Origin of the sequence: Massilia sp. TWR1-2-2, from assembly GCF_049897565.1 — a bacterium.
Lineage (GTDB): Bacteria > Pseudomonadota > Gammaproteobacteria > Burkholderiales > Burkholderiaceae_D > JAFCUW01.
Genome location: NZ_JAFCWM010000004.1, coordinates 112,525 through 169,050 on the forward strand (window position 1 = coordinate 112,525; position 56,526 = coordinate 169,050).

Below are 56,526 nucleotides of genomic sequence, written 5' to 3' on the forward strand. Positions count from 1 at the left end.
AAGTAGTATGTTAAATACTTCTTTTAATGCGAGTGCGCCATGAGCCTGACCACCATCGACGAGAGCGTCCCGGCCGCAGGCAAGGTGGCGGCGTCGCCGTTTGCCCATCCCATCTGGGCGCTGGGATTCCGGCCGTTTTACCTGCTCGCCGCCGTGTTTGCCGCCGTCGCCGTGCCGGTCTGGGTGGCGCAATATTTTGGTTACATCAGCTGGCAACGGGTGGGCCTGGCCTGGCACATGCACGAGATGGTGTTCGGCATGGCGGTGGCGGTCATCGCCGGCTTCCTGCTGACGGCGGTGCGCGCCTGGACCGGCCTGTGGACGGCGCGCGGCGGCCAGCTCGCCGCCCTGGCCGCGCTGTGGCTGGCCGGCCGGGTAGCGCTGCTGGCCGCGCCGCCGCTGCTCGGCGCCTTGATCGACATCGCCTTCCTGCCGCTGACCGCCTGGCTGCTGTTCCGGGTGCTGCGCCGCGCCGGCAACAAGCGCAATCAGTTCCTGCCGCTGCTGCTGGTGCTGCTGACAATTGCCAACGCGCTGTACCACGCCGCCATGCTCGGATGGATCGCGCTGTCGCCGGCGACGCCGGTGCAGGCCGCGATCCTGATCATCGTGCTGATCGAATCGGTGATCGGCGCGCGCGTGATCCCGATGTTTACCCGCAACGGCGTGCCGGGCAGCGCGCCGCTGGTCAACCCGAAACGCGACAAGATCGCGCTGGGCCTGACGGTGGCCGCCATCGTCGTCTGGCTGCTGCCGTTGCCGCCGGCCGCGTTTGCCGGCTTCGCGGTCGCCGCCGGCTGCGCGAGCTTGCTGCGGCTGGCCGGCTGGCAGCCGCAGCGCACGCTGGCGGTGCCGCTGGTGTGGATCCTGCACCTGTCGTACGCGTGGATACCGGTCGGCTTTTTCCTGCTGGCGCTGGCCGAGCTGCAGTTGGTCACGCCGAGCGCGGCTTTCCACGCGCTGGCGGTCGGATCGATGGCCGGACTGATCATCGGCATGATGACGCGCACCACGCTTGGCCACACGGGGCGGGCGCTGGTGGCCGGCGCCGCCGAAACGTCGATGTTCTGGCTGATTCAGCTGGGCGCGGTGGCGCGGCTGTTCGCCGCGCTGGGCCCGGCCGAGGCGCGCGAGCTCAGTCTGATTGGCGCGGCGCTGGCCTGGTCGCTGGCGTTTTCGCTGTTTGTGATGGTGTACGGCCGCTTCCTGTGGCAGGCACGCATCGACGGCAAGGAAGGCTAGGCGTCTCGCACTGGTCGCGCCAGTGACGTAAAGACAAGCTTGGCGGCGCTCCCCGGTGTATCATTGCTGGCAAATTTTGCGTGGGCTTTGGGGGAGTTATGGCAGGCGGCTGGGTAGGAATGTTAAGGATGGTCCCGTGGCGCGATGTCATCAAGGCCGCGCCGGAAGTGGCAGGCACGGCGCGCAGGCTGTGGGACGCGGTCGGGAAAAAAAATCCTGAGCACGATGCGGTGAAGGCCGTGGACGCCGCCGTGCACGCGCCCGACCCGATGGTTGCCCGGCTGGAGCACGCCGAGACAGCGCTGGCCGACCTGCATTCGCAAATGCTGGCCGCATCCGAAGTCATCACGACGCTGGCACAGCAGAATGCCCAACTGATCGCACGCATCGACATGCTGCGCAAGCGCGCGCTGTACCAGGCGATCGCCACTGGCGCCGTCAGCGTGATCGCCATCGTCATCGCCATCGCCGCGTGGCTGGCGCGCAGCTGATGAAGTACCTGCTCATTTTCGGCTTTGCCTTCATTGCGTACGCGCTGGTGAAGGGACGCGAGCGCCGCCGCGGCAATCCCGGCAAGGAGGCCGACCGCGCGTATATCCTGCTGGCCACCGCAGCCAGGTATTTCTTGTACATCGCCGGCGCGATAGTGCTTGTGTTTGTCATCGCCGTCGCGGTCCAGTCCTTTTAGCCAGCCGTTCTGAACGCATCATGAAAAACGATATATTCATACGGCGCGCGCGCGAAGGCGACGAAGAAGCGCTGGCGCTTGTGGGCCAGGCGACTTTTCTCGAGACCCTTGGGGGGGCTCGACGGTGCGGCGATCGTCGGGCACTGCCAAAAGGCACACTCGGCTTCGCAGTACCGCGATTGGCTCGCTGATGCCGAGGTAGCTATCCGGCTTGCCAAGATCGCGCCCGGCAATGCGCCCGTCGGCTATCTGGTCGTTGCACCTCCCGGCCTGCCGATGGTGGACATCGGCCAGGATCTCGAGCTCAAACGGATCTACTTGCCGAGCCATTATCACGGAGGCGGCACCGGCAAGGATCAAACCAGTTCTCGATCACGGCATCGGTGCCGCAACCGTCGACGATTGCGTTGATCCTGGCAATGCTGATCGCCGGTTCGCTCGCCGCGAAGCGCCGCGACGGCCGCTGATACCGTCGGAAACCCCGCCTGCGCGGGAAGTCGGCTCCGCCAATGGCGGAGACGACGGTGTTGCGTTCGGTGGCTACGAAGATGACGTGTTTCGCCGCAGTATGATGTGCGTCGCCTTCTCCGACACTACCGATTCCACGCATTCGTAGCCAAGCGCGCGCAAATCGAGCCCTTCGAACAGCGGCTCGCCGCGCCCGAGCAACACCGGTGAGATGGCAATATGCAGTTCATCGATCAGGCCTTCGCGCAGATACTGCCGAATGGTGTCGGCCCCGCCGCCGATCCGTATGTCCTTGCCGCCGGCCGCTTCGCGTGCGCGGTCGAGCGCCTCGCGAATGCCTCCCGTGATGAAGTGGAATGTCGTGCCGCCCTCCATCTCGATGGAAGGGCGCGCATAGTGGGTCAGGATGAACGCAGGGACTTGATACGGCGGATTGTCGCCCCACCAGCCTTTCCAGTTCTTGTCCGGCCAGTCGCCGCGGTCCGGCGAGAACATGTTCCTTCCCAGGATCCAGGCGCCGGCGTTCTGAAAGCCGCGAGCGGCGAAAACATCGTCGACCCCGGTGGTGCCGCCTTCCTGGCCAAACACTTTTCCCTGAAACGTGCGCGTCGGGCGTAGCCACTGGTGCAGCTCCGTACCGCCGACGCCGAGTGGATTCTGGAGGTCCTGATCCGGACCTGCGGCGTATCCGTCCAGCGAGATGGTGAAACCTTCAACGCGAACTCGTGTCATCGTTTGACTCCATGCAGACGCCTCACTGGCGTGCCAACAGTATATGCCGATACCCCGGCACGGCAGAGGGCGACTCTGCCTTTCGTCGCTTCCGATGCCCGGCTGACGCGAAAGTAATTTATCATTGACGACAGTGAACTCAGGAGAACCATCATGTCGCTGGACTACCAGACCGGATTCGGTAACGAATTCGCCACTGAAGCGCTGGCCGGCGCGCTGCCGGAAGGGCGCAATTCGCCGCAGCGCGCGCCGTACGGCTTGTACGCCGAGCAGCTGTCGGGCACCGCGTTCACCGCGCCGCGCCACAGCAATCGCCGCTCGTGGCTGTACCGCATCCGCCCGGCCGCCATGCACGGCCACTTCACGCCGATCGATGGCGCCCGCCTGGTCAGCCGCTTCGACGGGCCGGCGCCGTCGCCGAACCAGCTGCGCTGGGATCCGCTGCCGATGCCCACCGAGCCTACCGACTTCGTCGCCGGCCTGGTGACGATGGGCGGCAACGGCAGCCCGGAAGCGGGCAGCGGCTGCGGTATCCACGTGTACGCGGCCAACCGCTCGATGGAGCGCTACTTCTACAATGCGGACGGCGAACTGCTGATCGTGCCGCAGTCGGGCGCGCTGGTGCTGGCGACCGAACTTGGCATTCTGCGCATCGAACCGCAGGAAATCGCCGTGATCCCGCGCGGCGTGCGCTTCCAGGTCCGGCTCGAAGGCGACAGCGCGCGCGGCTACGTGTGCGAAAACTACGGCGCGCTGTTGCGCCTGCCCGACCTCGGCGTCATCGGCTCGAACGGCCTGGCCAATCCGCGCGATTTCCAGACGCCGGTGGCCTGCTACGAAGACCTCGAAGGCGACCTCGAACTGGTGGCCAAATTCCAGGGCGGGCTATGGCGCGCCGACATCGCCCATTCACCGCTCGACGTCGTCGCCTGGCACGGCAACTACGCGCCCTATAAGTACGACCTGCGCCGCTTTAACACGATCGGATCGATCAGCTACGACCATCCCGATCCGTCGATCTTCCTGGTACTGCAGGCGCCGAGCGACACGCCGGGCGTCGACACGATCGACTTCGTGATCTTCCCGCCGCGCTGGCTCGCCGCCGAGAACACCTTCCGTCCGCCCTGGTTCCACCGCAATTTCGCCAGCGAGTTCATGGGCCTGATCCACGGCGCCTACGACGCCAAGGCCGAAGGCTTCGTGCCGGGCGGCGCTTCGCTGCACAACTGCATGAGCGGGCACGGGCCGGACGCCGCCACCTTCGACAAGGCCAGCGCCGCCGACACCAGCCGCCCGGACCGCGTCAGCGACACGATGGCCTTCATGTTCGAGACACCGACCGTCATCCGTCCGACCCGCCACGCGCTCGAATCGGCGCAGCTGCAAGAGAACTACGCCGAATGCTGGCGCGGGCTCGAAAAGAACTTCGACCCGTCGCGCCGCTAATACGCATACAAGGAAAAACCTGATTCAGTACTGAACGAGACGCGCGCGCCCGACCAGCAAAGCTGGCTCGGCTCGGCCTACTTTGTGGGCACCGACTTCCCGATCCAGAAACCTGCCGTTCGCGGTATTTCGCCGCGCCGGCAGCGATGAAGCGTATCGCGGTGGCGTGGCCATCGCCGACTAAATCGTCGACCTTTCCCTGGCCGCGCAATGCGGCGCGCTGGGGCCGGCAGCGCGGCCGCTGGCTGCCGCCGCCGGCGAATCGTCCTGTGCGGCTGGTGCGAGAAGCCAGGCAGCGCGCGCATCGGCTTTGGGAATGCCGCGGCACGGTGCTGCCGGCGCCAGCCGATTGGCCGGCGTGGCGGCGTAGCGCTTAGCCGCCGCAGCCGCCGCAGCACGATTTGCGCCCCGGTGCGTCGTCGGCGACGACAAAGCCGGCCGTCTCCACCGCCGCGCGCAAGTCGCGCGGCGCCGCCAGCACTTCATTGAAGGCGACGCGGGCGCGCGAATGCGCCAGCGTGATGTGGACGCTGTCGACGCCCTCCACCGATTCGATCGCCTTGGCTACCGCGATGGCGATCGCTTCGTTCTGCATGGCCGGGATGGTCATTGTTGTCGTTTCCATGTAATTTTTTCCTGTTGTGGTGTATTCAGCTTGTAACCGGGTCTGACCCGGTTTCCAATTTCAGCATAGGCAGAAATTGCGATGCGGTCCATCACATCCGGCCGTTCTTGCCCTCGTCTTTTCGAAAACCTAAACCAGATCAATTCCGCGCGCTGGCCGCCGGTAACTGCGCTTCCAGTTCGGCGCGCGTCACCTGTCCCAGGCGCGTCATCACCAGCTTGCCGTCGGGGTTGAACAGCAGCGTGGTGGGATAGGCCTGTACCTTGAACTCCTTCATCAGCGCGTCGTTGCCGGCGACGATCGGATAGGTCACGCGCAGCGCCTTGGCAAATTGGCGCAGGCGCGAGACGTTGTCGCCATCGGCGGCCAGCCCGATTACCGCCACGTCCGCGCGCGCGCGATAGCGCTTCAAGCTCGGGCATCTCCTTGATGCACGGCGCGCACCAGGTGGCCCAGACATTGAGCACCAGCCACCTGCCGCGATAGGTCTCCAGCGCGTGCGCCTGGCCCTGCAGGTCGGTCAGGTCCATCGCCGCCGCCGGCATGCAGGCGGCGACGGCAAGCAGCGCCGCGGCCACGCGCGCCAGCGGACGGCCGCCCATGCCAGCAAGGGTTCCCATCACATCTGGCCGGACAGGCCGATCACCAGCGCGCGGTTGGCGGTGAGCTGCACTCCCGTTACCTGGCGGCGCAGCGGCACCTGGTAGAAAGCGTACAGCTGCATCGACGACGGCAGCGTGTAGCTCAGGCCAGGGCTGGCGTACAGGAAGCGCCCGCCGCTGCTTGCCGGCTCCGCTTCGCTGCCGCTGTCGGCGCTCTTGTGAACATAATTAAGTTGTCCGAGTACGCCAAAGCCGCCGCCCAATCCCTTGCGTACGCCGAGGTCGAGCCCGAGCTGCGCGCCGGGCCGGTAGTTGTCGCGCGTGTTGAGCGCATGCTGGTACTGCGCCTGGGCGAACCAGGATAGGCCGATCTCGGTCAGCTTCTGGTGATAGTAGCCGCCCGCGATCAGGTCGGTGGTGCCATGGCGTCCTTGGCGTTGGCGATGTCGAACTTCCCGGTCGGTAGCTTGACGCCGAACGTGACGCCGGCGCTGGCCGGCTTCAGCGGGTTTTCCACGCTGAGCAACCGGTAGCGGCCGATGACGCGCACGTCGTTCAACTTGGTGAACTTCCACGTGTCGGTGATTTTCTCGCCGTGGTGATTATGAATGTGCAGGTGATCGCGCTGCACCGCCGCGGCGCTGACGGTGACGCCGAAGCGGTTGCCGAAGTTGTGGCTGTAGCTGGCCATCACATTGCGGTTGCGCGTGCTCACCTCGTCGTGGTGGGACGGCACTTCGCCCGGGTACACCTTGCGCGAGCCGAACATCGGCTGGTCCTGATTCATCTGCTCGTAGCGCACGTCGAAGGCATTGGCCGATTCGGCCAGCGCGCTTTCGGCCGTCCAGTTGCTGTTGACGGCGCAAAACGAAGCGCCACAGCTGGCTTGCGCGAGCGAGGAAGAGAGGACGGCGATGGCGGCCGCCAGAACGGTGAGCGTGGTTTTCATTATTTTTTTACCTGTGCTGGAAAGCCCGCGTGGGCTGGCGTTACTGATGATTTGTCGTGGCAGAAAAAATCATACTTTTGTGATGCATATTTTCCACATGATCTACGTCAAGTTTTCCTAAATGAATGAATTAGTCCTGCGGCTTGCTAAATATTTGATGTGTATCAATTTTTTAAGATGCATCTAAAATGTATGATTTGTTCATTGTCAACGGATGCACGTCGCATCTGACATAACCAGGTGAGAAGAAAATGAAAAGAACAATTATTTCGCAAGCCTTGATGGCTTTGGTCATGGGCACGGCCGCATTGGCGCCCGCGATGGCGCAGCATGGCGCTGCGCATGGCGCCCCGGCAGCCGGTTCCGCCGTCCAGTACCGCCCCGACGTCACCTTCACGCTGCGCACCGATATCGCCGACGGCAAGCTGGTGTTCATCAGCGAGAGCGGCGCCAGCAAAGGCACCGCCAACCCAACGCTGAACGTGGCCGAAAGCGCCATCGTGCAGATCAATCTGGTCAACGGCGACGGCGCCACCCACGACGTCAGCGTGCCTGACTTTAACGCCAAGTCGAACCAGATCAACGCCAAGGGCGCGAGCACCTCGATCGTCTTCAAGGCCGACAAGAAGGGCGTGTTCACATATATCTGCACGCTGCCGGGCCACGTCGCGGCCGGCATGATCGGCAAGATCATCGTCGGCGGCGCGGTGGCCGCGCCGGTCGCCAAGGGTGCGGACGTTTCGCAAAGCCCGTATGCGGTCGGCACGCCGGTCGGCGCGCGCGGACCTAAAAAGCTGACCGTCAACCTCGAGACGACCGAGATCGCCGGCCAGCTCGCCGACGGCACCACCTACCGCTACTGGACCTTCAACAACAAGGTGCCGGGTCCCTTCCTGCGCGTGCGCGTCGGCGACACGGTCGAAGTGAACATGGCCAACGCCAAGGACAGCCACATGATCCACTCGGTCGACTTCCATGCGGTGACAGGTCCCGGCGGCGGCGCCGCGGTCACCCAGGCGGCGCCCGGCAGCACCAAGAGCTTCACCTTCAAGGCGCTCAACCCGGGCCTGTATGTGTACCACTGCGCCACACCGATGGTGGCCCAGCACATCTCGAACGGCATGTACGGCATGATCCTGGTGGAGCCCGAAGGCGGCCTGGCCAAGGTGGACCGCGAGTTCTACGTGATGCAAGGCGAGATCTACACCGCGCAGCGCCACGGCACTCCCGGCGAAGCCGAGTTCTCGCTCGAAAAACTGCTCAACGAGCAGCCCGAGCACCTGATGTTCAACGGCACTCACGACGCCCTGACCAAGACGCACCGGATGGAAGCGAAAGTAGGCGAAACCGTGCGCATCTTCTTCGGCGTCGGCGGACCTAACCTGACGTCCAGCTTCCACGTCATCGGCGAAGTGTTCGACCGCGTCTATTCGCAGGCCGACCTGACGTCGCCGCCGGCGAGGAACGTGCAGACGACGCTGGTGCCGCCAGGCGGCGCGACAATGGTCGAGTTCAAGGTCGAGGTGCCGGGTCGCTATATCCTGGTCGACCATGCGCTGTCGCGGATGGAAAAAGGCCTGGCCGGTTTCCTCCACGTCGTCGGCAAGGACAATCCTGACGTGTTCCGCACCGCCAGCAAGCCGGACGCCGACTCGGGTCATTGATCGGCAGGTTTGATGACAAGACCCGCAGCTTGCGGGTCTTTTGTCGTTGTTGTTTTGCGTTGTTATTCTGAATATTGAAAAGGGCCGCCATGCTGACGACCAAGATCGACCGCCGCGAGTTTCTCAAGCGCCTGCCGCTGTTCGCCGACTTTTCGGCGCAAGAGCTGACCACGCTGGCTGCAGGGACGCAGGAGCTATATCTGCCGCGCGGCGCGCCGATTTTCCGGCGTGGCGATCCGTGCCGCGGTTTTCACGTCGTCATCTACGGCCAGGTCAAGCTCGGCTTCCTGTCGGTGCAGGGCGACGAGAAGATCGTCGAGATCATCGGCCCTGGCTTCAGCTTCGGCGAAGCGCTGATGTTCATGGAGAAGCCGTATATCGTCGGCGCCACCGCGGTGGCCGACAGCATGCTGCTCCACATCGGTAGTGTAGCCGTGTTCGCCGAGCTGGAACACAACCCGGCGTTCGCGCGCCGTATGCTGGCCGGCATGAGCCGCCGCCTGCATGGCCTGATCAAGGACGTCGAATCGTATTCGCTGCGCTCGGGCAGCCAGCGCATTGTCGGCTACCTGCTCAAGGACGAACCGGAGGGCGACGGCTCGCAGGTTACGCTCACTGTGAGCAAGAAGCTGCTGGCCTCGCGCCTGAACCTGACGCCGGAGTATTTTTCGCGCGTGCTGCACGACCTGTCCGAGCGCGGCATGATCGCAGTGAAAGGCCGGCAGATCACCATCCTCGATATCGAGCGGCTGCGCGGCTATGAAGGCTGAAACGAGGCCTTGATTGCGCGGCTGCGCACGACCGCGCGGCGCAGGTCGAGCGCCAGCAGCGCACTGGCTACTGCCAGCAGCGCGCTAGCGGGGCGCCCCAGCCAGGCCGGCAGCAAGGACGCGCCCAGCAGCGCGGCGAGCGCCGCGGCATGCCACCAGAACTGGCGCCGCGCCAGCGCATCGGGCAGGATCAGGCGGACCGGCGGCACCTCTCCTTTTTTTGCGCGCGGGTCCTGCTGCAGGTGATACCACAGCAGGAAAGGCACGATCTTGTACAGCATGCCGTTGACGGCGCCGATGGCGAAGCCGCCGATGAACAGGATGCCGGTGGCCAGCGCGGCTTGTGGCTGCGGCGCCAGCAGGTACAGCAGCGCGCTGCCGGCCAGGCTTCCCAGCGCCAGGCGCCAGTACAGCGTGGTGGCGTCGGCCTCGCGCTTGCGCGTGGCCAGCAGCTGCGCGCTGAGCGCGGCAAAGGCGAGCAGTGCGGCGCACAGCAAGGCTGCGGCCAGGCCGGCGCCGCCGGCGCCGGCGATCACCGCGGCGCTCCATGCCGCCAACAGCGCGGCCAGCAGGCATGGCGCCCAGCGCGTCACCGGCGCCGGATACATGCGCGCCGATTGGAACATCGGAATGACCTGGAACGCCACGCCGACCACCAGCGTGCCGACCCAACCGAGCAGGCCCCAGGCGGCGTGCAGGTCGGCCAGCATCGGCACGGGCGCGGCCAGCAGGCCGCCGAAGGCCAATGCCAGCGTCACCCCGAGTACCAGCGTGACGACAAGGCCGGCCACGGCCAGGCGCATCCCGCGCACCATCGGCATGGCCGGCGGCGGCGCCCTGCGCGCGAGTGTTTTCAAAATGGCGGCGACAAGGATGGCAAAGGCGCCGGAAGCGCACAGCGCGGCCGGCAAAAAGAGAAACGCGAGGTTGGCGGCCAGCGCGGCGGACAGCAGCAGGGCGCCCAGCGCCAGGCCGCACCAGGACAGCGTGGCGGCAGCGCGGCTGAGCGTCAGCGCGCTGCCGGTCACCACGGGAATGAGCTGCAGGATCGAGCCGGCCATCGCCATGCCGAGGTAGCCCAGCGTCAGCAGGTGCGTGGCGCCCAGCGCCGGCGCCGACCAGCGCGAGCCGAACGCGTTCTCGCCGGCGCCAAACAGCAGCAGCGCGGCGAGCACGCCGAACCATGGCGCCGCCAGCAGGAAACGCAGCGGCAGGCCCGGCGCCGGCGACAGCGCGTAGGCGAGGGAGCGCTGCATCAGCGCTCCTGGATCACGATCTGATACAGGCCGGGCTCGGGTTCGGTGCTGCTGTAGCGGTAGTTGTTGGTCTCGAGGATGCGATACAAAGGGTGCGGCTCGCGCTCGATCAGCATGCGGATCTGCTGGCCGGCCAGCAGATCCGCTAGCGCATCGAGTACGCGCTCCATCGGCTCCGGCGGATACAGGCCGCGCAGGTCGAGGAACACTTCAGTGGGATTGGTTGGCTGTGGCATGGGGTCATAGGAGGAAGTGGGTGTCACGTTACAGGCAGCGATAGCGCCGCGGCAGGCAGCAGCGCCGACAGCGGCACCTGGTCGAGCCGCGCGAAAAAGGCGGCGGTCGCCTCGGCCAGCAAGCCGTTGAGGCGGCAGCGGCCGGCCAGCACGCAAGAACTGGCCGCTTCGGAAAAACAGTCGACCATCTTGAAATCCGGTTCGGTCATGCGGATCACCGCGCCAAGCATGATCTGCTCCGGCGGGCGCGCCAGCTGGATGCCGCCGGCACGTCCGCGCAGCGTGGTTAGCACGCCGTCGATGCCAAGCTGGTGAGCGATCTTGCAAAGGTGATTGTACGAGATGCGATGGATGTCGGCGATCTCGCGCACGGTGATGATCTTGCCAGGGTTGACGCCCAGGTGCATCAGCAGGCGCAAGGCATAGTCGGTGTAGTCGGTCAGGCGCATGGCGATGTTTCCCGTTCCGGATGAAAAAGGCCGGCGCCCGCAATGGGCGCCGGCCAGCTTTTACTTCACCGCGGCCAGCGCTGCGGCGGCCAGCTTGCGCGCGGGGCGGTTCTGGTACACCAGGCGCCACATGAACACGATGAGGAACATGACGCCGATCGAGAACACGATGTCGCCCGGTACGCGCAGCCACACCATCGTCTCCATGAAGCTCGAGTGGACAACTTCCGGCGAACGGGCGTACCAGACGCCGCGCGTGACGCTGGCCCAGGCCTGGTAGATGCCGGCAGGGACCAGCGACATGAATACCATCATCGCCAGGCCGAGGTTAAGCAGCCAGAACATCGGGCGAAGGGCCTTGTCGGACCAGGCCAGGCGGTCGGACAGGCCGCGCAGGCAGAACAGCAGCAGGCCGATGCCGAGCATGCCGTACACACCGAACAGCGCTGCGTGACCGTGCGCCGCCGTCATGTTCATGCCCTGCATGTAGTACAGCGCGATCGGTGTGTTGATCGTGAAGCCCAGCAGGCCCGCGCCGACGGTGTTCCAGAAGCCGACCGCGATGAAGCACAGGATCGGCCACTTGTAGGCTTGTACCCACGGCGCGGCCTGCGAGCGCTGGTAGTTGCGGTACGCTTCGATGCCGATGATCGACAGTGGCACCACTTCGAGCGCCGAGAACATCGAGCCGATCGCGATCACCGACGTCGGGGTGCCGGTGAAATACAGGTGGTGCAATGTGCCGAGGATGCCGCCGAACAGGAACACGATCGTCTCGAGCACGATGGCGCTGTTGGCCGACGCGGCGCGGATCAGGCCCAGGCGCGTGAACAGCAGGGCGATGACGGCGGTGGCGAACACTTCGAAGAAGCCTTCGACCCACAGGTGCACCAGCCACCAGCGCCAGTACTCGACCATCGAATAGTGGGTGGTGCGGCCCCAGGCCAGCGAAGTGGCGTAGAAGCCGCCGATGCAGACCGCGGCGAGGAACACCATGGCGATCAGGCCGCGGCTCTCCGACGGCTTTTTCAGCGCCGGCCACAGCCCGCGTCCGAGCAGCGTGACCCAGAACAGCAGACCGACGAACAGCAGGATCTGCCAGATGCGGCCCATGCTGGTAAATTCCAGGCCCTGGTTGCCGATCCAGAAGGCGAAGTCGACGCCCTGCTTTTGCAGGGTGCCGATCCAGCCGAAAGCGGTTGAACCGACCACGATGAACAGCAGCGCGTAGAACAGCACGTTGACGCCGAGCGCCTGGTACTTCGGTTCATGGCCCGAGATGGCCGGCGCGATATACAGGCCGGTGGCCAGCCAGGCGGTGGCGATCCACAGCACCGCGAACTGGGTGTGGATGGTGCGGCTGACCGTGTACGGCAAGATATCGGCGAGCGGGAAGCCGAAGAAGCTGTTTCCTTCGACCGAGTAGTGGGCGGTGATGATGCCCATGCCTACCTGGGCCAGGATCAGGCCGGCGACGACGAAGAAGTACTTGCGCGTCGCCTTCATCGACGGCGTCGGCTTCAGGTCGAACAGCGGGTCGTTCTTCGATGGCGTCGGGTCGCCTTCTTCCTTGTGCATCGAATGGAAGAAGATCATGCCGGCGATCGCGGCGATCATCAGGATGACGCTGGCGATCGACCACATGCCTGCGCCGGCGGTCGGCGTATTGCCAACCAGTGGCTCGTGCGGCCAGTTGCTGGTGTACGACAGGTTGCTCTGGCCCGGACGGTCGGTCGAGGCGGCCCATGAGGTCCAGAAGAAGAACGCGGTGAGGGACTCGCGGTCCGACGCTTTCGGCAGCGAGTTCGGCGTCATCGCGTACTGCTCGCGCAGCGCGTCGAGCGAGGCGGCGTCGCCGAACAAATCGTTGAAGTGGGCGGCGGTGCGGCGCACGGCTTCGGCGCGGATCGTCGACAGCGTCAAGGTGCCGGTGGCGGCGTCATAGGTATTGGCGCGCAGTTCGTTCTTGACCGTGACGTCGACGCGCGCCTTGTCGCCGATTTCAAGTTCGGCATACTTGCGCTCATGATCGCGCTGCGAGACCAGCTCCTGCAGCGCCAACGCCTCGCGGTGCAGCCAGTCGGCCGACCAGTCGGGCGCCAGGTAACTGCCGTGGCCCCAGACGGTGCCGAGCTGCTGGCCGCCGGCCGCCAGCCATGCCTGCTGGCCATACTGGACGTTCTCTTTCGTGTAAAGTACCGTGCCTTCGGTACTGCTTACCTGGATTGGGATGGGCGGCGCTTCGAGGTAGATTTCGCGGCCGACCCAGAGGAGGGCGGCGAACGAAAATACGCAGATGACCGCTAGCCAGGTCCATAGTTTGCGCGTGGCGTGCATACGATTCCTTATTGATGTTGTAGGTGTAAAGGGATGAGGACTAAGATGCATTTTATTTGCATGTTTTGGATGGTGCAAACCCGCTGTGTGGTCAAAACTAATCCAGATTAAGAATTTCGCAGGACGGCTCGGCGGCGGGAAATCGCACGTTGATAACGCCAGGAAAGCCGATGGTAGTGGGAACGAGGCGCCGCCGCCCATGATGTAGATCAAGTTTGCGCAAGAAGAACTGTTGCATGCAAATAAAGCTCCCACGCGCACATTTCGCCTTGTCGCCCCGAGTTGGCGTCACTACCATGGGTGCCGTTGCGGCTCGCCGTTGGCTTGCCATCGCGCCGCTGAAATGACACACGGGAGAACAATCATGATCCACACCGACGCGCCGATCCAGGCGAATCCGGCATCGCCGGCGGTCCACTTCGACGCGGCCCTGATCGCCAAGATGAGCCAGCAAGGGCCGCGCTATACCTCGTATCCGACGGCCGATCGCTTCCGCGCCGGCTACGGCCACGCCGACTATGCCGCCGTCGTCGGCCAGCTAGGCGAAGCGGCGCCGCGCCTGCCGCTGTCGCTGTACCTGCACATTCCGTTTTGCGAGTCGCTGTGCTACTACTGCGCCTGCAACAAGATCATCACCAAAGAGCACGACAAGGCCGCCATCTACCTCGAGTACCTCAAGCGCGAGATCAGCATGCAGGCCGCCTTGCTCGGCCGCGAGCAGCGCGTCGAGCAACTGCACCTGGGCGGCGGCACGCCGACCTACCTGTCGGACGAGCAGATGGCGTCGCTGATGGCGCACCTGGCCAGCTGCTTCGAATTCGCTGACGGCGACAGCGGCGAATACTCGATCGAGATCGACCCGCGCACGGTCGACCGCGAGCGCATCCTCTCGCTGCGGCGCCAGGGCTTCAACCGCCTCAGTCTCGGCGTGCAGGACTTCGACCCCGAAGTGCAGAAGGCGGTCAACCGCATCCAGCCCGACGCGCTCACGCTCGACGCCATCGGCGCCGCGCGCGAGGCGGGCTTTGGTTCGATCAGCATCGACCTGATTTACGGCCTGCCTAAGCAGAGCCTGAAAACGATCGGCGAGACGCTGGCCAAGGTGGTGCTGGCCAGTCCCGACCGGATCTCGATCTACAACTACGCCCACATGCCGCAGCTGTTCAAGTCGCAGCGCCTGATCGTCGACGCCGACCTGCCGAGCGACTCCGACAAGCTGGCCATGCTCGGCCTGTGCATCGAGCGCCTGACCGCCGCCGGCTACATTTACATCGGCATGGACCATTTCGCCAAGCCGGACGACGAGCTGGCGGTGGCGCAGCGCAGCGGCCAGCTGCACCGCAACTTCCAGGGCTACTCGACGCATGCCGACACCGACATGGTGTCGTGCGGCGTGTCGGCCATCAGCGCCGTCGGCGATTCGTACTGCCAGAACGAGAAGTCGCTCGAGCGCTATTACGCCGCGCTCGACGAAGGCCACCTGCCGGTGGCGCGCGGCATCGAGCTCACGCGCGACGACGTGATCCGGCGCGACGTCATCGGCCGCCTGATGTGCGATTTCGCGCTGAGCGTGCGGTCGGTCGAGCGCGCGCACGGCATCGAATTCGGCGTCTACTTCGCCGCCGAACTGCGGCGCCTGCGCGAATTCGAAGGCGATGGGCTGCTTGACATCAGCGACGCCGGGTTGACCGTGACGCCGGCCGGGCGCCTGCTGGTGCGCAACCTGTGCATGGTGTTCGACAAATACTTCGGCACGTCCAACGACATTGCGCTGCAGCGCATGCGCTACTCGAAAACCATCTGAACTGCGCGATTCTTAAACCAGTTCAAGCAATGGCCCGCCGCTTCGCATGCCCGCTGGCCAGTCGTGGGTGCGGCGCTCTACAATGGTTTTGCCGCATCCGCGGCTTTCCCGGAGATGTACATGAAGAACTTGATTTCCGCTGCGCTCGCGTGCGCGGCCCTCGCTCTGGGCGCACCTGCCCAGGCAAACGCCGACCTGGCAAAAACCAAGAACTGCATGGGTTGCCATGCGATGGACACCAAGGTGCTCGGTCCCGCCTTCAAGGAAGTGGCGGCCAAGTACAAGGGGCAGAAGGACGCCGAGACCAAGCTCGTCGCCAGCATTTCAAAAGGCAGTACGGGTACGTGGGGCGCCATGGCGATGCCGCCTAATCCGGTAAGCGCGGCCGAAGCCCAAACGCTGGCCAAGTGGGTGCTCGCACAAAAGTAGCCGTCGGTCTTGCAGGTGTGGGTAATGAAGCATGTCCGCGCCGCGACGAATACAGCAAACCTAAAGACCGTCGTTCCCGCGCACGCGGGAAGTCGGGTCCGCCAATGGCGGGCACGACGGTTTTTCGAGCTGTGGTTCTGCAACAGCCCCGCCTGCGCGCGCGTTAGCCGCAGCTACCGATGTAGTGGCATTCGCTGCAATGGCTGCAGCCATCGACCTTGTGCAGCGCGTGCGCGCCGCAGTCCGGACACTTGCGTCCCGCGTGCGTGCGCTGCGCCGGCGCGCTCTGGACCGCGCGGTACGACGTGTCGGCCGCGCCGCCGGCCAGCTGGCGCGCCAGTTCCACGGTCGGCACCTGGTCGCCGTTCTGGTCCAGGAACCCGCGCCGGATCAGCACCCGCTGCAGCATGAAGGCAATCGCCGCGACCTCCGAGTCGTGATACATCGGCACCTCGCTGCCATCGGCGCGCGTGAAACTGCCGCAGCGAACCGGCCCCTTCTCCCACACCACTTCGCGCATGTCCGCCAGCGCCCGCGCCACCGAACTGCCGGCGCGCGCCGCCAGCGACAGCAGCCGCATCGTCGAGGTGATCCACTGCTGGCCGTCGCTGCGCTGGTTGGCCGGCATGAAGAACTCGAACGGCCGCTCGATCACCACCGGCAGGCCGTCCAGCCGTCCTTCGGCGCGGATGAAGCTGACCGTCAGATACGCCGCCTTCGGCCCCTCCTGTGTTGTGTAGCGCACCTTGCAGGTGACCGATTCGAGTTCGCCCGATGGCCGGCTGTCGAAGCGCCGGCGCAGCGGATCTTCATCGGGCAGGACCGCCGACGACGGCGCCGGCGCCACACTGAGCACGCTGGCCAGGCCGGCGTTGGGCCGATACGTCGCCAATCCCTTCAGGCCAGCGCGCCAGGCATCGCGGTACAGGTCCTTGAAGTCGGCGTACGGATAATCGGCCGGCACGTTGACGGTTTTCGAAATCGCCGTGTCGATGAACGGCTGCACCGCCTGCATCATGCCCAGGTGGTCGCGCGCCGCCATCTGCAAGGCGGTGACGAATTGCGCGGGCAGGGCGGCGTCGTTGCTGACGTCGTGGCCGAGGTGGCGGTACAGCCGCCACGCGTGGTCCGCCACCTCGTAGCTGCGGGTGCCGCCATCGGCCATTCGCTTCTTGCGGTAGTAGACCCACGAGAAAGCCGGCTCGATGCCGTTCGACGCGTTGTCGGCGAACGCCAGCGTGATCGAACCGGTCGGCGCGATCGACAGCAGGTGCGAATTGCGGATGCCATGTTGAGCGATGCGCGCGCGCAGCGTCGGCGGCAGGCGCCCAATGAACTGGCCGGCCAGGTAGGCCTCGGCGTCGAAGCGCGGGAACGGGCCTTTTTCAATCGCCAGGTCGATCGAGGCGTTATAGGCGGCGTCGCGCAGGTCCTCGGCGATGCGTGCGGCGAGCGCGCGGCCGGCATCGCTGTCGTAGGCGACGCCGAGCATCACCAGGGCGCTGCCGAGACCGAGGAAGCCCAGGCCCACGCGCCGCTTGGTGCGACCTTCTTCGGCCTGCTGCGGCAGCGGCCACTCGGTGGCGTCGAGCGCCAGGTCGAGCATGCGCACGCCGACCGCGGCCACCTCGCGCAGGCGCGCGAAGTCGATCGCCGCCTGCGCCGTGAATGGCGCGTCGACAAAACGGGTCAGGTCGATCGAGCCCAGGTCGCAGCAGCCGTACGGCGGCAACGGCTGCTCGCCGCAGGGATTGGTGGCGCACAGCTGCTCGGCGTAGTACAGGTTGTTTTCGGCGTTGATGCGGTCGATGAACAGCACACCCGGTTCGGCATGGTCGTAGGTCGACTGCATCACCGCCTGCCACAGCAGGCCGGCGTCGAGCGTGTGGAACACCCACTTGCCGTCGGCGCGCTGGCTGGCGCCGGCGGCGATCTGGTCGTCGGACGGCTCGGCCGCGTGCACCAGGTCGAACGGCTGCTGGTCTTCCAGCGCCTGCATGAAGGCGTCGGTCACCGCGATCGACAGGTTGAAGTTGGTGAAGGCGCCGTCATGCTTGGCCGTGATGAAACGTTCGATATCCGGATGGTCGATGCGCAGTACGCCCATCTGGGCGCCGCGGCGCGCGCCGGCCGATTCGACCGTCTTGCAGGAAGCGTCGAACACTTCCATGTACGACACCGGCCCGGATGCGCGCGAATGGGTGCCCTTGACCTTGCTGCCGCACGGGCGGATGGCGCTGAAGTCGTAGCCGACGCCGCCGCCGCGGCGCATCGTCTCGGCCGCTTCGGCGACGGCGGTGTAGATGCCGGGCAGGCCGTCGTGCCAGCCGGTGACAGAGTCGCCCACCGGCTGCACGAAGCAGTTCATCAAGGTCGCCTTCATGCCCATGCCGGCCGCCGAGTTGATGCGGCCGGCCGGAATGAAGCCTTGCTGCTGCGCCCACAGGAACCGCGCGGCCATCGCTTCGCGCAGCTCCGCGCTTTCGTACTGCGCCAGCGCGTGGGCCACGCGCTCCTGCACCGCGGCGATGGTGTTTTCGCTGCCTTTGGCGTACTTCTCGCACAACACGTCGATCGACACTTCCTGCGCCGGAAGGGACCGGCCAAACATTTTTTCGCTCGCGTTCATTCTTGTCCTGAGTATAGTGTGCTGGCCGCCACGACGGCGCCAGCGCATCCACTATCGGCGAAGCGCCGACGAAAGTCCTTGAAGCAGGCTAAGGATTCAGGCACGAAACGCGAACCGTCAGGCGTGGCGCCGATGGCCTAGCGAGTACGCCCCGGCCCAGGTGGCCGCTGAAACGGCGTCAGGCGCTGCAGGAACAGGTCGAACGCGCCAAGGTCGAAGGCATCGATCGCGTTCTTGAAAAGCAAACCGAGTTCGGTGTCGCCTTCGAGCGACAGGCGGCGCCGGAAGAACAGGCTGTCCGGGTCTTCCTCGCGGCGCGCCAGCAGCCACAGGTCGTGCAGCGCCGCGGCGATAGCCAGGTCCGGCGTGGCGCCGGGGCCGTGCGCCGTGAAGCCGCGCCCGCGCCAGCTGACGTTGAAAGCGACGCCCATATCGCTGACGCGCAGCTGCAGCAGTTTGCCTTCCAGCCCGGCGCGGGCATCGGCCGCCAGTTGCGGCGCCAGCGTCGCGTTGAGCAGGCGCGCGAACAGCCACGAGCCGGGATAGGCGGGCAGGCGCGCGAGCACGCTGCCGATCGACGGCGCCAGGGGCCGGCGCTGGCGCCAGTTCATGCCGCCACCTGCAGCATGCCGCTCTGGCCGTACCAGTAGCCGTTGCACGGCGGCCCTGGCAGCGAAGGCGCCAGCAGCTTGCGCGCCTCGTCCGGCGCCAGCAAGCCGCGCCGGGCCTGGTCGTAGATGTCGAGCAGCGGCGCGGTGCCGCTGGCCTGCGGGCTGATGCGCAGCACGTCGACGCCGGTCGCGGCCAGTTGGTCCAGTTCGCCGATCAGGCACTGCACCGACGACGACTGCGTCTGGGTGCCGTTCAGTACCAGGAACGGCGCCTGTTCGCGGGTGCGCAGCAGCAGGCCGTCCGGGTGATCGAGGCAGCTGAACTGGCAGTCGTCTTTCGGCAGGTTGCGGTTTCGGGCGGTGAAGCAGCGCGCCGAAAACGCCAGCGGCATGCGCCCGTGCGCGAAGATCTCGGTTTCCATCGCCGCCGGCCCGTCGCGCAGCACGTCGACCAGCTGGTCGCGCCCCATTTCCAGCGGCAGCACTCAGCGCGCCGCGCCCAGTTCGGCCAGCACCGCCAGCGCCGGCCCGTTGTACAGGTTCAGGTGCGGCCCGGCGACGAATGGCGCGCCCGGCGCCAGGCTGTGGACGGCGCCGAAGTCGTTCGCCTCGACCAGGTAGCGGCCGTTGGTGGCGATCTTGCGCAGCGCCGTCACTTCGCTGGTCGACTCGATCAGGGCCTGGGTCGAGAACACGGCCTGCTTGCCGGCGGCGGCCAGCATGTCGGCGACGTCGAACCAGTCGCTCAGCTTCATCTCGTGGCGGCGCGAGCAGACCGTCTCGCCGAGGTAGACGATGTCGGCCGGGCCTGCGGCTACCTGCTGGTAAAAATCAAACATGACGGCGCGAGGCCAATAGGTCAGGACGGGGCCAAGGGCCAGCTTCAACATGGGACAGACTCCGTTGGTGGTTATTTCCAGGCGCGGTGATAGGCGCCGAGGGTATGCTGCTGGCCTTCGGCGACTTTGCCGAGGGCGGCCATCCAGGCCGGATGGACCGAGTAGCGCGCCAGGTTGTCGCGGCAGGCGTCGAGCGCTTCGCGCCACACCCGCGTGACCTGCGCCACGTAGGCCGGACTGCGCTGGCGGCCCTCGATCTTCACCGCGCGCACGCCGGCGGCGATCAGTTGCGGCAGCAGTTCGAGCGTATTCAGGCTGGCCGGTTCCTCGATCGCGTAGTAGCTCTCGCCCTCGACCTCGAAGCGGCCCTTGCACAGCGTGGGATAGCTGGCATTTTCGTCCTGGCCGTAGCGGTCGATCAGCACGCCGTTCAGGCGCGCCTCCAGGCCTTGCGGGGCGTTTTGCCAGCGCACCGCCTTGGCTGGCGAGCAGACGCCGTGGGTGTTGGGCGATTCGCCGGTGGCGTACGACGACAGCGCGCAGCGGCCTTCGACCATCACGCACAGGCTGCCGAATCCGAACACTTCGATGTCCACCGGCGTGTTGGCGATCAGCTGGCTCACCTGCGCCATCGACAGCACCCGCGGCAGCACCGCGCGTGCGATGCCGAAATGCCGATGGTAGAAATTGATCGCCTCGAAATTGGTGGCCGAGCCCTGTACCGACAAGTGCAGCGGCAGCGCCGGGTGATGTTCGGCGACCCATGCCATGAGCGCCGGATCGGCGCAGATCAGGGCGTCGGCGCCGGCTTCGGCGGCGCGCGCGGCGGCGCTGCGCCATGCGCGCCAGTTGCCGGCCTGGGGATAGGTATTGAGCGCGACGAGTACCTTGCGGCCGCGCTGATGGGCGTAGGCGATGCCCTCGGCGATGGCCTCGTCGTCGAAATTGAGGCCGGCAAAATTGCGCGCATTGGTGGCGTCGCGAAAGCCCAGGTAGACGCAGTCGGCGCCGTTATCGACGGCGGCCCTGAGCGCGGGCAGGCTGCCGGCCGGGCATACCAGCTGCGGCACGTCGGCGTGAGTGTGTGGTGTCACTGGTGTCATTGGTCGATTCGATTGCAAGAGGTCAGAGTGCCGGTTCGAGCTCGCGCGAGCGTGCCAGCGTGAGTGGGGCGGGGGCGCTTTGCTGCAGGCGCCGCACGCCGTTGACGAAGCGCCCGAGCGTGTCGGAGACGACGCCGCGCGGAATCATCACTTCGATCAGCTCGAAGCGCCCGCGCCGCGCCAGCGCCGCATCGAGGGCGGCGCCCAGTTCGGCGCGGGTGGTGACGCGGCAGCCGTTGCCGCCCAGGGCCGGCGCCACGTCGGCGAAGTGCCAGTCGCTCAGGTCGGTGAAGCCGGCGGCCGGCTCGAACGCGCGCAGCATCTCCCAGCTGCAGTTGTTAAAGACGATGACGATCGGGTCCCAGCCGTAGCGCTGGCAGTTGCCCAGCTCCCAGCCGGTCATCTGGAAAGCGCCGTCGCCGACCAGGATCACCGGCCGGCCGGCGCCGCCTGCCTGCAAGCCAAGGCCGGCCGGCACGCCGTAGCCCATGGTGGCGTAGTAGCCCGGCGCCACCAGCGCCGTGTGCGCGATGTCGAGCGCGGTAAACAGGCAGTCGCCGATGTCGGCCGCCAGCGGCAGGCCGGGATGCGCCGCCAGCACGTCGTTGACGGCGCGCGCGATGTCGCGCGGCGCGATGGGTGCTGCGTCGCGCGGCAAGTCATGCGGATACGCGGGCGGCGCCAGCGCGCTCGCTTGCGTGCCGACCCGCCGCCCGTGTTCGAGCAGCGCGTCCACCAGCGCCTCGAGCGGCATCCCGGGGTAGACCTGGTAATCCATGCTGACGGCGCCGTCGTGCGCATGGATGCTGGCGTGCAGGTCGATGGTCTTGCCCGACGCGCCGAAGTTGGTGTCGGAGACGATCACGCCGAGCATGAACAGCGCGTCGGACTGCTCGACCGCGGCCGACAGCGCGGCCGGTCCGGCCACGCCGAGGTAGGTGCCGAGCAGCGCCACGTCGGTATCGGCCAGCAGGCCGCGGCCCATGAACGTGGTCGCCACCGGAATGTTGAGCAGTCGCGCCAGGCGCGCGACCTTGTGCTCGATGCCGTAGCGGCGGATTTCGACGCCCACCAGCAGCAGTGGCGCGCGCGCCTGCGACAGCCGCGCCAGGATCGCCTCGGTGCAGGCGGCCAGCGCGCGCGGCTGCGCGGCGGGCGGCGCCAGGCGCGGCACCGGCGCGCATGGCATCAGGACCATGTCGCGCGGCAGTTCGATATACACGGGGCGCGAATGGGCCAGGCAACTGGCCAGCACGCGCGCGATGTCCGCCGGCGCGCGCGCCGGGTCGTCCAGCACCACCTGGTCGCAGCTAATCTCGCGGAAGATGGCCAGTTGCGAGTCGAGCGTCTTGGCCTGGTGGTGCAGCAGGTAGCCGCTGCGGCGCTCGGCGGCGCCGGGCGCCCCGGAAATGACCACCAGCGGCACCTTTTCGGCGTACGAGGAGGCCACCGCGTTGACCATGTTGAGGGCGCCGGCGCCGTAGGTCACCGCCGCCACGCCCAGCCGGGTGTGGTAGCGCGCCGCCGCGTCGGCGGCAAAGCCGACCCCGGGCTCGTGGCTGAGGGTGAACATGGGAAGTATGGCGGTCGTCTCGACCTGGCGAAAGAAGGCCAGGATGAAGTCGCCCGGGATGCCGAAAATTTCGCGGGCGCCGTGCTTGTGCAAAGCGTGCAGAAGTGCCTGTGACAGGTTCATGGGGGCTCGATGAAGGGCGGGCCAGCCCGTGCCGGCCCACACGCAATGTACCGCGGGCCGCCACTGTGGCGCCTTAACCTGAGATAAGCAAAGGCGAGCCGGTGTCGAGTGCGACCAGCGGGGAATCGAAGTGGCCGTGGCGCTGCCCGGGGCCGGCCGTTACAGCCGGGGCGGTGCGAGGGGGCGCTACAACTAAGGCTGGGGGGGCAGGTGCGCGTTGCGCGGCCTCCAGGACATTTGCCCCAAGACCGTGGTCCTTGCCGCCACTGAGTGTATACTTCGGGCCGTCACGATCAGATGGTAAAGCTTCATGTCAGTAGAAAAAAATGCGGCGAGCCGCGAGCAAGAGGCGCAGACGCGCGTCGCGCAGCGGTCGCCGCCTCCGTTGGCGGCATCTCGGCCGACATCGCCCGAAGACGCGATCGCGCGCAAGCAGGCCCGCGAACAGCGCGATGCACAGGTTCGCGGCGTCACGTCGATCGGCGCCATGCGCAATGCGATCAAGCGTGTGGCGCGCGATTTGCCAGTCATTACCGCGGTGCCGCGCTTAGGCGTCCTCGATGCCAAGGCGTTCCGTGTTCAGGCGGCACGAGGGCTACCTTTCCTCATCTCCGGCATGGTTGAGCGCTGGCCGCTGTCGGCGCTGACGCCGCAAACGCTGCGCGAGCGCTTCAGCCATTTGTTGGTGCGCGCGCGGGTTGGCGACTACATCAACACCGCGTTCGCGGCCGACCGTGCCATGCAGGACATGACGATGCTCGAGTACCTCGACCTCGTCGCCGCCGGCGCCGGTGGCCTGCCGCCTTACCTGGGCAACCTGGAACTGCGCGAGCTCAATTCGCTGTGCTACTGGCCGGCGTATTTCAGCAAGATGGGTCCGCCGCGCTTCTGGCTGGGCCCGGCCGGAACGGTGACGCCGCTCCATTGCGACTACGACGACAACATCTTCGCGCAGATCTGGGGCACCAAGCGGATTTTCCTGGCGCCGCCGCATCACGACGAGTTCCTGTATCCCCGCGAGGCGAACGCCATCCTGTTCGGATCCCCGTTCGATCCCGAGGCGCCCGACTTTGACACATTCCCGCTGGCGCGCCAGGCGAGCACGTTCGAATGTATCGTCGGCCCGGGCGACATGCTGTACGTGCCGGCAGGCTGGTATCACCAGGTGCGCGCGCTGACGTTTTCGCTGTCGGCCAACCGGTGGGCGAGGGCAGTGCCGTATGCGTTGAGCGGCGAACCTTCGGTGGGCAATCCTCGATAGAGGTTCGCGCCGAATTCCAGCGGCCAAGCAGCGTCGCGTCGGTGGCCGTGTCAATGCCGAGTTTTTCCCGCCACTCCGGCTGATTGCGGCCTCGGCATGTCATCGAACAATAATAATTCGACAACACGCGGGAAGCTTGATATTATTGCACGACGCCCCTTCTCATCCCAGGACTGCGCCATGAAATCGTTCCTCTTTTCACCATTGCGCAGTATGGTCATGTCGACGTTGTGCCTGGCAATGATGTCCTGTGGTGGTGACGTGGCTTCCCCGCCGCCGACGCCAACTCGGACATTGGCCACACTGCAACAGGCAAGTCCGGCGCGCACAGCGGCCGATTACCACATGGTGTTGCAGCAAATTTATGTTGGCTATTTCGGCCGGCCGGCCGACCTGTCCGGTCTGAATTTCTATGGCAAGTTGTTTGCCGACGTACAGGCGCCGACCTCGCTGGTCGCCGTTGCCAACGCCTACTCCAGCAACGCGACCGTTCGGGCCGTAGTCGATAGCTTTGGCACCAGTTTTGAAAGTCAGGATCTCTACCCTGGCACCAATGACGCTTTTATTTCCGCCATTTATCGTAATCTGTTCAACCGCGCTCCCGATACCTCCGGCAAAGCCTTTTGGGTGGGGTTGCTTGACAAGAATTTGGTGACGCGTGGCGGTGCCGCGCTGGCGATCATGGGCGGCGCCCAGTCGACCGACATGCAATCGATCGTCAACAAGGCGAGCGTGGCATCTGCCTTCACAAGCGCGCTCAACAACCAGCAGCGCATTGCGGCGTATGCTGGCCTGGATGCAATACGGATGGCGCGCGCAATGCTGGCCAACATCGCCTTTGCCACCGATGCGGCGCGTTTCAGTCCTGCTATCGAGGCGACCGTACAAGCGCTGCTGGCCCACCCGGCCCCGCTGGCGAAACTGATGGTCGCCGCGGGCGGCGCGCACACCTTGGTCATTAACACTGACGCCAGCCTGTGGGCAAGCGGCTTGAATGCCTTTGGCCAGCTCGGCGACGGCACTACCACCGACCGCAGCACGCTGGTCCAGGTGGGCACCGGTTTCGTCCAGGCTGCCGCTGGAGACTACAAGAGCTACGGTGTCAAGCTCGATGGCAGCCTGTGGGCGTGGGGCGGCGGCTTCAATGGCAGCCTGGGCATAGCCGATACCATCTCGCTGCGCAATCCGACCCAGATCGGGACCGGCTACAGCACCGTATCGACGGTGGGAGACTTTACGCTGGCACTCAAGACCGATGGCAGTTTAATGTCGTGGGGTAAGAACGAAGTCGGTCAACTGGGCCTGGGGCATCGCGTCGACCGCCCGACGCCGCTGCTGGTGGGCACCGGCTACAAGGCCATTGCCGCGGGCTGGTATCACTCGCTCGCACTCAAGCACGACGGCACACTGTGGGCGTGGGGCAGCAATACCGGCGGAACGCTTGGCGATGGCACTAAGCTAGATCGTCTCGTACCGACCTTCATCGGCACCGGCTACAGCGCCATCGCCGCCGGGTCGGTCTCGGCCGCGATCAGGACCGACGGCTCGCTTTGGACGTGGGGCACCAGCGGGCGCGGCGCGCTTGGCGCTGGCGCAACGGTGACGCAGTCGCTTACGCCGCGCCAGATCGGCGTCGGCTTTGTTGAGGTGGCCACCGGGGAAGAACGCATGTTTGCGCGCAAAAGCGACGGCACGCTGTGGGCCTGGGGAGACTTCCAGTTTCTTAACAGCACCGACCCAGCCCAGTTCGTACCCCAGCAGATCGGCACGGGATATACATCGATCGTCGCCTCTGGCGATCACGCCCTGGGTATCTTGCGCGACCAGAGCCTGCGCGCCTGGGGCCGGAATGACCGTGGCCAGCTGGCCGATAACACCCACCTGGGCCGCACGGCGCCAAGCCCGGTCGACCTGAACAATTTTTCCAAGGCGACCGTGTTCGGCAACATGACCACCTTCAGCGGTACGGTGGCGATGGGAGCGGCTATCGGCAGTGCCGATATCAGTCTGTTCGACTTTGAAGGGCTGGTCGATTCAACCATCGCCGATGCGCAGGGCGGATGGATCTTGCCGCTGGCCGATATCCGGCGCAAGTTGACCGGACCGTTCGTGGTGCGCGCCAGGTTCACCCTCGGCGGACGCGAAATCAACTTGTTTTCAATTAGTACGGACAAGATCGGCGGCGACATCCGCATGAATATCACCCCGATTTCTGACATCATCACGCGCGGGTACGCCGCACCTGTCGTGCTCGGCGACGGCCCGGTTTCCGGACTGCCCAATGATGAAGAGAAACTGGCTGCCGCCACAACGGGTGTCAAGACCATGCTAGGGACGATGATGCCGCGCGATATCAACGACTTGATCAAGACTGGCTATGTGGCCGATCCGAACGCCAGCAGCTACGACGCGCTGCTGGAGCGCACCCGGGTCAGCTATGCCAACGGCAATGTCGCCATCGCCAACATCGGCGGTGAGCCAATGGCCACCGCCTCGCTGCAAGACGTGGCTCAAAACAAGGTTCCTTTAACCGAGGCGAGCATCATCAGCGACTCGGATCGTCTCCGTGCAATCGATATGCGCGGGCTGTTCACCGGCTCTTCGTGGGTGTTCCCGAATGAAAAGGGCGGCGTGCCCTTGATTGTGAATGCCGTCACAACGGGCGCGGCCATTGCCAAGCGCACACTGACCTTGGTGGTGCGCGGCAGCGGCATGGATAGAAACCATCCGATCAATGTGGTACTGCCCGATTGCGCTGATCTTCTGTTCGCGGGGGGGACAGAAACCGCCCGGACCTATACTTGTACGCCTCAGTCTGCCGGCAACAAGGTCGGCTACGTCGAGTCTTTCATCACCGGTCAGCGTCTATTTTCGTTCGCTGTCGATGTCCAGCCTCAGCCGCAACCGAAGCCCACCAGCTATTCGCCTTCCACGGCAGCCCTTGGCCAGCTCACGGTTTTCACGCTGTTCGGTACCGACCTGCGCAACGATATGTACATTGATTTGCCCAATTGCAGCCTGATGGTCATCCTTGCCGGCGGCTCGCTGACCGAGCAAAAATTTAGCTGCACCCCCAACAAGGCGGGCGCGGTAAAAGGTCAGATTTACAGCAATTATCGCGGCACGCTGCTCGGTTCCATGGACGTGACTATTTCCGGTAGCGGCGGAGCGTCCGGCACAGGCCTGAAGGGAACGTGGTGCACTGACACGGCCGGCAACCAGAACTGCTGGGTGTTCGACAACGAAACCGGCAGCAACACAGGCAAATTCTACCAACAATCGATCAATCAATACTCCGGCACGCTGACTAACACAATGACCTGGTCGACGGATGGACGATCGCTGACCTACCGGTTTACCAACTCGGCATTGACTAACAGCCCTTACGCTTACAACAAGCCGGTCAGCATGGCCGCAGTGACGTTTCCGTACACGTTGACCGCAACGGTATTCCGCTTCCAGAACATCGATTTTTACAGACAGTGAGTTTTGCACACATCGATGCCGACGCCCGCCGCCAATCTAAGCTGCTTACGGCGGCACACTGCGCGCCGTCGAAGCCGACACATTCACCCGCCGCCTCACCTGCGGCGCTTCCTCGCCCAGATGAAACGCCAGCTTGCGTTCGCGCAGCGACACGTCGCCCGCGGTCACCCGGTCGAAACGGCGCAGGTGCTCGGTCCAAGAGTCGTCGATCACCACTTCGGTGTAGCGCCCAGGCTCGGCGATGTCGCGCAGCAGCTGCCAGCCGAGCGCGCCCTGGCGCAGGCGGCTGCGCCGGCTCTCCTGCATCAGCGCGACAAATGCGTCGGCGCGCGCCGGGTCGATGATGTACTCGATGCTGAGCACGATGCGGCCGCGCCCGGGAGGCGCGTCGGCCACCGGCGCCTTGAACAACTGCGACGGCGTCAGGTCGTCGACCAGGCCGCGGTCCTGCACCAGGCGCAGCACCAGCAGCATCACCACGATGCCGCTGATGGCGGCATAAACAAGGCTGTGCTGCACGCTGTCGACGGTTGCCACCTGGCCCCACACGGCGGCACCCGCCGCGCTCGAACCCATCAGCGCCATCTGGTAGATCGACATGCCGCGCGCGCGCACCCAGTCCGGCAACGCCAGCTGCATCGACACGCTGAGCGAATTGGCGGTCGTGATCCAGGCCATGCCGGTCAGCACCATTGCGGCCATCGTCGCCGTCATGTCGCCGCTGACGGCGATCACCAAACTCATTGCTGCCTGCAACAGGGCGCCGTACAACACCAGCAGGTCGCGCGTGAGCGCCTGGCGCAAGCGCGGCAAAAACAGCACGGCGACAATCGCGCCGCCGCCCATGCAGGCAAGCAGCGCCGTGTAAGTGGCGGCGCCGCCGTCGAGGTTGCGCGCCACCAGCGGCAGCAGCGCCATCAGGCCGGCCGAATGAAAGAAGAACACCGCGATGCGCGCCAGCACGGCCTTGACCCGCGCCGACTGGCTGACGAACTGGATGCCGACCCGCATCGCGCGGCCGAAGCGCTCGCGCCCCAGCGGGCTTGGCACATGCTCGCGGCGCCAGCGCATGATGACGAAGCCAGCGGCGACCGACAGCACGGCGTTGAGCACGAACACGTATGCGGTGCCGACGCTGGCGATCAGCGCGCCGGCAATGAGGGGGCCGGCGATGCGCGACGCATTCATCGCCACGCCGTTCAGCGCCAAAGCGGCCGGCAGTTGCGGGCGCGGCACCAGTTCGGGCACGATTGCGGCAAACACCGGCCAGCGCATCGCCAGGCCGATGCCGTTGGCGAACGTAAGCGCCAGCAGCAGCGGCGGATTCATCACGCCCGACAGCACCACCAAGCACAGCAGCAGCGCCACGGCGGCCACCCAGAACTGGGTGACGATGAAGTAGCGGCGCCGGTCGAGGATGTCGGCCAGCGCGCCGCTCGGCACGCCGAGCAGGAACACCGGCAAGGTAGCGGCGGTCTGCACCAGCGCCACCCAGATCGGCGCGCTCGTCAGCGACGTCATCATCCACGCCGCGGCCACGTCGTTCATCCACATGCACAGGTTGGCAACTAGCCAGGTGCTCCACAGCATGCGGAACACCGGGTGGACCAGCGGCGCCAGCGCCTCGGGATGGTTAGCAGCGGACAAATTATTCCGGGCGAGGGGCCTGGCCGATGGCGCATTCGAAGGTGGCGACGCCGTCGACGCCGCCGCGCACGCGGTCGCCCGGCTGCAAGGCGCCGACGCCGGCCGGCGTGCCGGAGAAAATCAGGTCGCCCGGCGCCAGCGTGACGAAGCGCGAGATATGGCTGATGATGTCGGCCACCGGCCAGATCAATTCGTCGAGCGTGCCTTGCTGGACCACGGCGCCATTGACCTCCAGCCAGATGCGGGCGCCGGCCGGGTGGCCGACTTCACTGACCGGATGGAGCGCGCTGCACGGCGCCGACGCGTCGAAACCCTTGGAGAAGTCCCATGGGCGGCGCAGGTCCTTGGCCACCGCCTGTATGTCGCGCAGCGTCAGGTCGAGCCCGACGCCGTAGCCCCACACCGTCGACAGTGCATCGGCCGGCGCGATGTTGGCGCCGCCGGCGCCGAGAGCGACCACCATTTCCACTTCATGATGCAGGTCGTTCGTTGCGGGCGGGTAGGGCAGCGTGCCCTGGGCGTCGACGACGGCGTCGGCGGGCTTCATGAAAAAGAACGGCGGTTCGCGGTTTGGATCGTTGCCCATCTCGCGGGCGTGGGCGGCGTAATTACGGCCGACACAAAACAGGCGGCGGATCGGGAACCTGGCGCTGCTGCCGGCGACGGCGATGGACGGCGTGGCCGGTGGTGATATTACGTATTCGGTCATGGGATTCCTCATCAAGGCGGCAGCACGATCAGTGCTCGCTTGACGATTTTACTACGCGGAGCTTCCCTCCAAGACGAACCGCACGAACGACGACTCTGAGGTTTGCGGTGTCAGTTAGCGGTGTTGGGTGTCATGCGCCGAGGATGGTGATCACCACGCGGCGCCGTTGCGGCGTTGTGCGGTGTTCCCACAGGGAGATCGCCTGCCACGTGCCGAGCAGCAGGCGGCCGGCGCCCACCGGGACCGTCAACGCGGTGTCGGTCAGCACGCTGCGCGCGTGCGCGGCCATGTCGTCCGGGCCTTCGGTGTCGTGGCGGTGGTTCGATGATGCCATGATGATCTCCGAATTAATTTGAAGAAAACTCCCTGTCGAGCTCCTGCGTAGGCTTGAGTCGGGAAGGAGTAGAAATAGTAAGCAAGCGGCTGACTCATCTGGATCGGTGTACTACTCAGCTCGCTGTAGGACATTTCTGATCGTTGCGGTATCGAAATTTACCCTTGGAAAGGGTATAGTGAGGGGTCGCCTTCAGGACCACACTCATGGCCCGCAACTTCTCACTGCCACTTCGGCATTTCCTCGTCTTGCTTGTCTGCCTGGGACTGCTGCCGGTGGCATCGATCGGCGGCTGGGTCATCTATGCGTCGGTCAACGAGCGGCGCTACGAACTGGAACAGTCGATGATGGCGCTGTCGCGCGCGCTTGCCAGCGCCATCGATTCCGAACTGGAAACCACCGTTGAAAACGTCAAGATGCTGTCGGCCGACCCGGCGCTGCGCGGCAACGACATGGAAAAGTTTTATGAGGTCGCGCGCAGCACTGTCGCCCGTCAGGCGGACTGGCGCAGCGTCGTCGTCACCGACGCTGAAGGGCGCGTCCTGTTCCGCACCTCGGCGCCGTTCGGCGCGACCAGCAAGGTGGTCGAGCCCGACAGCCTGGCGCAGGCGATTCGCACGCAGCGGCCGGCGATCGGCAAGGTGTCCAAGGGGCAGTTGAACCAGCCGGCGGTGCCGGTGCGCGTGCCGGTGTCGCTCGACGGCCGCGTGCGTTATGTCGTCACCGCAGCGCTGGCGCCGGACCGCATGCTGCGGGTGCTCAACAACCAGCAGCTGCCGGCCGGGTGGGTGGTGTCGGTGCACGACTCGTACGGCTTGCGGGTGGCGCGCTCGCTCGACCACGAGCGCACGGTCGGCACCGGTATGTCGGCCACCTTGGCCAAGCTGATCAAGCCGGAGCAGCGCGAAGGCGCCGGCATCACCACCACGCTCGAAGGCAACGAGGTGCTGACGACGTTCACGCGCCTGCCGCGCCATGGCTGGACGGTTGCTGTCGGCGCGCCGACCGCGCACTTTGCCGAGGTGCTGCGCCGCACGCTGGCCGCCTACGCGATGGCGATCGTCGTGTCGCTGGCGCTGTACGGCGCGCTGGCGGTGTTCGTCGCGCAGCGCATCGTGCTGTCGTTCTCGCACCTGAAGCGACAGACCGCGCGGCTCGGCCAGCGCCGCACGGTGCGCCGCGCTTACAGCCGCATCAGCGAAGTCAACGAGATGGGCGAAGAGCTGGTGCGCGCATCCGGCGCGCTGCTGCAGGGCGAACTCGCGCGCGAAAAGCTGGTCGGTTCGCTGCAGGAGGCGCTGCTGCGCGCCGAGCAGGCGTCGGCGACGAAGGACAATTTTCTCGCCGTGCTGGGCCATGAACTGCGCAATCCGCTGTCGCCGATCCTGATGGCGCTCGACCTGATGGACATGCGCGCCAATCCCGATTCGCTGCGCGAACGCCAGACGATGCGGCGCCAGGTCGATCACATGAAACGGCTGGTCGACGACCTGCTCGACGTCTCCCGCATTGCCGAAGGCAAGCTGGTGATGAACAACGAACCGGTGTGCCTGTCGGCCGTCGTCACCCAGGCGGCCGACGCGATCCGGCCGGCGATGGCCGCGCAGGGCCGCTACTTTGTCGAGTCGAAGGGCGAGGTATGGGTGATGGGCGACGAGACGCGCCTGGTGCAGGTGGCGTCGAACCTGCTGGCCAACGCGGTGCGCTACGGCGGCGCCGGCGACGTCGTCATCAGCGTCTGGCGCCAGGACGGCGAGGCGCTGCTGCGCGTCGCCGACAACGGCATCGGCATGGATCCGGCCACCGCCGCGCTCGTGTTTGAGCCGTTCTACCAGGCGCCGCAGCCGCTGGCGCGCTCCGCCGGCGGGCTGGGCCTGGGGCTGACGATCATCTTCAACATCGTCGATCTGCATGGCGGCGCCGTGCGCGCGTCGAGCCGCGGACCGGGTTTGGGCAGCTTGTTCGAGGTGGCGTTGCCGGCGATCGATTCGCCGCTGGCCGGCGCCATGCCGGTCGAACGCGTAGCGCGCGCGCAGGCGCCGCGCAAGGTCGTCATCGTCGACGACAACCGCGACGCCGCCGCCACCACGGCCGCACTGCTGTCGCTGCTGGGGCACGAGGTCGACATCGCGCACGACGGCAGGTCCGGACTGCGGCTGATCCAGGCGATGCAGCCGGACGTCGCATTTCTCGACATTGGCTTGCCCGACATGGATGGCTTTGAACTGGCGCGGGCGGCGCGCGCCTGCGGCTTTGCCGGCCGGCTGGTGGCCCTGACCGGCTACGGCGAAGCGCGCGACCGCCAGCGCGCCACCGACGCCGGCTTCAATGCGCATCTGACCAAGCCGGCCAGCGTCGAGCAGCTCGACGCGGCTATTGCCGGCGGCAGCCTGGCGGCAGTGTCAGCCGGCTGAGGCGGTGCGCGGCAGCGTAACCGTGAATGACGTGCCGGACGATTCGGTCGACGTCACGCTGATGGCGCCGCCGTGGGCGGTGACAATTTCGCGCGCGATGTACAAGCCCAGGCCGAGGTTGTCGGCCGCGCTGCCACTGCGCTCGCTCGCCGAGCGGATCGCGAAGTGCTGGGCCGGATCGAACATCGCGCGCAGCCGGGTCGGCTCGATGGCGCTGCCCATGTTCTGCACCGAAAACGCGACCTGCTCGCCGCCCTTGATGGTCACCCACACCGGCTGGTCCTTGACGCCATGCTGGACCGCGTTGGCGACCAGGTTCGACAGCGCCTGGTTCATGCGCGCGCAATCCCACACCACGTGCAGATTGCCCGACACGTCCAGTTCGATAACCCGTTCTGGATGCATCGCGCGGATTTCGTCGACCACCTGGCGGCACTCGGGCCCGAAGTCCATCGGCGCCGGCTTGATCGGCATGCCGCTGCCGAGGTTGCCCGTGGAGTAGTCGATCAGGTCGCTGACGATCTCGGTGACGCGCTTGGTGCTGCCGACGATGCGAGCGGCGACCGTGTGGTACTTCGCCGGCAGCGATTCGTCGTGCAGCAAGAATTGCGCGCCCATGCGGATGGCGCCGAGCGGATTGCGCACGTCGTGGCCGAGGATGGCGAGGAACACGTTTTGCGAGTCGCGCATCATCGACGAGTAGCGCGCCACCGACTCGGCCAGCGCCTGGTCGATCGCCTCGTTAAAGCGCACCATGTCCTGCGTGGCCAGTTCGTCGGAACTCTTGACGCGCCGCTGCCACAGCCGCAGCACGCTCGAGCGCAAGGCGCGGTACTCGGCCGTCAGCTCTTCTATCGTGAGGCCGGAATTGAGACGGTCTTCGGCGTGCGTTTCGGCGGCGGTGTCGGCCGCCACGACCGGCGCGTTGCCTTTCGACTTGGCGACGCTGTCGGTTTCGTTCTGGTAGCAGTCGAGATCGGCGCAGATCACCGTCAGCATCTGCTCGGCGTGGTCGCGCAGTTTCGCCTTGTTCGCTTCCGCCAGCACATACAGGCTTTCCGCGAAGTCTTCCCATTCCTGCAAGATAATTTCGAGGTTCTCACGGATGAAGGTGGATAGACGCACGGAACTACCTTTCGATGTGGGGGAACTCCCCGGTACAGCTTGATAACGGACAGCACCGCATATCATAGCCTGAAACGCGCGAAATCGGCGGGCGCGCGTGTAAGGTTCGCACTTCCGCCACCTTGCACGGTCAAACATCGGTGACCGTTCGGGGAGGCCGTATGCATTGTCCCGGAAGGATGTGCTGGGTCGCCGCCGTGACGCTGCCCGGTGCTGGCACACTTGCGCAGCCGTTGCCGGCGGTGCGCGCCGACGCCGGGCAGGTGTCGGTATCGGGCCTGTCGTCGGGCGGCTTCATGGCGGTCCAGTTTCACGTTGCCTATTCGGCAAGCGTGATTGGCGCCGGGGTCGTCGCCGGGGGGCCTTTCTATTGTGCGCAAAATAGCGTCGACATCGCGCTCAACAACTGCATGCTGCCCGACCCGGTGCGCCCGGTGCCGGGGTCGAAGCCCTGGTCGCCTTCACCGAGGCGGCCGCGCGGGCCGGCGCGGTCGACGCCACCGCCAACTTGCAGCGCTCGCGCGTGTGGCTGTTTTCCGGCCGAAAGGATCCGACCGTGCTGCAGGGCGTGGTGGCCGCGCTGCAGCGCTATTACCTGAACTTGATGCCGCCGTCGCAGATAACGTACGTCAATACCGTCTCCTGACCTGCCTGAAATCGGCGTCATCACGACGGCCTTCAATTGCGTAACGCGATCACGACGACGCTGCAGAACCAACACGTCCGTCGGCGGCTGGGCTGCCAGTTCGTCGAGCAAGCGCCACCCGCAATCACCGCTCGCCATCATCTTCTTTTTTATCCTGCCGCACCGACCCCAGGCGATCGACGTGAATCAGCCCTTCCGCCGCCGCATGCGATGCGGCGAACACGCTGTCGGGCGCCAAGATCAGCTGGGCGCCGGTGGCGCTCACTTCCTCGGTCAGTCGGTCCAGCGCATCAATCCGCGACGGGTCGGGATTGACGTTGCGGATATATATCACCCGCACCGACTTCGGATGGCGCCGCAAGATCTCGGTATATATCTCCGGATCGCGCTCGCCACTGTCGCCTATCAGCACAAACTGCATCTGCGGATAAAAGCTGAGGATCAGTTCGATCTTGTCGAGCTTGCTGTCGCCGTGTTCAGTGAGATTGAATAACTCGCGCACGCCCAGTTCGCGCAGCAGCAGCGGCCCAAGCGGAATACCCTGAACGCGCAAAAATTCCACCAGCGGCCCGAACAGATGCCACGGACTGCTCGATACATAAAACACCGGATTGCCTTCATTGCCGCCGGCGCCTTCGTGCAGCGCGCGGTACAGCGCGGCCACGCCCTTGAAGGGCTTGCGCGTGTGCGCGTTTGAACGCGCCAGCATCAGCGCCATGTTCAGCTTGTTGGTGACGTTGGTCCACAGTACGGTGTCGTCGATGTCGCTGATGATGCCGAAGCGCGCTGTGGCAGCCGGCACCACCACGTCGGCGTCCGCCCGCACCGGCAGGCCGTCTTCGGCCATGCTGTCGGGCAATTCGAGTTGCACCGTATGCCAGCCGCCGGCCAGCGCCGACGACGGTACGATCTCGAACGTGAAATAGCCGCCGCGGTCGGTCTGCGTTTCGATGCGCTGCCCTTCGAAGTGCGCCAGCACGCGGGCGCCGGCCACCTCGTCGGACTCGAGGCGACGGTATAACTGTAAAAGGTTGCTCCAGCCGCTGTCGTCGCCGGTCTGTTCGCGAAAGCTGCGCTCGTCGAGCACGCGCCCCTTGACCCACAGCTTCCCGGCGTTGCCGAAGCCGAAGTAGGGCACCACCATCATTTGCCGGCCTACAGTCGGCAAGCGCAGCCGCTGCAGCGCGCCGCTGGCGAACTGGCCGGCCGTTTTCGCCAGCCGCCGCCGCAGCGCGGCGCCGGGACGCTCTGCCTCGGGCGCGCGTTCGACCCACATCGTCGCCCCTTGCAGCGGGGCCGAGCGCAGCGCCTGTTCGACCTCGCCGGCAGCGCGCGGATCGACCGTTGAGGCGAGCACATTGACGTCGGCGCCGGCGTCGCGCAGCCGCGCAATTTCAGCGGCAGGCACCAGATCCGGGTTGACATGGAATACGGCGCCGGCCGGCTCGACGCGCGCCACGATGTCGTCGAAACCGGCGCGGGTCAGTATCAAGAACGGCATCGTGCTTACCTTTCGTGCGCGGTCAGCAGGCGATCTGGTTGCCTTGCAAGTGCGGCAGCACGTCCTTGGCGCCCATCTTCTCGGCCAGCGACGCCGCCGTCATGCCGCGGCTGTCGATCGCGTCGACAGCCGCGCCGTGCGAGCGCAGCAGGTCGATGATGGCGGGGCGGTTGAACATGGCCGCCATCATCAGCGGCGTCTTGCCGTCCGGGCTGGCGCCCTCGACGTCGGCGCCGTGGCGCAGCAGCAATTCGGCGATCTCGAAGTAGCCCTTGTAGGCCACGCCGGCCAGCGGCGTCTGGCCCTGGTCGTTGGGCACGTTCGGGTCGGCGCCGGCTTCGAGCAGGATGCGCGCGGTTTCCTGGTGGCCGTGGTAGCAGGCGAGCATGATCAGGCTGTCGCCTTTTTCGTTGCGGAAGTTGACCGGCAGGCCTTTCGCCACCATCGCGCCGAGCGTGGCGTCGTCGCCGCTGCGCACGATGCCAAACACGCTCCGGATGAAATCGATGGCTTCCTGGTCGCCCATGCCGGTTGCTGCGTTAGTTGGTTGCATATTCCCTCATGTCTGTGTTGCCAAGCTTGCACTATAGCGTGCGCAGGTGCTCGTCCTCCGTGCGCGTACGCACGCTTGCGCACGGCTGCAATGCGGCGGCGCGTTTTTCTGGTTCAGGGTATGGTCTGTTGTCAGCATCATAATGTTGTGATGCACGACTTTAGCGGTTTCCCCATAAAACGGAGGTGTACGATGCGTAAAATTATCATGATGGCAATCGCCGGCTTCATCTGGAAAAAATTCCAGGGCCGCATTTTGAAGCAACCAACCCGCGGCCGGACCATGCGCCGCATGTAATGCGTTACCCGCCACGACCTCGACCGGCTCGAGGCCGTGGTCCCGGCGCCGGCGTACTCACCGTCTGTCGCCCTAATGACACACGGCAAGTTATAGCAGCCTCCGCCCTTGATCTGCGTTAAACAGATCGCGCCACCTCCCCACGTAGAATCGTTGTAACTCATCTGCCCATCGCGGCGCATATTTCTCTCGAAAGATTCATTTTCCCGATGCCGGGAAGGGGGACTGTTTGCGCGCCGCGACCGGAAAATTCGATTCGACCAAGACAGGAGCGCTATATGTTTTCCAAAAAATACCATGTGGGCACAGGTGGACTTGCGGCTGTGACCAGCCTGTTGCTGCTGTCGGCTTGCGGTGGTGGCGGCGACGATGCGCCGCCAGTGGTGCCGGTGCCGCAGCCTGCCGAGCCGACACTGGCCGCCGCCTACACCGACCTCGTTTCCGGCGCGCAAAACGGCGCCACCACGTGGACCGACGGCAGCGGTACAGGCGCGCCGATCGGTGGCATCGAATGCCTGGGCAACAATGTGTTGCACAATCATGCGCTGATCTCGATTTACCAGAACGGCGTCAGGCTGGCGGTACCGGAATCGGTCGGGCTGCGCGGCTGCACCTATGAACTGCACACGCACCACCGCTCCGGTGTGGTCCACGTCGAGCCGAACGTGGCGCGCAACCTGACGCTCGGCCAGTTCTTCGGCGTCTGGGGCCAGTCGCTGTCGCGCACCGCGGTTGCCGGCCTGACCGGCCCGGTGCGCTTCTACATCGTCAGCGGCGAGGTACTGACGCGCTACGAAGGCAATCCGGCCGATATTTCCTTCGACGGCCACAAGGAAATCGTCATCGTCGCCGGCAGCGCCCCAGCTGTGTTGCCAAAATACCGCTGGCCGGCCAATCTGTAGGCGAGGTGATCGGTTCTGAGCGCGAACTAACAGACGGCGAGTTGATGGGCAGTGAAAATGCAAGTAGGCCGCACAGAGTGCTCCTCTCGCGGTTTATTTGCAGGAGGAAATTAAACCCACTACCTAGGAGAACACCCATGAACCAACCAATGTCAGCGGCACGCACACTTATCCTGATCGCCGCCATCGGCGCGGCAGCAGTCGGCTGCAAGAAGGCCGACGTTGTCGCCCCGGCGCACACTACCGCAACGACGACGGCGACCGTCCCATCGACGCCGGGCACCAGCGCAACGGCCGGCACTTCCGACGCCGGCAAGGCAGGCACCGCGAACAATGCGGCCAACGGCACCACTGGCACCACGGGTACCAGCGGCACCGCCGGCAGCAGCGGCATGACCGGCGCCGGTTCGACCGACGCCACCACCACCTCGACCGCGGCCGGCACGACGGCCAACGACGCGAAGAAGGCGCCGGTGCAGAACAACAGCGGCCAGACCCAAGGCACCACGCCGAATACGTCGCTGCCAGTATCGGACGGCAGCCGCTAATCGCCGTTCAGCGTGCGCCGCAATCAGTGTGGCGGATGCTCGGCGCCGCGTTCGCGCGACGCCATGAAACGCTGCAAGGCGCTGTCGAGCGTTGGCAGCAGGACGCCGCGCTTGCTGTCGAGAGCGCTGTACTGCGGCCGCACCGCGATGTAATTGCAGGCTGCAGCCGCCTGCGGCTCCAGCCGGCTGCAGTCGATGCCCGCAAGCCGTGCCGCCTGGCCGGCCAGCTCGACCCACGTCAGCGGCTGGCCGTTGGTCAGATGCCACACGCCGCATTCTGCGTCGATGATCAAGTCGAGGCAGGCGTTGACCAGGTCCGGCACATACGTTGGCGATACGGTGATGTCGTCGGCGGCATGGAAGGGTAGTCCTCCCTCGAGGGTATTGATCGCCTGCGCAACGAAGTTGTATCCATCCCACGGTCCGAAAAACGAGCTGGTGCGCACCACCAGCGCGGCCGGATTGCACGCCAATACTGTCGATTCGCCTTCCGCCTTGCTGCGGCCATAAATGTTGAGCGGAGCAATCGTATCGGTCTCCACATAAGGCGCGCGCTGCTGTCCGTCAAATACCAGGTCGCTGGAAAATGTCGTCAGATGCACCCCGGCCCGCGCACACGCGGCCGCCAGCACCGCCGGGCCGAGCGCATTTTCGCGAAAGCACCGGTCGACATCGTTTTCCGCCTCGTCGACGCGCACGTAGCCGCTGGCGTTGACGATGGCCCATGGGCGCAGCCGCTCAATCGCGCGCTCCACCGACAACGGGTCGGCAATGTCCATGTCCTGGCGGCCCAGCACGCGGTAGGCGAGGTGCCGCTCCGCGCAGATGCGCGCGAATGCCCGGCCGAGCGTGCCGCTGGCCCCTGAAATGAGGATCGGCGCGCCATCGGCCGCGCCGTCTGGTGGCGCCGGCATGCCGGCAATCGTCGCTCCCAGCAGGCGGGAGGAGCGCCGCCACCAGCCCTGGCCCTGCAGCGCGGGGTGGGACGGCGCGCGGCCATCGGCCAGTTCGCGCAGCATCCCGGCCACCGCCGTTGGCCGCGGCAGCGACGCGCGGATATCGAAGGCGCCGGACTCGTAATAGCCTTCGTCGCGCGTGACGAGGCTGTTCCAGTCAAACGAGCCGAGCAGGGCCCACGCGGTGATCGCGCGCAGGTCCACGCCCTTGTCGCGCGCTTGCAGCCCGGCCTGCCAGATTTCCGCCAGCCAGCGCAACTGGTCTTCGCGGCTGGCCGCAAGGTGCGCCTCGGTCACCGCCAGCGGCAGGCGATAGCGATCCCAGATTTCATCGAGCAGCGGGCCGATACCCGGCGTTGGCGTGGCCAGCGCGCGCGCCGTTTCGATGTCGATGCACGGCTTGCCGTCGACCACGCCGGCCAGGTGCAGCGGATAGCGTTCGGTGCGATGGTCGAGCCAGCGTTCGCTGGTGACGTAGTAATTGACGCCGATGATGTCCGGCGGGCAGGGATTGTCGCGGAACCACAGGATGGCGGCCGGGTCGAGGCCGCTGGCCGTCAGGTAGTTCCACAGCGAATGGCGCTCATCGACCATGCCGCACAGCAAATCCCACCCCAGCCAGCGCCGTTCGTTGTAAAAGCTGGCCAGGTCGGCCAGCGCGCCGGTGCTGTAGTTCTTGCCAAGGTCGTCCGGCTGCACCAGTTTGGCGCCGGGATTGACGGCGCGAATGGCCCGCATCGCCAGCACGGTGGCGCGGCACTGGTTTAGCAGCGCCTCTATAAAGGCGCGGTCGTCGCTGCGGTGCGGGTACCACAAACCGTACAGGCCGCTAAAGCGCGCCGTCGTCAGCGGTTCGTTGACCGGCGTGTAGTGCTCGATCCACGGGTAGCGCGCCGCCACGGCGCCGGCATATTCGGCGAGCTGGCCGGCAAAAGCCGGGTCGAGCAGGCTCGTATGCCGCGGCCCGCTGCCGTGGTGCACCAGCCCGGCGATGACGGCGATGCCGGCCTCGCGCAACGCCGGCAGCTGGCGGTCGGCCCAGGCCCAGTCGGCGCTGCCCAGGCCGTCGGGCGCGATGTGCTCCCACAGCAGCGGATAGCGGATCGCGCTGATGCCTAGCGCCGCGAAGCGGGCGACATCGTCGGGCCGGCGCTCATGGCCGTTGCGCTCGATCTGGTTGAAATAGCGTTCGCCGACGCGGTTGACGGTGCATTCGATGCCGCCCCATAAGGCCAGGGTATCGGCGGCCGGCGTCGTTTTGTCAGATTGGTTCGAGTCATTAGTTGTCATGGGTCGAAGGTCAACGCTGCAGAGGTATCTTTTATACATCGCCGCGGCCCCGGCACGATTATCGTGAACGCCGATCAAGGTCAGTTTTTGTCTCTTATTTTCGTAAGCGTGGAACTACAAAACGTTACGCACAGCGCCGTGCCGCCACACGGACTGTGCAAATCCCGCTCACTGCCGGGCACGGTGCGCGCAGCCGCATTTAACACAAATTCCAAAATGCAAGCTTGTCGAGCATAAATGGAAATCTTGGAAAACTGCCATGTTACGCTTGTTACATGTTGTTGCTGACGTCGGTGATTTGACTCATGTACCTGATTGACGACCTGAAGCCGGACGGCCGCGCGCTTACGTTGTACAGCCGCGCGCCGATCACATCGGCCGGTGCCGCGCCCAGTCCGATTGCCGACCGGCTCGACGCCAACCCGCACTTTCGCTGGCATCCACTGCGCGGCGAATGGGTGGCTTACGCGGCTTATCGGCAGAACCGCGCCTTCCAGCCGGCACCCGAGTACAACCCGCTTGCCGTGACGACCGACCCGGCGGCGCCGACCGAACTGCCTCCAGGCGACTACGAAATCGCGGTGTTCGGCAACCGCTTCCCGTCGATGGCGCTGGACGCCCTCGACGCGCCCGCCGTCAGTGTGCCGAGCGCGCCGGCCACCGGCCATTGCGAGGTGGTGGTATTTACCCAGGATCCGGGCGGCGCGCTGGCCACGCTGACCTTGGGCCGCATCGAACTGTTGCTCGAAGTGTGGGGCGACCGCACCAAACGCGCGGCGCAAGGCGGCGCCATCCGGTACGTGCTGCCGTTCGAGAACCGCGGCGCCGAAGTCGGCGTGACCTTGCATTATCCGCACGGGCAAATCTATGCCTATCCGTTTGTGCCGCCGGTGCCGGCCGCAATGCTGGCGCAGGAACTGCTGTACCACGCCCAGCATGGCCGAGCGTTGCTGGTCGACATTGTGCGGGCGGAGCTGTCCGATCCGGTGCGCATGCTGTACCAGGGCGAGCACGCGGTGGCGTTCGTGCCGCCGTGCGCGCTATCCCTACGAAGTGTGGATCACGCGGATGGCGCCGACGCCGGACTTTGCGGCGCTGTCGATCCAGCAGTGCGCCGACCTGGCGCGCGCGCTCAAGACCGTGCTGCTGAAATACGAAGGCTGGTGGGAGCGGCCGTTTCCTTACCTGATGACGTGGTACCAGGCGCCCACCGACGGCCAGCCGCATCCCGAGACGCAGCTGCATGCCCAGTTCCATCCGCCGTACCCCACGCGCGAGCGGTTCATGTACCTGGCCGGCACCGCGCTGGGCGCAGGCATGTTCGCGATGGATGCGTTGCCGGAAGAAAAGGCAGCTGAGTTGCAGGCGGTAACGATCCCGGCGGAGTCGATCGCATGAGCGAGCGCGCCATCACCGCGGCGGAGTATGTTGCCGACGACTACGCGCAGGCAAGCGCGCCGGCCGGGTCAACTTGCTCGGCGAACACACCGACTACAACGATGGCTTCATGCTGCCGATCGCCACGCCGCAGCGCACCACCGTCACGGTCGGCCTGCTGCGCGAGCCGAAGTTCGTGTTCTATTCGGCCACGCTGCGCAGCGAAGCGTCGTTCGGCATCAATGACGAGGCGCCGCCCGGCTTTGCCCGCTATGTGTTCGGCTGCATCCGCATGCTGCAAGCCAGCGGTATTGCCGTGCCGCCGCTGCGCCTGCATGTCGACTCGAACGTGCCGCTCGGCACCGGCCTGTCGAGCAGCGCCGCGCTCGAGGTGGCGCCTTGCGCTGCCTGCTCAAGTTCGACCTCGACGACACGGCGCTGGCGCTGCTGGCCCAGCAGGCCGAAATTCGTTACGCGGGCGTCCACTGCGGCGTGATGGACCAGATGGCGTCAAGCCTGGCCGACGAAGAACGCATGCTGTTTCTCGACGCGCGCACGCTGGCAACGCGCATCTTGCCGCTGCCGGCCGGCGCCGAGATCATCGTCATCGACTCCGGCGTGCCGCGCACCCTGGCCGGCAGCAAATACAACGAACGCCGCGCCGAATGCGAAGCGGCCGCCCAGGCGCTGGGCGTGAGCGCGCTGCGCGACGTCGACAGTGTCGCTGCCGCCGAGCAATTGCCGGCGCCGCTGCGCCAGCGCGCGCGCCATGTAATCAGCGAAAACTTGCGCGTGCTCGAAGCCAGTAGCGGAGTCAGCGCCGTCCGTTTCGGTCAAATGATGAGGGCGTCGCACGAAAGCTTGCGCGACGACTATGACGTATCGATCGCCGCGCTCGACGAGCTCGTGGCGATGCTCGACGCCAGCGACGGTGTCTTTGGTGCGCGCCTGACCGGCGCCGGCTTCGGCGGCGCCTGTGTGGCGCTGTGCCGCAAGGGAGAGGCAGCGGCGATCGGCAGCGCCGTTGTGAAACGCTACAACGGCAGCGGCGGCGGCGGCGGCGGCGCCACCTTGCTGCTGCCGGCTACAACAACTGACTAAGGAAACAATGAGCGACTTCATGTATCCCCGCCCGCAACTGGTGCGCGACAGCTGGCAATCGCTGAACGGCAGCGGGGACTTCGCCTTCGACGACGAGCGCCGCTTTTCCAGCGCGGCCGACCCGATCGACTGGAGCCGGCGCATCCTGGTGCCGTTCGCGCCGGAGGCGTCGGCCAGCGGCATCGGCGACACCGGCTACCACCAGAGCTGCTGGTACCGCCGCGAATTCGACATCGAGCGCGGCGACGACCGCGTGATGCTGCATTTCGGCGCCGTCGACTACTCCGCCCGCGTGTGGGTCAACGGCATCTTTGTCGTCGAGCACATGGGCGGGCACACGCCGTTTTCGGCCGACATCACCGAGGCGCTGAACATCGACGGCCCGCAGCTGGTGACGGTGCAGGCGATCGACGATCCGCACGACCTGGCCAAGCCGCGCGGCAAGCAGGACTGGCTGCGCGACCCACATTCGATCTGGTATCCGCGCACCACCGGCATCTGGCAGACGGTGTGGCTCGAACGCGTTGCCAGCACCTATATTTCGGTGCCGCGCTGGACGCCGTCGTTCGAAGGCGTCGAAATTGGCTGCGAGGTGCGGCTCGACGGCATGCTGCACGACGACCTGTTGGTCGGAGTCAAGATTCGCCACGGCAACACCGTGATGGCCGGCGACATGTACAAGATTGTCGGCCAGCAAGCGATCCGCAAGATTGCCTTGTCCGACCCCGGCATCGACGACTCGCGCAACGAGCTGCTGCGGAGCCCGGAGCGGCCGACCCTGCTCGACGCGGAGCTGACCTTGTTTCACAACGGCCGCGCGATCGACCGGGTCACGTCGTATACGGCCTTGCGCGAGTTCACCATCAACCGCGACCGCCTGATGCTCAACGGCCGCCCGTATCCCTTGCGCCTGGTGCTCGACCAGGGCTACTGGCCCGACACTCTGATGACGGCGCCGTTCGACGACGCGCTGCGCCGCGACGTCGAGCTGGCCAAGGCGATGGGGTTCAACGGCGTGCCCAAGCACCAGAAAATCGAGGATCCGCGCTACCCGTACTGGGCCGGCAAGCTCGGCTTGCTGGTGTGGGAAGAGATGCCGTCGGCCTACCGCTTGAGCCCGAAAGCGATCACCCAGCTGGTGCGCGAGTGGACCGAGGCGATCGAGCGCGACTACAGCCACCCGTGCGTCATCGTCTGGGTGCCGTTCAACGAATCGTGGGGCGTGCCGAACCTGACGGCGATCCAGTCCCGCCGCAACGCCGTCGAGGCGCTGTACCACCTGACCAAGACGCTCGACTCGACGCGGCCGGTGATCGGCAACGACGGCTGGGAAGCGTCGGCCACCGACATCCTCGGCATCCACGACTACGACTGCGACCCGGCCAAGCTGCGCGCCCGCTACGAGGTGACCGACCCGGTGCGCACCTTGTTCGACCAGCGTCGCCCCGGCGGGCGGATCCTGACCCTGGACGGCTTTCCGCACCGCGGCCAGCCGATCGTGCTGACCGAGTTTGGCGGCATCGCATTCGACAAGCGCGCCACAGGCGGCCACACCTGGGGCTATTCGCGCGCGAACTCCGAAGAAAGTTTTTACAACCTGTACCGCAGCTTGCTCGAAGTCGTCAATACGACCTTCATGTTCAGCGGTTTTTGCTACACCCAGTTCGCCGACACGTTCCAGGAGGCCAATGGCCTGCTGTGCGCCGACCGGACTCCCAAGATCCCACTCGAACAGATCAGCGCGGCCACGCGCAACCTCCGGCTCGAGCAGTGATGTTTGTTTAACCATCGCCCCGCCAGGGCCCCGAAAGGAAAAATGTATGCCTAAGATTATTGTGTTTTGCCACCTGCGCTGGGATTTCGTGTTTCAACGTCCGCAGCAACTGTTGACGCGCCTTGCCGAGTATTACCAGATCATCATGGTCGAAGAGCCGATCTTCCACGAGGGCGAAAACGTCCTGCGCAAGACGGTCGTCGCGCCGAACGTGACGGTGTGCCAGCCATTGACGTCGTCGCAGGCGCCCGGTTTTCACGACGACCAGATTCCGCTGCTCAAGCCATTGCTCGCCGAACTGGCCAGCGACGGTGAAGATCCGGTCGTGTGGCTGTACACGCCGATGGCGCTGCCGCTGGTACAGGGCCTGCACCCGTCGCTGGTGGTCTACGACTGCATGGACGAACTGGCCGCCTTCAAGAATTCGCCGAAGCAGCTGTTGCAGCGCGAGACGGCCTTGCTCGGCATTGCCGACCTGGTGTTTACGGGCGGCCCCAGCCTGTACGAGGCGAAGCGCGAGCGCCACGCCAACGCGCACTGCGTCCCCAGCAGCGTCGACGCCGCCCACTTCGGCAAGGCGCTCGAGCGCTCCATCAGCCATCCGGCGCAAGCCGCTGTTGGCGGGCCGCGGCTGGGCTTTTTCGGCGTCATCGACGAGCGCTTCGACATTGACCTGCTGAGCGCGCTGGCCGATGCCCGGCCGCACTGGCAGCTGGTGATGGTCGGCCCGGTCGTCAAGATCGACCCGGCGCAGCTGCCGCAGCGCGCCAACATCCACTACCTGGGCCAGCGTTCCTACGACGACCTGCCGCAGTTCCTGGCCGGCTGGGATGTGTGCCTGCTGCCGTTCGCGCTGAACGAATCGACCAAATTCATCAGCCCGACCAAAGTGCTCGAATACATGGCCGCTGAACTGCCGATCGTCAGCACGCCGATCACCGACGTCGTGGTGCCTTACGGCCACGTGGTCGCCATCGCCGACACGGCCGACAAGTTCATCGCCGCCTGCGACGCCGCGCTGGCGATGACGCCGGAACAGAGCGCCAGGATGATCGACGAGATGCGCGCCATCGTCGCCAACACTTCGTGGCAGAACACGGCCGAGCGCATGCGCGCGCTGATCGAATCGACGCCGCGCTCGAGCCAGGCAAGCCGGGCGCCGGCGGCATCGCCTGAAGCGATCGCAACTGGCGGCGCGGTGGTCAATCCGCTGCGCTCGCAAGCGGCGCTGCAGACGGTGTCGTGCGTGATCGTCGGCGCCGGCCCGACGGGCCTGTCGGCCGCGATGCACCTCGGCGCGGACGCGCTGCTGCTCGAACGCAACCCGACGGTCGGCGGCTGGTGCCGTTCGGTCGTCGACAACGGCTTCACGTTCGACTGCGCCGGCCACATCATGTTCTCCAACGATCCGTATGTGCTCAAGCTGTACGACAAGCTGCTCGGCACCAACATGCACTGGCAGAACCGCGAAGCGTGGGTCTACAGCAAGCACGTGTTTACCCGCTATCCATTCCAGGGCGCGCTGTACGGCCTGCCGCCGGCAGTTATCAAGGAATGCATCGTCGGCGCCATGGAAGCGCGCTTCGGCACGCTCGGCCACGAGAACAAGGGCGCCGTCGCCAATGACGCCAAGTGCGAGCCGACCGCGGTGAAAGACTGCTGCGCCGACGGCACCGTCGATATCGCCAACGGTGCGGCATCGCAGCCGGGCGAAGTGAAGAACTTCGAACAGTTCATCTACAAGGTATGGGGCGCCGGCATTGCCAAGCACTTCGCGATTCCTTACAACGAGAAGCTGTGGACGGTGCCGCTGACGGAAATGGAAACGTCGTGGCTGGGCGGGCGCGTGCCGCTGCCTGACCTCGAAGAAATCATCGAAGGCGCGCTCGAGCCGGTCGGCAAGCCGATGGGCCCGAACGCGCGTTTCGGCTATCCGATCAAGGGCGGCTTCCAGGCGCTGATGAACGGCTTCCTGCCGCACATCGGCGGCAAGCTCGAGCTCAATGCCGATGTGGTGCAGCTGCTGCCGCACGAGCACGTGATCGCGCTGGCCGACGGCCGCCGCTTCCGTTATGACGATCTGATCAGCACGATGCCGCTGCCGGAACTGATCAGGCTGATCGGCGATGCCGCGCCCGACCATGTCCAGGAAGCCACGCGCGGCCTGAAGCATATCTCGATTCGCAACGTCAACATCGGCATCGACCGCGAGAATATCACCGACAAGCACTGGATCTATTATCCGGAGGATTCAATCTTTCACCGCATCTTCGTGCAGGGTAATGCCAGCAAAGAATGCAACGCGCCCGGCGGCTTCGGATTCACCTGCGAAATCTCGTATTCGCCGTGGAAGCCGCTGCCATGCGACCACGACGAGCTGATCCTCCGCGTCATCGCCGATTGCATCAAGGTTGGCATGATCCTGCCGGACGACAAGATCCTCGCCGCCAACGAGATCGACATGCCGTACGCCTACGTGGTGTACGACCACGCGCGCGCACACAACGTCGAGACGTGCAAGGCCTGGCTGGCGCAGTATGACATCATGCTGTCGGGCCGCTACAGCGAGTGGGAGTATTACAACTCGGACCACGCTTTCCTGGCCGGCAAAAAAGCCGCTGAGAAAATTCTGCAAGCGAACGCTGCACGGGCGCCTGCAAAAGCCGAGTCCTGATGCAGTAACGAGGCAAGCCACCGCCCGCTCCCGCTGGCGGTGGTTACGATGGGAGCATTCTTACGTGATGTAATCATATGAACGATCACGTCAATCCCGTTCGGCCGGCTGGCCGACGGGTGCGCCGTTTTTTCAGTGTGCGCTGCCAGGCGTCAGCTACGGCGTCCGCGCGATGCCTGCGCGACCGGGTCGCGCTATTGCTTTTCACCCGACTAGCCACGCTCGGCCCGTCCCGCCTGCGGCGCAATTGTTTACACACTATCTACTAATGTCCGGATAATGGTCGAGTTTGGCGGTGCACGGGCTTTCACTTCGGGTGACGGTGGTGCCAGCGGATCTATCGATAAAAGGTACCAAGAAAAAAATGAGCAACGAAACAACAACCAGGAGTGGTGTAGCGGCGCTGACGCTGGGGGCAATCGGCGTGGTGTATGGCGACATCGGCACCAGCCCGCTTTACACGATGAAGGAGGTGTTCGCTCCGGCGCATGGAATCGCCGTTTCACCGGCCAATGTGATCGGGGTCGTATCGTTGATCCTGTGGTGCCTCATCGTCGTCATCTCGCTCAAATACGTAACGCTGGTACTAAAAGCGGACAACGGCGGGGAAGGCGGCATCATGGCGCTCACCGCCCTGGCGCTCAGATCCGTGACCCAACATTCGCGTTTTTATTACCCGGTGATGTTGATGGGGATGATAGGCGCGGGACTATTCTTTGGCGACGGCGTCATTACACCGGCAATTACGGTGCTGTCGTCGATCGAAGGCATCGAAGTGGCAACGCCGGCGTTCAAACCGTATGTCATACCGGCGACGCTGCTGGTGCTGACCGCCTTGTACTGGGTGCAGCACCGCGGCACCGGCGGCATCGGCAGGTGGTTTGGCCCGATCGTGCTGGTGTGGTTTACGACCCTGGCAGCGATGGGGATTGTCAATATCGCCGCCAACACCGAGATTCTGGCAGCGCTGAACCCTGTGTATGCATTCGAATTTCTTCGTTCGAACGGATGGTTTGCCTTTGTCGCCCTGGGCGCGGTCGTACTTGCGCTCACCGGCGCCGAAGCTTTGTACGCCGACATGGGCCATTTCGGCCGCAAGCCGGTGCGCCTTGCATGGTTCTCGGTGGTGTTTCCTGCGCTGGCGCTGAACTACCTCGGGCAGGGCGCCATGCTGTTATCGAACCCGGCGGCGGCGTCGAATCCCTTCTTCAATCAGCTCGGCGCCTGGAGCATCTACCCGCTCGTTGTCCTGTCCACGATCGCCGCGGTCGTCGCCTCGCAAGCCACCATCTCCGGCGCTTTTTCGGTGGCGCAGCAAGCGATCTCGCTGGGCTTCCTGCCGCGTATGCAGATCTTGCATACGTCGCACCAGGAAAAAGGACAAATCTATATTCCGCTGGTGAACTGGCTCCAGTTCGCAGCCGTCGTCTTTGCCGTCGTCGTCTTCGGCTCCTCGACCAACCTGGCGGCCGCCTACGGTATTGCTGCCACGGCGACGATGCTGACGACCACGCTGCTGACCTTTTTTGTCGTGCGCTACGGTTGGCGCTACTCCCGCTTTATTGCGATCGGTGCGACGTGTTTCTTCCTGATATTCGACGTCACGCTGTTCGCGTCGACCAGTCTCAAGATCGTCAGCGGTGGTTGGTTCACGCTGCTGATCAGCTTCGTCATGGTGATGATGATGCTGACGTGGCGCAATGGCCGTGAACTCGTGTACGAGAATTTGAAAACCCACATGATCCCGCTGTCCGACTTCCTCAGCGGGCTATTCGCAGCGCCGCCGCACAGGGTTCCCGGCACGGCGGTATTTTTCCGCTCCGACGGCGACGGCGTGCCGCACGCAATGCTGCACAACCTGCTGCATAACAAGGTGCTGCACGAACGCGTCATCTTCTTGACGGTGCTATCGACGGATAATTCAAAGGTTGCCGCGTCCGAAAGAGTAAAGATCACCGCGCTCGGTCACGACTGTTTCCAGGTCGACGTGGCGTACGGTTTCACCGACAGCCGGGATATTCCGGCCGCACTGGCGTTGTGCGGGGATCGCGGCCTGCTGTTCGAGCCGATGGAAACGTCGTATTTCATCGCGCGCCAAACGGTGATCGCCACCCCTGGCGCCGGAATGGCGTTGTGGCGCGAACGCCTGTATGCCTCGATGGCAAGGAATGCGCGCGACGCCGCCGACTATTTCAAACTGCCGACGAACCGGGTGATCGAACTCGGTACGCAGGTGGAGATCTAGCTGCAGCCAATGCCGGCGCGCGGGCGCAACGCAGAACGGGCCGTCGGCAACGCCACGCATCAAGCGGCTGCAGCCTGCTGAGAAGGTCGATGGCGCGCTGATGGTGATGCTGATTGAAGCACGGCCGGCGCAGCGCAGAGTGCAGCGGTGCGGGACGCGCAGCGAGACAGGCCGGTCGCCGCGCGATGGCATAAAATGTTCGCATGACTATCCCTATCAGGCAGACACCGTTCGGCCGGCTGGCGGACGGCTCCCCGGTTTCGCTGTTCACGCTGACCAATGCCGACGGCACGGTGGTCAGGGTGACCGATTTCGGCGGCATCATCACCGAACTGCACGCGCGTGACCGCAACGGCGTGCTGGCCGACGTGGTGCTCGGCTTCGACCACCTGGCGCCTTACCAGCGCGAGCATCCGTATTTCGGCGCGCTGATCGGCCGCTACGCCAACCGCATCGCGGGCGGGCGCTTCTGGCTCGATGGCGTCGGCTATCAGCTCGACGTCAACAACGGGCCGAACCATCTGCATGGCGGCCGCACGGGCCTGCACAACGTCAAGTGGGACGCCGACATCGACGGCGCGGTCCTCACGCTGCGCCGCCGTTGCGCCGCCGGCGAGCAGGGCTACCCCGGCACCTTGGCCGTGACGGCCAGCTACCAGCTTACCGACGACAACGAGCTGATCATGCGGCTGAACGCGGTGACCGACCAGGCCACGCCCGTCAACCTGACCCAGCACAGCTACTTCAACCTGGCCGGCGACGGCGACATCGTGGGCCACCAACTGACGCTCCACGCCGATGCGTTCACCCCGGTCAACGAGGTACTCATTCCCACCGGGCAGGTGCGCCCGGTGGCCGGCACGGCCTTCGATTTCCGCACGCCGCGCGCAGTTGGCGAGCGCATCGGCGACGCCGACCCGCAACTGCGCTACGCCGGCGGTTACGACCACAACTTCGTCCTGAGCGGATCGGGCCCGGCGGCGCGCCTGTACGATGGCGCATCGGGCCGGGTGCTTGAGTTGTGGACCGCCGAGCCGGGCATGCAGTTCTACAGCGGCAATTTCCTCGACGGTTCGCTCAGCGGGAAAGGGCGGCAATACACCTTCCGCAGCGGCTTGTGCCTGGAGCCGCAGCATTTCCCCGATTCGCCGAACCAGCCGTCGTTTCCGAACACCATCCTGCGCCTCGGCGAGCGCTACGCCACCGAGTCGCGCTACCGCTTTTTCACCGAGTAGCGTCAGCGTCAGCCTACGGCGGCCAGTGGCGTCGTCCGATAGCCATCCGTGCTTGTCCCGTTTAGTGTGCTTTGTGCAATTACCAAAGGAGCGCCGATGTGTGGACGACTGGTTATGGCGCTTCTGCTTTGTTAGGTAATTAGTATCGTGCCGTCAATCTCTTATAGAAGCGCCGCCGCGTCAGGTCACTGGCCCAGCGCGTCGACGGCCGCTGGCGTTCCCGAATGGATGCGATCGAGCCGCATACTTACTTCGGCAGGAATTCCTGCGCAAGGAATGACCGTTGCACCTGATTCGATCCGCTGAAGACTTCACGATCGCACGCATCCCCAGGCCGGGGTTTCCCATTTTGCTCTGGGAGGAAATGCGTGGCTGCACCGAAGCCAATGGTTTCTTGCGCCATTACCTGATGCGTGGGCAGATCGGCTCAGAAAAGTCCTGGGAGGTGATCGGCAGAACGATCTATGACTACTTCGGATTTCTCGAAGCCCATGATCTCGCGTGGGACCAAGCCGCCTGTTACAGCTCGGAGGACGATGACGGCGAGGTCTACTGGTGGACGCGATCGAGGTCGACCAAGACAGACGAGGGCAAGACGGAGTGGATGATTCCGGAAGCGGGCGTACTTGCGGTGCGTGGGATGGAGCGCTGGGCGGAGCCATACCACGCGGCCCTGCGCGGCGAGATTAAGGAGAAGCGCGCAGTCGACGTCGATGATCCCGCTATCGCTGTGGCTCAAGAACATGGCGGGGCGCTCTTTGTCGGCCGGAAATCCCAAGATTGCAAGCTATCCATTTTCTCGAGCCGACAACGCGGGAGCCGCACCGCTCCTCAAGTAGATCCAGGAGTTCGACACAAGTGCCTTGGACAGTGGCTCCTCGCCTGCTTGTTGGTTAGCCCGAGCGGAAATCAGTCGGAACGATGACCGAGTGCAATGACGCCTGCGCCGAGCAGGGCCAGACCCACTCCCACATAGTCATTCCAGCGCGGCGTGACACCGTCGACCACGTACAACCAGACCAGAGCGGTAGCGATATACACGGCGCCGTAGGCAGCGTAGACGCGGCCGCTGGCGGCGGGGTGCAACGTCAGCAGCCACACGAAAATTGCCAGGCTTAACGCCGCGGGTGCGAGAAGCCACGGACGGCCTTTTCCGGTCAGCCAGAGCAAAGGTAAATAGCAGCCCAACAGTTCTGCAATTGCTGTTACGGCAAATAGTCCCAAGGTGCGAGACACGACGAGCACATCCAAACGCATTCCCTTTTCAAATCATGGGCCATCGCAGAAAACGGAAAATAAAGCACGCTAAGGCATCGCCGGGCTTGCGCCACCTTGTAGCGACGCAATCAACGGGCAAGAAACATTTTCCTGGCGCAGACGGCAGGCGCACACAAGCTCGGACAGCACCGACTCCATACGTGCCAAGTCGGCCATCTTCTCGCGCACGGTTTTCAGCTTGTGTTCTGCCAGGCTGCTTGCTTCCTCACAGTGGGTGCCATCGTCCAGCCGCAGCAGCTCTGCGATCTCGTCCAAACTAAATCCCAGCCGCTGGGCCGATTTCACAAACCGTACCCGCGTCACATCCGCCTCGCCGTAGCGGCGAATGCTGCCATAGCGCTTGTGCGGCTCGGGCAGCAATCGCTTACGTTGATAGAACCGGATGGTCTCTACATTGACCCCTGCGGCCTTGGCAAAAGCGCCGATGGTTAGATTCTCCAAAATAGTTTGCATATCATTTGACTCCGTACATCACTACGGAAGTAAGGTTACGCTATTCCTTCTACTTTCGATAGGACAAACCCATGTCTGAACCACAAAACGGACGCGGCGCGCTCTTCGCCGGCGGACTGGCCGCCATCCTCGCCTCTACCTGTTGCCTTGGGCCGCTAGTCCTGGTCGCTTTGGGATTCAGCGGCGCGTGGATCGGCAACCTGACGGTATTGGAGCCGCATCGGCCGATCTTCATCGGCGCGGCGTTGGTTGCGCTGTTCTTTGCCTGGCGGCGCATTTTCCGACCGGCAGAAGCCTGCAAGCCGGGCGAGGTGTGCGCGATTCCACACGTGCGCACCATCTACAAGCGCATGTTCTGGATCGTGGCCCTGCTGGTATTGGTCGCGCTTGGTTTTCCCTACGTCATGCCATTTTTTTACTAATCAGGAGTGCACCATGAAAAAACTATTTGCTACCCTGGCTCTCGTCGCCTTCGTTGTCCCCGTATTGGCCGCCACCCAAATAGTCACGCTGTCGGTACCGGGCATGACCTGCGCCACTTGCCCGATCACGGTCAAGAAAGCGTTGTCCAAGGTCGACGGCGTGAGCAAGACCGAGGTGAGTTACGAAAAACGCGAAGCCGTCGTCACCTTCGACGATGCCAAGACCAGCATGCAGACACTGACCAAGGCGACTGAAGATGCGGGCTATCCGTCCTCGGTTAAGCGTTGAGCCACGAGGAGGCGCTACGATGTCCTTAATCACCCGAGTGACCGACAAGGCCAGTACCCTGGGCAGCATTGTGTCAGCCATGGGCTGCGTTGCCTGCTTTCCCGCCATCGCCAGCTTCGGCGCAGCTATTGGCCTAGGCTTTGTTAGTCGGTATGAAGGGCTGTTTATTCGCATCTTGTTGCCGACGTTCGCCGGTATCGCGCTGTTGATCAATACCTTCGGTTGGCGCAGCCATCGACACTGGCGACGCACAGCGCCCGGCGTGATCGGGCCTGTCCTGGTGCTGGCAGCGGTGTTTTTGATGCGGTCTTACGGCTGGCGGAGCGGTTGGCTGCTGTATATCGGCCTGGCCTTCATGGTCGGGGTATCTATTTGGGATTTCATCTCGCCAGTAAGGGCCCACTGTGGACCGGACGGCTGCGAACTGCCACCAAAACGCGGATAACGGCATTGGCTGTCACCGAAGTAATCAAAGGGAATTAGTTCATGACCACCTTAAAGATCACTGGAATGACTTGCGATTCGTGCGCTGTGCACGTCAAGGACGCGTTGGAGAAAGTGCCGGGCGTGCAGTCGGCAGTCGTGTCCTACTCGAAGGGCAGCGCGCAGCTCGCCACCGAGCCCGGCACTTCGCCGGATGCGCTGACCGCCGCTGTGGCCGGCCTCGGCTACAAGGCAACGCTCGCCGATGCCCCATCGACGGACAACCGCACTGGACTGCTCGACAAGGTGCGCGGCTGGATTGGTGCTGCTGTCAAGCGCAGCGATGGCGAACGCCCGTTGCAGATTGCCGTAATCGGCAGCGGTGGGGCCGCGATGGCGGCGGCGCTCAAGTCCGTCGAGCAAGGCGCAAAGGTCACGTTGATCGAGCGCGGCACCATCGGCGGCACTTGCGTCAATGTTGGCTGCGTACCGTCCAAAATCATGATCCGCGCTGCCCATATTGCCCATCTGCGCCGTGAAAGCCCGTTTGACGCCTGTATCGCGGCGACCGCACCTGCAATTGACCGCAGCAAACTGCTGGCCCAGCAGCAGGCGCGTGTCGATGAGCTGCGTCACGCCAAGTACGAGGGCATTCTGGACGACAATCCGGCCATCACCGTGCTGCATGGCGAAGCACGTTTCAAGGACGCACAGAGCCTTGTCGTCCGTTTGAACGATGGCGGCGAGCGCGTGGAGACATTCGACCGCTGCCTCGTCGCCACGGGTGCCAGCCCGGCCGTGCCGCCGATTCCCGGCTTGAAAGACACTCCCTACTGGACTTCGACCGAGGCGCTGGTCAGCGACACCATTCCCGAACGCCTGGCCGTGATCGGATCGTCTGTAGTGGCGCTGGAGCTGGCGCAAGCTTTCGCCCGGCTCGGCAGCCAAGTCACGATCCTGGCGCGCAGCACGCTGTTCTGCCGCGAAGACCCGGCCATCGGCGAGGCAATCACGGCGGCGTTCCGTGCCGAAGCGATCACGGTGCTGGAGCACACGCAAGCCAGCCAAGTCGCCCATGTGAACGGCGAATTCGTGCTGACCACGGCGCGCAGTCAAATACGCGTCGACAAGCTGCTGGTCGCTACCGGCCGGACCCCCAACACACGCGGCCTGTCGCTGGACGCGGCGGGTGTCGCCGTCAACGCGCCGGGGGCTATCGTCATCGACAAAGGCATGCGCACCAGTGCGCCACATATCTATGCCGCCGGTGACTGCACCGACCAGCCGCAATTCGTCTATGTAGCGGCGGCCGCCGGCACCCGTGCGGCCATCAACATGACAGGCGGAGAAGCTGCGATTAACTTGACCGCGATGCCAGCGGTGGTATTCACCGACCCGCAGGTCGCCACCGTGGGCTACAGCGAGGCGGAAGCGCATCACGACGGGATCGAGACCGACAGCCGCACCTTGACCTTGGACAACGTGCCGCGTGCGCTTGCCAACTTCGACACACGCGGCTTTATCAAGCTCGTCATTGAGGAATCTAGCGGACGACTCATTGGCGTACAGGTGGTGGCACCGGAGGCGGGCGAGCTGATCCAGACGGCTGTGCTCGCCATCCGCAACCGCATGACGGTACAGGAACTAGCTGACCAGTTATTTCCCTACCTGACGATGGTCGAAGGACTGAAGCTCGCGGCGCAGACGTTCAGCAAGGACGTGAAGCAGCTTTCGTGCTGCGCCGGGTGAAGAAAAGGAGGTGTTCGATGAACGCCTATACGGTGTCCCGACTGGCTGATTGGTAAATGGTCGACCGCGCGGTGGGCAACGTCAAAAATGAGGGTCCCGAGCTCGTTCCCCCGATCGGGCGCTAAAGTTGGCAGCAGCACGGAAGAATATTTGAAAATCGTCAGGAGCGGTAACGCTTTGAAAAGAATGGGATTCCCGCGACCTAACTGTTATGAATACTCCAAAAGACTTGACCAGAACGATGTCCCGCGCCTGCTTGCCGACTTCGCGTGGGCTGGCGACATCTTCATCCGCGGCGAAGCGCAGAGCAGCTACAACGTCTCGCCCGGCACTTACCGGCCGGTGCTGCACGTCGACGGCGATGCGCTGTTCGTCGACGACATGCGCTGGGGATATCGCTCGTCGTGGGCGGAAGCGTCCGGCAAGATTCCGGTGGCAATCAATGCGCGCCTGGAAAACATCCGCAATCGCTACTGGAGCGGGCTGCTCAAGCGAGGCAGGGCGATCGTGCCCGCGGCCGGCTGGTACGAATGGACCGGCGAGAAGTGCAGCAAGCAACCATGGCACGTGCACCGCGGCCATCGCGGCCGACTCGGAAGCCGATGCGGCGACGACGATGGTGTACTCCATCGCGCCGTGCGTCTCGAGCGAGCGCACGATGTTGGTCGACCGCGCTGTCGGCAACGTCAGAAATCAGGCCCCGCAGCTGGCGGCGCCCTGATCGACCCGGCGCCACACTGAGCGCCACCAAACGCCGCCCGCACGTACAATGGAGAAACTTTTTATTGTGCCGTATGAGGAAGTGCCGATGCTGGTAGAAAATTCACCGTTGATCGCCGATGCCGCCCAGGGCGGCGCCATGGCCCGCCTGATCGGCGCGCACGACTGGGCGGCCACGCCGCTCGGCCCGCAGGCAAGCTGGCCGCGGCCGCTGCAGACGACGGTCGACCTGATGCTGTCGTCGCAGTTTCCGATGTTCGTTGCCTGGGGCGCTGAACGCTGCTTCATTTACAACGACGCCTACAGCCACATTCTTGGCAACAAGCATCCGCACGGCCTGGGCAAGCCATTTCGCGTGGTCTGGAACGACATCTGGGACGCCGTCGGGCCGATTGCCGACCGCGCCTTCGCCAACCAGCCGTCGTACTTCCACGACCTGCCGATCCAGATGGAACGCAACGGCTACTCGGAACTGACCTACTTTACGTTTTCGTACTCCGGCGTACGCGGCGAGGGCGGCGGCATCGACGGCATGTTTTGCG

General features: G+C 65.0%; 50 protein-coding genes and 4 pseudogenes (1 of these 54 only partly in view). 29 read left to right on the forward strand and 25 right to left on the reverse strand.

Translation table 11 applies throughout. The features are described 5' to 3' along the window. Positions 1 to 39: 39 nt before the first annotated feature. From ACP7DD_RS05470 to ACP7DD_RS05485, 4 genes are all read left to right on the forward strand, one after another. Complete coding sequence (locus ACP7DD_RS05470) at positions 40 to 1,242, forward strand: NnrS family protein (protein WP_426173691.1); 1,203 nt, start codon at positions 40 to 42, stop codon at positions 1,240 to 1,242. A 128-nt stretch (positions 1,243 to 1,370) separates the two neighbouring features. Further along, positions 1,371 to 1,733 (forward strand): hypothetical protein, encoded by a 363-nt coding sequence (locus tag ACP7DD_RS05475; protein WP_426173692.1) that lies wholly within the window; start codon positions 1,371 to 1,373, stop codon positions 1,731 to 1,733. Beyond that, entirely contained in the window at positions 1,733 to 1,930 is a 198-nt protein-coding gene (locus ACP7DD_RS05480) for a hypothetical protein (RefSeq protein ID WP_426173693.1), read from the forward strand. The genes ACP7DD_RS05475 and ACP7DD_RS05480 overlap by 1 nt, the downstream gene beginning before the upstream one ends. Before the next feature lie 108 nt (positions 1,931 to 2,038). Further along, on the forward strand, positions 2,039 to 2,341 hold the full coding sequence (locus tag ACP7DD_RS05485) for a hypothetical protein (protein ID WP_426173694.1): 303 nt from the start codon (positions 2,039 to 2,041) through the stop codon (positions 2,339 to 2,341). Between the two features lie 129 nt (positions 2,342 to 2,470). Here the strand turns inward: ACP7DD_RS05485 and ACP7DD_RS05490 are convergent, their stop codons facing one another. Beyond that, entirely contained in the window at positions 2,471 to 3,130 is a 660-nt protein-coding gene (locus tag ACP7DD_RS05490; protein WP_426173695.1) for a dihydrofolate reductase family protein, read from the reverse strand. A gap of 153 nt (positions 3,131 to 3,283) precedes the next feature. Between ACP7DD_RS05490 and hmgA the strand changes: the two genes are divergently transcribed. Continuing rightward, positions 3,284 to 4,576: a homogentisate 1,2-dioxygenase gene (gene hmgA, locus ACP7DD_RS05495; protein ID WP_426173696.1), complete on the forward strand. Its 1,293-nt coding sequence runs from the start codon at positions 3,284 to 3,286 to the stop codon at positions 4,574 to 4,576. Positions 4,577 to 4,949: 373 nt separating this feature from the next. Here hmgA and ACP7DD_RS05500 read toward each other — a convergent pair whose 3' ends face one another. The 5 genes and pseudogenes from ACP7DD_RS05500 to ACP7DD_RS05520 all read right to left on the reverse strand — a co-directional run bounded on the left by ACP7DD_RS05500 (position 4,950) and on the right by ACP7DD_RS05520 (position 6,752). Next, positions 4,950 to 5,201 (reverse strand): cation transporter, encoded by a 252-nt coding sequence (locus ACP7DD_RS05500; RefSeq protein WP_426173697.1) that lies wholly within the window; start codon positions 5,199 to 5,201, stop codon positions 4,950 to 4,952. Positions 5,202 to 5,340: 139 nt separating this feature from the next. After that, on the reverse strand, positions 5,341 to 5,613 hold the full coding sequence (locus tag ACP7DD_RS05505) for a TlpA family protein disulfide reductase (RefSeq protein WP_426173825.1): 273 nt from the start codon (positions 5,611 to 5,613) through the stop codon (positions 5,341 to 5,343). A 31-nt stretch (positions 5,614 to 5,644) separates the two neighbouring features. Continuing rightward, positions 5,645 to 5,821 (reverse strand): annotated as a pseudogene (locus tag ACP7DD_RS05510) (TlpA family protein disulfide reductase); the annotation flags it as partial. Further along, entirely contained in the window at positions 5,821 to 6,213 is a 393-nt protein-coding gene (locus ACP7DD_RS05515) for a transporter (protein ID WP_426173819.1), read from the reverse strand. The pseudogene ACP7DD_RS05510 and the gene ACP7DD_RS05515, both read right to left, overlap by 1 nt. Continuing rightward, entirely contained in the window at positions 6,210 to 6,752 is a 543-nt protein-coding gene (locus ACP7DD_RS05520) for a hypothetical protein (RefSeq protein ID WP_426173698.1), read from the reverse strand. Before ACP7DD_RS05520 ends, ACP7DD_RS05515 begins: the two co-directional genes overlap by 4 nt. 251 nt (positions 6,753 to 7,003) lie before the next feature. On the opposite strand from ACP7DD_RS05520, the gene nirK reads away from it, so the two are divergent. Together nirK and ACP7DD_RS05530 are read left to right on the forward strand one after the other, a co-directional pair. Then, entirely contained in the window at positions 7,004 to 8,416 is a 1,413-nt protein-coding gene (gene nirK / locus ACP7DD_RS05525; protein WP_426173699.1) for a copper-containing nitrite reductase, read from the forward strand. Positions 8,417 to 8,505: 89 nt separating this feature from the next. Beyond that, the gene (locus ACP7DD_RS05530; RefSeq protein WP_426173700.1) at positions 8,506 to 9,186 is read left to right on the forward strand and encodes a Crp/Fnr family transcriptional regulator; all 681 of its coding nucleotides are present in this window, start codon (positions 8,506 to 8,508) and stop codon (positions 9,184 to 9,186) included. Here the strand turns inward: ACP7DD_RS05530 and ACP7DD_RS05535 are convergent. Genes ACP7DD_RS05535 through ACP7DD_RS05550 form a run of 4 tightly spaced genes read right to left on the reverse strand, consistent with a single transcriptional unit; the run spans position 9,174 to position 13,464 of the window. Then, positions 9,174 to 10,442 (reverse strand): hypothetical protein, encoded by a 1,269-nt coding sequence (locus ACP7DD_RS05535; protein ID WP_426173701.1) that lies wholly within the window; start codon positions 10,440 to 10,442, stop codon positions 9,174 to 9,176. The genes ACP7DD_RS05530 and ACP7DD_RS05535 overlap by 13 nt on opposite strands. Continuing rightward, positions 10,442 to 10,678: a DUF2249 domain-containing protein gene (locus tag ACP7DD_RS05540; RefSeq protein WP_426173702.1), complete on the reverse strand. Its 237-nt coding sequence runs from the start codon at positions 10,676 to 10,678 to the stop codon at positions 10,442 to 10,444. Before ACP7DD_RS05540 ends, ACP7DD_RS05535 begins: the two co-directional genes overlap by 1 nt. A 23-nt stretch (positions 10,679 to 10,701) precedes the next feature. Next, complete coding sequence (locus tag ACP7DD_RS05545; protein WP_426173703.1) at positions 10,702 to 11,127, reverse strand: RrF2 family transcriptional regulator; 426 nt, start codon at positions 11,125 to 11,127, stop codon at positions 10,702 to 10,704. 60 nt (positions 11,128 to 11,187) lie between these two features. Further along, positions 11,188 to 13,464, reverse strand: a complete 2,277-nt coding sequence (locus ACP7DD_RS05550) for a nitric-oxide reductase large subunit (RefSeq protein ID WP_426173704.1) — start codon at positions 13,462 to 13,464, stop codon at positions 11,188 to 11,190. A gap of 364 nt (positions 13,465 to 13,828) precedes the next feature. Between ACP7DD_RS05550 and hemN the strand changes: the two genes are divergently transcribed. Next, entirely contained in the window at positions 13,829 to 15,268 is a 1,440-nt protein-coding gene (hemN, locus tag ACP7DD_RS05555) for an oxygen-independent coproporphyrinogen III oxidase (RefSeq protein ID WP_426173705.1), read from the forward strand. Between the two features lie 120 nt (positions 15,269 to 15,388). Then, complete coding sequence (locus tag ACP7DD_RS05560; protein ID WP_426173706.1) at positions 15,389 to 15,697, forward strand: c-type cytochrome; 309 nt, start codon at positions 15,389 to 15,391, stop codon at positions 15,695 to 15,697. Positions 15,698 to 15,860: 163 nt separating this feature from the next. On the opposite strand, the gene ACP7DD_RS05565 is transcribed toward ACP7DD_RS05560, so the two are convergent. The 5 genes and pseudogenes from ACP7DD_RS05565 to ipdC form a co-directional block, all read right to left on the reverse strand. Beyond that, positions 15,861 to 18,326 carry an adenosylcobalamin-dependent ribonucleoside-diphosphate reductase gene (locus tag ACP7DD_RS05565; RefSeq protein ID WP_426173707.1) on the reverse strand — a complete coding sequence of 822 codons (2,466 nt, stop codon included), beginning with the start codon at positions 18,324 to 18,326 and terminating at the stop codon, positions 15,861 to 15,863. A gap of 137 nt (positions 18,327 to 18,463) precedes the next feature. Then, positions 18,464 to 18,937 (reverse strand): ubiquinone anaerobic biosynthesis accessory factor UbiT, encoded by a 474-nt coding sequence (gene ubiT, locus ACP7DD_RS05570; RefSeq protein ID WP_426173708.1) that lies wholly within the window; start codon positions 18,935 to 18,937, stop codon positions 18,464 to 18,466. After that, positions 18,934 to 19,824 (reverse strand): annotated as a pseudogene (locus ACP7DD_RS05575) (U32 family peptidase). Before ACP7DD_RS05575 ends, ubiT begins: the two are co-directional and overlap by 4 nt. Before the next feature lie 23 nt (positions 19,825 to 19,847). Then, entirely contained in the window at positions 19,848 to 20,870 is a 1,023-nt protein-coding gene (gene ubiU / locus ACP7DD_RS05580; protein WP_426173709.1) for a ubiquinone anaerobic biosynthesis protein UbiU, read from the reverse strand. Positions 20,871 to 20,901: 31 nt separating this feature from the next. Further along, complete coding sequence (gene ipdC / locus ACP7DD_RS05585; protein ID WP_426173710.1) at positions 20,902 to 22,575, reverse strand: indolepyruvate/phenylpyruvate decarboxylase; 1,674 nt, start codon at positions 22,573 to 22,575, stop codon at positions 20,902 to 20,904. Between the two features lie 310 nt (positions 22,576 to 22,885). Between ipdC and ACP7DD_RS05590 the strand changes: the two genes are divergently transcribed. Beyond that, positions 22,886 to 23,836 carry a cupin-like domain-containing protein gene (locus ACP7DD_RS05590; protein WP_426173711.1) on the forward strand — a complete coding sequence of 317 codons (951 nt, stop codon included), beginning with the start codon at positions 22,886 to 22,888 and terminating at the stop codon, positions 23,834 to 23,836. Between the two features lie 180 nt (positions 23,837 to 24,016). Then, positions 24,017 to 27,322, forward strand: a complete 3,306-nt coding sequence (locus ACP7DD_RS05595) for a DUF4214 domain-containing protein (protein ID WP_426173712.1) — start codon at positions 24,017 to 24,019, stop codon at positions 27,320 to 27,322. Between the two features lie 45 nt (positions 27,323 to 27,367). On the opposite strand, the gene ACP7DD_RS05600 is transcribed toward ACP7DD_RS05595, so the two are convergent. From ACP7DD_RS05600 to ACP7DD_RS05610, 3 genes are all read right to left on the reverse strand, one after another. Next, positions 27,368 to 28,912 (reverse strand): MFS transporter, encoded by a 1,545-nt coding sequence (locus ACP7DD_RS05600; RefSeq protein WP_426173820.1) that lies wholly within the window; start codon positions 28,910 to 28,912, stop codon positions 27,368 to 27,370. A 58-nt stretch (positions 28,913 to 28,970) separates the two neighbouring features. Beyond that, positions 28,971 to 29,678, reverse strand: coding sequence for a fumarylacetoacetate hydrolase family protein (locus ACP7DD_RS05605; RefSeq protein WP_426173713.1), 708 nt, complete (start codon positions 29,676 to 29,678; stop codon positions 28,971 to 28,973). Between the two features lie 130 nt (positions 29,679 to 29,808). Beyond that, positions 29,809 to 30,030: a YjbQ family protein gene (locus tag ACP7DD_RS05610; RefSeq protein ID WP_426173821.1), complete on the reverse strand. Its 222-nt coding sequence runs from the start codon at positions 30,028 to 30,030 to the stop codon at positions 29,809 to 29,811. Between the two features lie 188 nt (positions 30,031 to 30,218). On the opposite strand from ACP7DD_RS05610, the gene ACP7DD_RS05615 reads away from it, so the two are divergent. Then, on the forward strand, positions 30,219 to 32,426 hold the full coding sequence (locus tag ACP7DD_RS05615) for a hybrid sensor histidine kinase/response regulator (protein WP_426173714.1): 2,208 nt from the start codon (positions 30,219 to 30,221) through the stop codon (positions 32,424 to 32,426). On the opposite strand, the gene ACP7DD_RS05620 is transcribed toward ACP7DD_RS05615, so the two are convergent. The 4 genes from ACP7DD_RS05620 to ACP7DD_RS05635 all read right to left on the reverse strand — a co-directional run bounded on the left by ACP7DD_RS05620 (position 32,415) and on the right by ACP7DD_RS05635 (position 36,251). Next, on the reverse strand, positions 32,415 to 33,551 hold the full coding sequence (locus tag ACP7DD_RS05620) for a sensor histidine kinase (RefSeq protein WP_426173715.1): 1,137 nt from the start codon (positions 33,549 to 33,551) through the stop codon (positions 32,415 to 32,417). The genes ACP7DD_RS05615 and ACP7DD_RS05620 overlap by 12 nt on opposite strands. A gap of 367 nt (positions 33,552 to 33,918) precedes the next feature. Then, complete coding sequence (locus tag ACP7DD_RS05625) at positions 33,919 to 34,308, reverse strand: hypothetical protein (RefSeq protein ID WP_426173716.1); 390 nt, start codon at positions 34,306 to 34,308, stop codon at positions 33,919 to 33,921. Positions 34,309 to 34,321: 13 nt separating this feature from the next. Continuing rightward, entirely contained in the window at positions 34,322 to 35,698 is a 1,377-nt protein-coding gene (locus ACP7DD_RS05630; protein ID WP_426173717.1) for an App1 family protein, read from the reverse strand. A 22-nt stretch (positions 35,699 to 35,720) separates the two neighbouring features. Further along, complete coding sequence (locus ACP7DD_RS05635; RefSeq protein ID WP_426173718.1) at positions 35,721 to 36,251, reverse strand: ankyrin repeat domain-containing protein; 531 nt, start codon at positions 36,249 to 36,251, stop codon at positions 35,721 to 35,723. A gap of 575 nt (positions 36,252 to 36,826) precedes the next feature. Here ACP7DD_RS05635 and ACP7DD_RS05640 point away from each other — a divergent pair. Both ACP7DD_RS05640 and ACP7DD_RS05645 read left to right on the forward strand, forming a co-directional pair. Continuing rightward, on the forward strand, positions 36,827 to 37,450 hold the full coding sequence (locus ACP7DD_RS05640; protein ID WP_426173719.1) for a hypothetical protein: 624 nt from the start codon (positions 36,827 to 36,829) through the stop codon (positions 37,448 to 37,450). Positions 37,451 to 37,587: 137 nt separating this feature from the next. Then, positions 37,588 to 37,998, forward strand: coding sequence for a hypothetical protein (locus ACP7DD_RS05645; RefSeq protein ID WP_426173720.1), 411 nt, complete (start codon positions 37,588 to 37,590; stop codon positions 37,996 to 37,998). A gap of 23 nt (positions 37,999 to 38,021) precedes the next feature. On the opposite strand, the gene ACP7DD_RS05650 is transcribed toward ACP7DD_RS05645, so the two are convergent. Further along, positions 38,022 to 40,244 carry a family 1 glycosylhydrolase gene (locus ACP7DD_RS05650; RefSeq protein WP_426173721.1) on the reverse strand — a complete coding sequence of 741 codons (2,223 nt, stop codon included), beginning with the start codon at positions 40,242 to 40,244 and terminating at the stop codon, positions 38,022 to 38,024. 305 nt (positions 40,245 to 40,549) lie between these two features. Between ACP7DD_RS05650 and ACP7DD_RS05655 the strand changes: the two are divergent. The 9 genes and pseudogenes from ACP7DD_RS05655 to ACP7DD_RS05695 all read left to right on the forward strand — a co-directional run. Then, positions 40,550 to 41,071, forward strand: a pseudogene (locus ACP7DD_RS05655) (galactose-1-phosphate uridylyltransferase); the annotation flags it as partial. Positions 41,072 to 41,312: 241 nt separating this feature from the next. Continuing rightward, on the forward strand, positions 41,313 to 41,642 hold the full coding sequence (locus ACP7DD_RS05660; RefSeq protein ID WP_426173722.1) for a hypothetical protein: 330 nt from the start codon (positions 41,313 to 41,315) through the stop codon (positions 41,640 to 41,642). Positions 41,643 to 41,715: 73 nt separating this feature from the next. Next, the gene (locus ACP7DD_RS05665) at positions 41,716 to 42,117 is read left to right on the forward strand and encodes a galactokinase family protein (protein ID WP_426173723.1); all 402 of its coding nucleotides are present in this window, start codon (positions 41,716 to 41,718) and stop codon (positions 42,115 to 42,117) included. Next, on the forward strand, positions 42,021 to 42,722 hold the full coding sequence (locus ACP7DD_RS05670; RefSeq protein ID WP_426173724.1) for a galactokinase: 702 nt from the start codon (positions 42,021 to 42,023) through the stop codon (positions 42,720 to 42,722). Before ACP7DD_RS05665 ends, ACP7DD_RS05670 begins: the two co-directional genes overlap by 97 nt. 7 nt (positions 42,723 to 42,729) lie before the next feature. Continuing rightward, complete coding sequence (locus ACP7DD_RS05675; protein WP_426173725.1) at positions 42,730 to 44,496, forward strand: glycoside hydrolase family 2 protein; 1,767 nt, start codon at positions 42,730 to 42,732, stop codon at positions 44,494 to 44,496. Positions 44,497 to 44,542: 46 nt separating this feature from the next. Next, entirely contained in the window at positions 44,543 to 47,170 is a 2,628-nt protein-coding gene (locus ACP7DD_RS05680; RefSeq protein ID WP_426173726.1) for an NAD(P)-binding protein, read from the forward strand. Between the two features lie 364 nt (positions 47,171 to 47,534). Next, entirely contained in the window at positions 47,535 to 49,415 is a 1,881-nt protein-coding gene (locus ACP7DD_RS05685; RefSeq protein ID WP_426173822.1) for a potassium transporter Kup, read from the forward strand. Between the two features lie 203 nt (positions 49,416 to 49,618). Further along, on the forward strand, positions 49,619 to 50,650 hold the full coding sequence (locus tag ACP7DD_RS05690; protein WP_426173727.1) for an aldose epimerase family protein: 1,032 nt from the start codon (positions 49,619 to 49,621) through the stop codon (positions 50,648 to 50,650). Between the two features lie 283 nt (positions 50,651 to 50,933). After that, positions 50,934 to 51,575, forward strand: coding sequence for a hypothetical protein (locus ACP7DD_RS05695; RefSeq protein WP_426173728.1), 642 nt, complete (start codon positions 50,934 to 50,936; stop codon positions 51,573 to 51,575). Here ACP7DD_RS05695 and ACP7DD_RS05700 read toward each other — a convergent pair. Together ACP7DD_RS05700 and merR are read right to left on the reverse strand one after the other, a co-directional pair. Next, positions 51,560 to 51,907: a YnfA family protein gene (locus tag ACP7DD_RS05700; protein WP_426173729.1), complete on the reverse strand. Its 348-nt coding sequence runs from the start codon at positions 51,905 to 51,907 to the stop codon at positions 51,560 to 51,562. The two genes, ACP7DD_RS05695 and ACP7DD_RS05700, sit on opposite strands and share 16 nt — an antisense overlap. Positions 51,908 to 51,955: 48 nt before the next feature. Next, positions 51,956 to 52,381 (reverse strand): Hg(II)-responsive transcriptional regulator, encoded by a 426-nt coding sequence (gene merR / locus ACP7DD_RS05705; protein ID WP_426173731.1) that lies wholly within the window; start codon positions 52,379 to 52,381, stop codon positions 51,956 to 51,958. 71 nt (positions 52,382 to 52,452) lie between these two features. Between merR and merT the strand changes: the two genes are divergently transcribed. The 6 genes and pseudogenes from merT to ACP7DD_RS05735 form a co-directional block, all read left to right on the forward strand. Then, a complete protein-coding gene (gene merT, locus ACP7DD_RS05710) occupies positions 52,453 to 52,803 on the forward strand; it encodes a mercuric ion transporter MerT (RefSeq protein WP_426173732.1) in 351 nt (116 codons plus the stop codon). 13 nt (positions 52,804 to 52,816) lie between these two features. After that, complete coding sequence (gene merP / locus ACP7DD_RS05715) at positions 52,817 to 53,092, forward strand: mercury resistance system periplasmic binding protein MerP (RefSeq protein ID WP_426173733.1); 276 nt, start codon at positions 52,817 to 52,819, stop codon at positions 53,090 to 53,092. A 19-nt stretch (positions 53,093 to 53,111) separates the two neighbouring features. Further along, entirely contained in the window at positions 53,112 to 53,537 is a 426-nt protein-coding gene (gene merC, locus ACP7DD_RS05720) for an organomercurial transporter MerC (protein WP_426173734.1), read from the forward strand. 41 nt (positions 53,538 to 53,578) lie between these two features. After that, complete coding sequence (gene merA, locus ACP7DD_RS05725) at positions 53,579 to 55,264, forward strand: mercury(II) reductase (RefSeq protein ID WP_426173735.1); 1,686 nt, start codon at positions 53,579 to 53,581, stop codon at positions 55,262 to 55,264. A gap of 186 nt (positions 55,265 to 55,450) precedes the next feature. After that, positions 55,451 to 55,789 (forward strand): annotated as a pseudogene (locus ACP7DD_RS05730) (SOS response-associated peptidase family protein); the annotation flags it as partial. 283 nt (positions 55,790 to 56,072) lie between these two features. Then, positions 56,073 to 56,526 carry the beginning of a PAS domain S-box protein gene (locus ACP7DD_RS05735; protein ID WP_426173736.1) on the forward strand. Its footprint extends 2,906 nt past the window's final position, so 454 of the gene's 3,360 nt are visible here — the first part of the coding sequence; the start codon lies at positions 56,073 to 56,075; its stop codon lies beyond the right edge, outside the window.

Excerpts from the sequence above, each read along its gene's own strand:
- ACP7DD_RS05470 (WP_426173691.1), top strand. The coding sequence starts at position 40 with ATGAGCCTGACCACCATCGACGAGAGCGTCCCGGCCGCAGGCAAGGTG.
- ACP7DD_RS05475 (WP_426173692.1), top strand. The coding sequence starts at position 1,371 with ATGGTCCCGTGGCGCGATGTCATCAAGGCCGCGCCGGAAGTGGCAGGC.
- ACP7DD_RS05480 (WP_426173693.1), top strand. The coding sequence starts at position 1,733 with ATGAAGTACCTGCTCATTTTCGGCTTTGCCTTCATTGCGTACGCGCTG.
- ACP7DD_RS05490 (WP_426173695.1), bottom strand. The coding sequence starts at position 3,130 with ATGACACGAGTTCGCGTTGAAGGTTTCACCATCTCGCTGGACGGATAC.
- hmgA (WP_426173696.1), top strand. The coding sequence starts at position 3,284 with ATGTCGCTGGACTACCAGACCGGATTCGGTAACGAATTCGCCACTGAA.
- ACP7DD_RS05500 (WP_426173697.1), bottom strand. The coding sequence starts at position 5,201 with ATGGAAACGACAACAATGACCATCCCGGCCATGCAGAACGAAGCGATC.
- ACP7DD_RS05520 (WP_426173698.1), bottom strand. The coding sequence starts at position 6,752 with ATGAAAACCACGCTCACCGTTCTGGCGGCCGCCATCGCCGTCCTCTCT.
- nirK (WP_426173699.1), top strand. The coding sequence starts at position 7,004 with ATGAAAAGAACAATTATTTCGCAAGCCTTGATGGCTTTGGTCATGGGC.
- ACP7DD_RS05530 (WP_426173700.1), top strand. The coding sequence starts at position 8,506 with ATGCTGACGACCAAGATCGACCGCCGCGAGTTTCTCAAGCGCCTGCCG.
- ACP7DD_RS05535 (WP_426173701.1), bottom strand. The coding sequence starts at position 10,442 with ATGCAGCGCTCCCTCGCCTACGCGCTGTCGCCGGCGCCGGGCCTGCCG.
- ACP7DD_RS05540 (WP_426173702.1), bottom strand. The coding sequence starts at position 10,678 with ATGCCACAGCCAACCAATCCCACTGAAGTGTTCCTCGACCTGCGCGGC.
- ACP7DD_RS05545 (WP_426173703.1), bottom strand. The coding sequence starts at position 11,127 with ATGCGCCTGACCGACTACACCGACTATGCCTTGCGCCTGCTGATGCAC.
- ACP7DD_RS05550 (WP_426173704.1), bottom strand. The coding sequence starts at position 13,464 with ATGCACGCCACGCGCAAACTATGGACCTGGCTAGCGGTCATCTGCGTA.
- hemN (WP_426173705.1), top strand. The coding sequence starts at position 13,829 with ATGATCCACACCGACGCGCCGATCCAGGCGAATCCGGCATCGCCGGCG.
- ACP7DD_RS05560 (WP_426173706.1), top strand. The coding sequence starts at position 15,389 with ATGAAGAACTTGATTTCCGCTGCGCTCGCGTGCGCGGCCCTCGCTCTG.
- ACP7DD_RS05565 (WP_426173707.1), bottom strand. The coding sequence starts at position 18,326 with ATGAACGCGAGCGAAAAAATGTTTGGCCGGTCCCTTCCGGCGCAGGAA.
- ubiT (WP_426173708.1), bottom strand. The coding sequence starts at position 18,937 with ATGAACTGGCGCCAGCGCCGGCCCCTGGCGCCGTCGATCGGCAGCGTG.
- ipdC (WP_426173710.1), bottom strand. The coding sequence starts at position 22,575 with ATGAACCTGTCACAGGCACTTCTGCACGCTTTGCACAAGCACGGCGCC.
- ACP7DD_RS05590 (WP_426173711.1), top strand. The coding sequence starts at position 22,886 with ATGTCAGTAGAAAAAAATGCGGCGAGCCGCGAGCAAGAGGCGCAGACG.
- ACP7DD_RS05595 (WP_426173712.1), top strand. The coding sequence starts at position 24,017 with ATGAAATCGTTCCTCTTTTCACCATTGCGCAGTATGGTCATGTCGACG.
- ACP7DD_RS05600 (WP_426173820.1), bottom strand. The coding sequence starts at position 28,912 with ATGCTGTGGAGCACCTGGCTAGTTGCCAACCTGTGCATGTGGATGAAC.
- ACP7DD_RS05605 (WP_426173713.1), bottom strand. The coding sequence starts at position 29,678 with ATGACCGAATACGTAATATCACCACCGGCCACGCCGTCCATCGCCGTC.
- ACP7DD_RS05615 (WP_426173714.1), top strand. The coding sequence starts at position 30,219 with ATGGCCCGCAACTTCTCACTGCCACTTCGGCATTTCCTCGTCTTGCTT.
- ACP7DD_RS05630 (WP_426173717.1), bottom strand. The coding sequence starts at position 35,698 with ATGCCGTTCTTGATACTGACCCGCGCCGGTTTCGACGACATCGTGGCG.
- ACP7DD_RS05635 (WP_426173718.1), bottom strand. The coding sequence starts at position 36,251 with ATGCAACCAACTAACGCAGCAACCGGCATGGGCGACCAGGAAGCCATC.
- ACP7DD_RS05640 (WP_426173719.1), top strand. The coding sequence starts at position 36,827 with ATGTTTTCCAAAAAATACCATGTGGGCACAGGTGGACTTGCGGCTGTG.
- ACP7DD_RS05645 (WP_426173720.1), top strand. The coding sequence starts at position 37,588 with ATGAACCAACCAATGTCAGCGGCACGCACACTTATCCTGATCGCCGCC.
- ACP7DD_RS05650 (WP_426173721.1), bottom strand. The coding sequence starts at position 40,244 with ATGACAACTAATGACTCGAACCAATCTGACAAAACGACGCCGGCCGCC.
- ACP7DD_RS05660 (WP_426173722.1), top strand. The coding sequence starts at position 41,313 with ATGGCGCCGACGCCGGACTTTGCGGCGCTGTCGATCCAGCAGTGCGCC.
- ACP7DD_RS05675 (WP_426173725.1), top strand. The coding sequence starts at position 42,730 with ATGAGCGACTTCATGTATCCCCGCCCGCAACTGGTGCGCGACAGCTGG.
- ACP7DD_RS05680 (WP_426173726.1), top strand. The coding sequence starts at position 44,543 with ATGCCTAAGATTATTGTGTTTTGCCACCTGCGCTGGGATTTCGTGTTT.
- ACP7DD_RS05685 (WP_426173822.1), top strand. The coding sequence starts at position 47,535 with ATGAGCAACGAAACAACAACCAGGAGTGGTGTAGCGGCGCTGACGCTG.
- ACP7DD_RS05690 (WP_426173727.1), top strand. The coding sequence starts at position 49,619 with ATGACTATCCCTATCAGGCAGACACCGTTCGGCCGGCTGGCGGACGGC.
- ACP7DD_RS05700 (WP_426173729.1), bottom strand. The coding sequence starts at position 51,907 with ATGCGTTTGGATGTGCTCGTCGTGTCTCGCACCTTGGGACTATTTGCC.
- merR (WP_426173731.1), bottom strand. The coding sequence starts at position 52,381 with ATGCAAACTATTTTGGAGAATCTAACCATCGGCGCTTTTGCCAAGGCC.
- merT (WP_426173732.1), top strand. The coding sequence starts at position 52,453 with ATGTCTGAACCACAAAACGGACGCGGCGCGCTCTTCGCCGGCGGACTG.
- merP (WP_426173733.1), top strand. The coding sequence starts at position 52,817 with ATGAAAAAACTATTTGCTACCCTGGCTCTCGTCGCCTTCGTTGTCCCC.
- merC (WP_426173734.1), top strand. The coding sequence starts at position 53,112 with ATGTCCTTAATCACCCGAGTGACCGACAAGGCCAGTACCCTGGGCAGC.
- merA (WP_426173735.1), top strand. The coding sequence starts at position 53,579 with ATGACCACCTTAAAGATCACTGGAATGACTTGCGATTCGTGCGCTGTG.